This is a genomic window from Niabella sp., from assembly GCF_030150205.1.
Classification (GTDB): Bacteria; Bacteroidota; Bacteroidia; order Chitinophagales; family Chitinophagaceae; genus Niabella.
The window spans coordinates 230,686-288,356 of record NZ_JASLGT010000027.1 but is presented as its reverse complement, the minus strand read 5'-3'; the positions used below and the strand labels follow the sequence as shown (position 1 = coordinate 288,356).

General features: G+C 46.5%; 43 protein-coding genes (2 of these 43 only partly in view). 27 read left to right on the top strand and 16 right to left on the bottom strand.

Annotated features, from left to right (window positions below; translation table 11 throughout):
* The 5 genes from Q1V85_RS21300 to tsaB form a co-directional block, all read right to left on the bottom strand.
* On the bottom strand, positions 1–564 hold the 5' portion of the coding sequence (locus Q1V85_RS21300) for a BRO family protein (RefSeq protein WP_300602961.1). The gene continues 270 nt to the left of window position 1, outside the view; only the first 564 of its 834 coding nucleotides appear in the window; the start codon lies at positions 562–564; its stop codon lies off the left edge, out of view.
* A 153-nt stretch (positions 565–717) separates the two neighbouring features.
* Positions 718–1,866 carry an aminotransferase class III-fold pyridoxal phosphate-dependent enzyme gene (locus Q1V85_RS21295; RefSeq protein WP_300602958.1) on the bottom strand — a complete coding sequence of 383 codons (1,149 nt, stop codon included), beginning with the start codon at positions 1,864–1,866 and terminating at the stop codon, positions 718–720.
* 152 nt (positions 1,867–2,018) lie between these two features.
* Positions 2,019–2,666, bottom strand: coding sequence for a rhodanese-like domain-containing protein (locus tag Q1V85_RS21290; protein WP_300602956.1), 648 nt, complete (start codon positions 2,664–2,666; stop codon positions 2,019–2,021).
* A gap of 99 nt (positions 2,667–2,765) precedes the next feature.
* Positions 2,766–3,152, bottom strand: a complete 387-nt coding sequence (locus tag Q1V85_RS21285) for a metalloregulator ArsR/SmtB family transcription factor (protein ID WP_300602953.1) — start codon at positions 3,150–3,152, stop codon at positions 2,766–2,768.
* Positions 3,153–3,208: 56 nt separating this feature from the next.
* Positions 3,209–3,871, bottom strand: a complete 663-nt coding sequence (tsaB, locus tag Q1V85_RS21280; RefSeq protein ID WP_300602951.1) for a tRNA (adenosine(37)-N6)-threonylcarbamoyltransferase complex dimerization subunit type 1 TsaB — start codon at positions 3,869–3,871, stop codon at positions 3,209–3,211.
* Between the two features lie 73 nt (positions 3,872–3,944).
* Between tsaB and Q1V85_RS21275 the strand changes: the two genes are divergently transcribed.
* Both Q1V85_RS21275 and Q1V85_RS21270 read left to right on the top strand, forming a co-directional pair.
* Positions 3,945–4,325 carry a RidA family protein gene (locus Q1V85_RS21275; protein WP_300602948.1) on the top strand — a complete coding sequence of 127 codons (381 nt, stop codon included), beginning with the start codon at positions 3,945–3,947 and terminating at the stop codon, positions 4,323–4,325.
* A gap of 218 nt (positions 4,326–4,543) precedes the next feature.
* The gene (locus Q1V85_RS21270) at positions 4,544–6,388 is read left to right on the top strand and encodes a 2-oxoacid:acceptor oxidoreductase subunit alpha (protein WP_300602946.1); all 1,845 of its coding nucleotides are present in this window, start codon (positions 4,544–4,546) and stop codon (positions 6,386–6,388) included.
* Between the two features lie 72 nt (positions 6,389–6,460).
* On the opposite strand, the gene Q1V85_RS21265 is transcribed toward Q1V85_RS21270, so the two are convergent.
* Positions 6,461–7,072, bottom strand: coding sequence for a porin family protein (locus Q1V85_RS21265; RefSeq protein ID WP_300602943.1), 612 nt, complete (start codon positions 7,070–7,072; stop codon positions 6,461–6,463).
* A 226-nt stretch (positions 7,073–7,298) separates the two neighbouring features.
* On the opposite strand from Q1V85_RS21265, the gene Q1V85_RS21260 reads away from it, so the two are divergent.
* The 9 genes from Q1V85_RS21260 to gltX all read left to right on the top strand — a co-directional run bounded on the left by Q1V85_RS21260 (position 7,299) and on the right by gltX (position 24,547).
* Complete coding sequence (locus tag Q1V85_RS21260; RefSeq protein WP_300602940.1) at positions 7,299–8,762, top strand: patatin-like phospholipase family protein; 1,464 nt, start codon at positions 7,299–7,301, stop codon at positions 8,760–8,762.
* A gap of 160 nt (positions 8,763–8,922) precedes the next feature.
* Positions 8,923–9,549 carry an endonuclease III gene (nth, locus tag Q1V85_RS21255; RefSeq protein ID WP_300602938.1) on the top strand — a complete coding sequence of 209 codons (627 nt, stop codon included), beginning with the start codon at positions 8,923–8,925 and terminating at the stop codon, positions 9,547–9,549.
* Positions 9,550–9,801: 252 nt separating this feature from the next.
* The gene (locus Q1V85_RS21250; protein ID WP_300602935.1) at positions 9,802–10,368 is read left to right on the top strand and encodes an RNA polymerase sigma factor; all 567 of its coding nucleotides are present in this window, start codon (positions 9,802–9,804) and stop codon (positions 10,366–10,368) included.
* Between the two features lie 45 nt (positions 10,369–10,413).
* Positions 10,414–11,460 carry a FecR domain-containing protein gene (locus Q1V85_RS21245; protein WP_300602932.1) on the top strand — a complete coding sequence of 349 codons (1,047 nt, stop codon included), beginning with the start codon at positions 10,414–10,416 and terminating at the stop codon, positions 11,458–11,460.
* Positions 11,461–11,485: 25 nt separating this feature from the next.
* On the top strand, positions 11,486–14,854 hold the full coding sequence (locus Q1V85_RS21240; protein ID WP_300602929.1) for a TonB-dependent receptor: 3,369 nt from the start codon (positions 11,486–11,488) through the stop codon (positions 14,852–14,854).
* Positions 14,855–14,874: 20 nt separating this feature from the next.
* Positions 14,875–16,665, top strand: coding sequence for a RagB/SusD family nutrient uptake outer membrane protein (locus Q1V85_RS21235; RefSeq protein WP_300602926.1), 1,791 nt, complete (start codon positions 14,875–14,877; stop codon positions 16,663–16,665).
* A gap of 34 nt (positions 16,666–16,699) precedes the next feature.
* Positions 16,700–19,843 (top strand): glycosyl hydrolase, encoded by a 3,144-nt coding sequence (locus Q1V85_RS21230; RefSeq protein WP_300602923.1) that lies wholly within the window; start codon positions 16,700–16,702, stop codon positions 19,841–19,843.
* A gap of 166 nt (positions 19,844–20,009) precedes the next feature.
* Complete coding sequence (locus tag Q1V85_RS21225; RefSeq protein WP_300602920.1) at positions 20,010–22,883, top strand: prolyl oligopeptidase family serine peptidase; 2,874 nt, start codon at positions 20,010–20,012, stop codon at positions 22,881–22,883.
* A 137-nt stretch (positions 22,884–23,020) separates the two neighbouring features.
* Entirely contained in the window at positions 23,021–24,547 is a 1,527-nt protein-coding gene (gene gltX / locus Q1V85_RS21220; RefSeq protein WP_300602917.1) for a glutamate--tRNA ligase, read from the top strand.
* 67 nt (positions 24,548–24,614) lie between these two features.
* Here gltX and Q1V85_RS21215 read toward each other — a convergent pair whose 3' ends face one another.
* Positions 24,615–26,429 (bottom strand): ABC transporter ATP-binding protein, encoded by a 1,815-nt coding sequence (locus Q1V85_RS21215; protein ID WP_300602915.1) that lies wholly within the window; start codon positions 26,427–26,429, stop codon positions 24,615–24,617.
* A gap of 46 nt (positions 26,430–26,475) precedes the next feature.
* Here Q1V85_RS21215 and Q1V85_RS21210 point away from each other — a divergent pair, with 46 nt between their 5' ends.
* Positions 26,476–26,883, top strand: a complete 408-nt coding sequence (locus Q1V85_RS21210; RefSeq protein WP_300602912.1) for a ribosome-binding factor A — start codon at positions 26,476–26,478, stop codon at positions 26,881–26,883.
* Positions 26,884–26,990: 107 nt separating this feature from the next.
* Entirely contained in the window at positions 26,991–28,214 is a 1,224-nt protein-coding gene (locus Q1V85_RS21205) for an FtsX-like permease family protein (RefSeq protein WP_300602909.1), read from the top strand.
* Between the two features lie 114 nt (positions 28,215–28,328).
* Here the strand turns inward: Q1V85_RS21205 and Q1V85_RS21200 are convergent, their stop codons facing one another.
* Complete coding sequence (locus tag Q1V85_RS21200) at positions 28,329–29,162, bottom strand: transketolase (protein WP_300602906.1); 834 nt, start codon at positions 29,160–29,162, stop codon at positions 28,329–28,331.
* Between the two features lie 226 nt (positions 29,163–29,388).
* Here Q1V85_RS21200 and Q1V85_RS21195 point away from each other — a divergent pair, with 226 nt between their 5' ends.
* The 5 genes from Q1V85_RS21195 to Q1V85_RS21175 all read left to right on the top strand — a co-directional run bounded on the left by Q1V85_RS21195 (position 29,389) and on the right by Q1V85_RS21175 (position 32,954).
* The gene (locus tag Q1V85_RS21195) at positions 29,389–30,477 is read left to right on the top strand and encodes an MraY family glycosyltransferase (RefSeq protein WP_300602903.1); all 1,089 of its coding nucleotides are present in this window, start codon (positions 29,389–29,391) and stop codon (positions 30,475–30,477) included.
* A gap of 87 nt (positions 30,478–30,564) precedes the next feature.
* Complete coding sequence (gene frr / locus Q1V85_RS21190; protein WP_300602900.1) at positions 30,565–31,128, top strand: ribosome recycling factor; 564 nt, start codon at positions 30,565–30,567, stop codon at positions 31,126–31,128.
* A 69-nt stretch (positions 31,129–31,197) separates the two neighbouring features.
* Positions 31,198–31,623 carry a large conductance mechanosensitive channel protein MscL gene (gene mscL / locus Q1V85_RS21185; protein WP_300602897.1) on the top strand — a complete coding sequence of 142 codons (426 nt, stop codon included), beginning with the start codon at positions 31,198–31,200 and terminating at the stop codon, positions 31,621–31,623.
* A gap of 106 nt (positions 31,624–31,729) precedes the next feature.
* The gene (locus Q1V85_RS21180) at positions 31,730–32,518 is read left to right on the top strand and encodes a segregation/condensation protein A (protein WP_300602894.1); all 789 of its coding nucleotides are present in this window, start codon (positions 31,730–31,732) and stop codon (positions 32,516–32,518) included.
* Between the two features lie 19 nt (positions 32,519–32,537).
* Positions 32,538–32,954, top strand: coding sequence for an OsmC family protein (locus Q1V85_RS21175; RefSeq protein ID WP_300602891.1), 417 nt, complete (start codon positions 32,538–32,540; stop codon positions 32,952–32,954).
* A 120-nt stretch (positions 32,955–33,074) separates the two neighbouring features.
* On the opposite strand, the gene Q1V85_RS21170 is transcribed toward Q1V85_RS21175, so the two are convergent.
* From Q1V85_RS21170 to Q1V85_RS21160, 3 genes are all read right to left on the bottom strand, one after another.
* Positions 33,075–34,118, bottom strand: a complete 1,044-nt coding sequence (locus tag Q1V85_RS21170) for a patatin-like phospholipase family protein (protein ID WP_300602888.1) — start codon at positions 34,116–34,118, stop codon at positions 33,075–33,077.
* Positions 34,119–34,126: 8 nt separating this feature from the next.
* The gene (locus tag Q1V85_RS21165) at positions 34,127–34,645 is read right to left on the bottom strand and encodes a hypothetical protein (protein ID WP_300602885.1); all 519 of its coding nucleotides are present in this window, start codon (positions 34,643–34,645) and stop codon (positions 34,127–34,129) included.
* 232 nt (positions 34,646–34,877) lie between these two features.
* On the bottom strand, positions 34,878–37,073 hold the full coding sequence (locus Q1V85_RS21160) for a helix-turn-helix domain-containing protein (RefSeq protein ID WP_300602884.1): 2,196 nt from the start codon (positions 37,071–37,073) through the stop codon (positions 34,878–34,880).
* Between the two features lie 190 nt (positions 37,074–37,263).
* On the opposite strand from Q1V85_RS21160, the gene Q1V85_RS21155 reads away from it, so the two are divergent.
* From Q1V85_RS21155 to Q1V85_RS21145, 3 genes are all read left to right on the top strand, one after another.
* Complete coding sequence (locus Q1V85_RS21155; RefSeq protein WP_300602882.1) at positions 37,264–37,830, top strand: ORF6N domain-containing protein; 567 nt, start codon at positions 37,264–37,266, stop codon at positions 37,828–37,830.
* Between the two features lie 74 nt (positions 37,831–37,904).
* Entirely contained in the window at positions 37,905–38,978 is a 1,074-nt protein-coding gene (locus tag Q1V85_RS21150) for an AI-2E family transporter (protein ID WP_300602879.1), read from the top strand.
* 10 nt (positions 38,979–38,988) lie between these two features.
* Positions 38,989–40,419 (top strand): S41 family peptidase, encoded by a 1,431-nt coding sequence (locus Q1V85_RS21145; RefSeq protein ID WP_300602876.1) that lies wholly within the window; start codon positions 38,989–38,991, stop codon positions 40,417–40,419.
* Between the two features lie 140 nt (positions 40,420–40,559).
* Here the strand turns inward: Q1V85_RS21145 and ligA are convergent, their stop codons facing one another.
* The 3 genes from ligA to Q1V85_RS21130 all read right to left on the bottom strand — a co-directional run bounded on the left by ligA (position 40,560) and on the right by Q1V85_RS21130 (position 47,050).
* Entirely contained in the window at positions 40,560–42,656 is a 2,097-nt protein-coding gene (ligA, locus tag Q1V85_RS21140; RefSeq protein ID WP_300602873.1) for an NAD-dependent DNA ligase LigA, read from the bottom strand.
* Positions 42,657–42,923: 267 nt separating this feature from the next.
* On the bottom strand, positions 42,924–45,803 hold the full coding sequence (locus tag Q1V85_RS21135) for a hypothetical protein (RefSeq protein WP_300602871.1): 2,880 nt from the start codon (positions 45,801–45,803) through the stop codon (positions 42,924–42,926).
* Positions 45,800–47,050: a 6-bladed beta-propeller gene (locus Q1V85_RS21130; RefSeq protein WP_300602868.1), complete on the bottom strand. Its 1,251-nt coding sequence runs from the start codon at positions 47,048–47,050 to the stop codon at positions 45,800–45,802. The genes Q1V85_RS21135 and Q1V85_RS21130 overlap by 4 nt, the downstream gene beginning before the upstream one ends.
* 185 nt (positions 47,051–47,235) lie before the next feature.
* Here Q1V85_RS21130 and Q1V85_RS21125 point away from each other — a divergent pair, with 185 nt between their 5' ends.
* The 5 genes from Q1V85_RS21125 to Q1V85_RS21105 all read left to right on the top strand — a co-directional run bounded on the left by Q1V85_RS21125 (position 47,236) and on the right by Q1V85_RS21105 (position 55,499).
* Entirely contained in the window at positions 47,236–47,940 is a 705-nt protein-coding gene (locus tag Q1V85_RS21125) for an NUDIX domain-containing protein (RefSeq protein WP_300602865.1), read from the top strand.
* A 121-nt stretch (positions 47,941–48,061) separates the two neighbouring features.
* A complete protein-coding gene (locus Q1V85_RS21120; RefSeq protein ID WP_300602863.1) occupies positions 48,062–51,070 on the top strand; it encodes a TonB-dependent receptor in 3,009 nt (1,002 codons plus the stop codon).
* Between the two features lie 30 nt (positions 51,071–51,100).
* Positions 51,101–52,675, top strand: a complete 1,575-nt coding sequence (locus Q1V85_RS21115) for a RagB/SusD family nutrient uptake outer membrane protein (protein WP_300602860.1) — start codon at positions 51,101–51,103, stop codon at positions 52,673–52,675.
* A gap of 16 nt (positions 52,676–52,691) precedes the next feature.
* Positions 52,692–53,471 (top strand): SusE domain-containing protein, encoded by a 780-nt coding sequence (locus Q1V85_RS21110; protein WP_300602857.1) that lies wholly within the window; start codon positions 52,692–52,694, stop codon positions 53,469–53,471.
* A gap of 105 nt (positions 53,472–53,576) precedes the next feature.
* Positions 53,577–55,499 (top strand): beta-L-arabinofuranosidase domain-containing protein, encoded by a 1,923-nt coding sequence (locus Q1V85_RS21105; RefSeq protein ID WP_300602855.1) that lies wholly within the window; start codon positions 53,577–53,579, stop codon positions 55,497–55,499.
* A gap of 17 nt (positions 55,500–55,516) precedes the next feature.
* Here Q1V85_RS21105 and Q1V85_RS21100 read toward each other — a convergent pair whose 3' ends face one another.
* The gene (locus Q1V85_RS21100; protein WP_300602853.1) at positions 55,517–56,344 is read right to left on the bottom strand and encodes a hypothetical protein; all 828 of its coding nucleotides are present in this window, start codon (positions 56,342–56,344) and stop codon (positions 55,517–55,519) included.
* An 85-nt stretch (positions 56,345–56,429) separates the two neighbouring features.
* Positions 56,430–57,257 (bottom strand): phytanoyl-CoA dioxygenase family protein, encoded by an 828-nt coding sequence (locus Q1V85_RS21095; protein ID WP_300602851.1) that lies wholly within the window; start codon positions 57,255–57,257, stop codon positions 56,430–56,432.
* Between the two features lie 125 nt (positions 57,258–57,382).
* On the opposite strand from Q1V85_RS21095, the gene Q1V85_RS21090 reads away from it, so the two are divergent.
* A protein-coding gene (locus tag Q1V85_RS21090; protein ID WP_300602849.1) for an AraC family transcriptional regulator crosses the window boundary here: on the top strand, positions 57,383–57,671 show its start. The gene runs 566 nt beyond the window's last position; 289 of the gene's 855 nt are visible here — the first part of the coding sequence; its start codon is at positions 57,383–57,385; its stop codon lies beyond the right edge, outside the window.

Here is a 57,671-nt window from a genome sequence, read left to right as displayed (position 1 = left end):
TTCTCTTACGGAGTGACCTGCCCAGGCTTTGGTGATCTCATCTGTAAGGATCGCAAATTCCTGTCCTTTTTTTACGCCGCGCTGCTCCCACTCATCGGTTAGCTCTTTCCTTACTTCAATGCTTTTTAAACGTTGGTTGATCCATTCCTTACTATATCCTTTCCTGAGGTAGGTTTCCATTAGCCGGTCGATGCCAATTTCGGGATCTTCTATTTCATCGATACGTTCCCGGCCCGCTTTTGCCAGCCAAAGCTTGAGCGGCTCTGCTTTTTTGGAGGGGATCGATTGAATAAGACGAAACAATTGTTCGGTATCGGCAACGTCTGTATTGTAAAACTTTCCATCTGAAGATTCCAGTTTCAGTTGACTACAATTTGTAGCCAACTCACTTCCTTCTTTTTTTAACCGCAATTTCAAAACACTCCAGTATTTCCGGGGGTTTGGACTTTCTGTTAAAACTTCAACAACGTCCACGATGGAAAAATACCATTTTTCCTGTTCCTCGTTCCAAACGGAGCGCACCTGCTTTTGTTCAAAGACCTGGATGGTGGTTTCTTTTTTCATAAGTTAGCATTTTAAGGTAAAACAATACTTGCTTTTTTGCAGCAAATTCCCGGCTTTGCCGGTATCGTCAGTATATATTTGCATTACAGTTGTTGTGGGCAACGCAGCAATGATCTTTTGTTGTTTGTACCCGTCTTTTGCACAAAACCTTTATCACACCGTGGCATGCAGCGCCGCAATCTCCTCTTTGATGGCCTCAATGAATTCCTCGGCGTCTTTTTTCTTTAAAGCTAAAGAAGGCAGCAGCCGGATCACATTGGGTTTGGCCTCTCCGGTAAATATTTTATGATTGTTCAGCAGGTTCTTTTTCAGGGCACCGAGCTCACTGGGAACATCGAAGCCAATCATCAGACCACGTCCTCTTACATTATTGATTTCCGGCAGTGCCGCCAGCTCTTCGCGCAGGTATTTACCTACCATTACGGCATTGCCCATCAGTTTTTCTTCGCGGATCACTTCCAGTACGGCCAATGCTGCTGCACAGGCCAGGTGGTTGCCACCGAATGTGGTACCCAGTTGAAAATGCCTGGGCTGAATATGTGGGGCAATGATGATACCGGCTACAGGAAAACCGTTCCCCATACCCTTTGCCATCGTGTAGATGTCGGCATTGACCCCTCCAAAATCATGGCTGAAGAATTTCCCGGTACGTCCATAACCACATTGCACGCTATCTGCAATATATAAGGCACCGTATTTGGTACACAGGGCCCGGATCAGTTTTAAAAAGGATTCGCTGGCTACATTAATGCCGCCCACACCCTGGATCCCTTCGATGATCACAGAAGATACTTCTTTGCCATGTTTGTCGAAATATGCTTCCAATGCGTCTTCATCATTAAAAGGAAGAAATACGACGTTGTCGGTTTCGTTTACGGGGGCTACGATATTTTTATTATCGGTAGCAGCCACAGCCAGGGAGGTTCTTCCATGGAAGGCCTTATTAAAGGCGATGATCTTTTTGCGGCCATTGTAGAAAGACGCCAGCTTTAAAGCATTTTCATTTGCTTCAGCACCCGAGTTGCAGAGAAACAGCTGATAATCTTCCTTGCCGGAAACCTCACCCAGTTTTTTTGCCAGCTCCTGTTGCAACGGTATCCGGATGGAGTTGGAATAGAATGCGATCTTTTCCAGCTGCTCCTCAATTCGTTTTACCCAGTGCGGATGTGTGTGTCCGATACTGATAACGGCGTGTCCGCCATAAAGATCCAGGTACTGGTTGCCCTGGTCATCCCAAACATACGACCCTTTCGCTTTTACAATAGTAACATCGTTCAAGGGGTAAACATCAAATAAATTCATTATACCGTTGGTTTAAAAAAAATATGCCTGTAACCAGGCAATCGAGGCTATAAAATTAGGTAAAATTGTTCATAGTTCATGGTAAATGGTTCATCGTTCATAATCATTCCTTTTATCCATGAACCCCGATCCATCAACCATTTACTCTCTTTCTAATTCAGCATTCCCGGTTCCTTTACGATCTGGGCCCGGGGTTCTTCCTTGATCTTTTTCCAGCCCCCGGCCACATTCCGGAGGTTGTGCAGCCCCTGTCTTTTTAAAACAGATGCCGCAATCACACTGCGTGTGCCACCCCCGCAATGCAGGTAGAGATTGTCCTTGTCTTCGATGGCAGAAGTGCGCAGGGGATCATTGAGCTCGCCCAACGGCAGGTTCACGGCGTCTTTGAGATGCCCTTCCGCAAATTCGATGGGTTTGCGAACGTCCATAACGATCAGGTGCTCATCAAAGGGAATGTCCATCATCAGTTCATCGGACTCTACATCAATGATCATATCCAGGGGATTGCCGGCATTGGCATAGCTGGTAAATCCACCTTCGAGGTTTCCTGCAACGTTATAGCCCAGTCGCTGTAGTTGTTCTGCAGCCTGTGCGGCTGTGTCTTCTTCAGCTACGAGCAGTACCGGTGTGGCTTTGTCCAGCACTGCGGTAGCCCACTCTTCAAACTGTTTGGCGCCAAACGGCACATGAATGCTTCCCGGAATAAACCCAACCTTAAATAATTCGGTAGCCCTCGTATCCAGGATCACCGGGCCGTTTTCGGCCATTTGTAAAAAATCGTTCAACGCTAATGTGTTCATTTCTTCAATCTGTTTAAACAGCCGCAAAGTTATGGGTAAAAAAAAGTACCGCTCTTATAAAAAGAGGGTACTTGAAAAGATCTTTAAAGGCCTTACATCTTAACCAAGAAGATCGGACACAAAGCGGTTTAAATCCTTCATACGATCGGTATTTACCGTGTAATAGATGAATTTTCCATCGCGCTCTGTATTTACAAATTCGGCCTTGCGGAGAATCGCAAGGTGTTGTGAGGCTACCGACTGTTCGATACGTAATTTTACGTAAATCTCAGTAACGGTAATTTTGTCCTGGGTGTCGATCAGCTTCAGAATTTGCTGTCGCAATTTGTGGTTAAAGGCTCTCAGGATCAAGGCGGCTTTTTTTACATTGAGAGTATCAACAGTGATGTGGCTACTGTTTTCTTTTTTTAACGTAAAAGAAATCTGGTAATTGCTCATTGTTCTGTATAAATAGAGTTTATTTGAATGGCCAACAAAGTTATACATCCATTTAAATTATTTGATATTTGCTGGTACTAAAATCGTATATAAATTTCCGTAATTTAATTTTTGTTAAAATATACCGCCTTTAAATAGAACGGTTCAACGTATGAAAGATCGGCAAACTGATTTTCCCGGTAGTGCTTAATCGTTAAAAAAGGCATATCTGCTGCACGGTAACGGGTGTTGCTAAAGATTGCATTTGAATGTTTTATGGTGGTCTGTAATTTTTCTGCCGCATTACCGGTAAACAGCACCTGGTAGCTTGCCAGCAGGTCTTCAAAACTGTGTTCGTTCACAATCAGGGCCTCCGGGGGCCGAACGATTGTTAAATCTTTTTTGTACACGGCGGTATAAATTTCCATCCTGCGCGCGTCGATAGCCGGGCAAATCAGGTCTGCCGGCGTTTCTTTTACGGCGTTGGCCATTATTTCCAGGGTGCTCAGGCAAATAAGGGGTTTATGAAGCGCAAAACACAATCCTTTTGCAGTGGCCAAACCGATCCGGAGCCCGGTATAAGAACCCGGGCCATTGCTGACGGAGATGGCATCTAACTTATTCATTAATATATTGTTAGATGCAAAAAGATCCCGGATGGCATTGCCAATCCAGGAAGCATGGGCGGTAGTAGCGGCGTTTTCTGTATAAGCTATTATTTCCTCATCGTCCGATATGCAGATTGATGCATAATCCACCGCGGTATCTATATTTAAAAACAACGCCATTCCACAAAAATAACACAAACAGCTTTTTGTGCATGCAATCCATTCAAACTATATTCGTTTTCAAATCATTTATATGGAAAAGAAAATCATTACCACCGATAAAGCCCCGGCCCCCATTGGCCCCTATAACCAGGCCGTACTGGCAGGTGACACCTTATATATTTCGGGCCAGGTATGCATTGATCCTCAAACCGGCGGGCTGAATAACGGCAGTCTGGAAGAAGAAACACACCAATGTATGCGCAACCTGGAAGCCATCCTGGCAGCGGCCGGGCTGAATTTTTCCAACGTGATCAAATCGACCATTTTTATCACGGATATGCACCGTTTTGCAGAGATCAATAGTGTTTATGGTCAATATTTTACGATCGATTTTCCAGCCCGCGAAACGGTTCAGGTGGCGGCGCTCCCCAAGTTTGTGAATGTAGAGATCAGCATGATCGCAGTACGGTAGGAATACAGCTGTCAGCCTTTAGCCCTCAGCTATCAGATTCAGTTATCAGTTATCAGTCTTCAGCTCGTAGCCTTGGAAGCTTCATATTGATGGCTAATTAAGCTGACGGCTGAAAGCCGATCACTACCTGCTGAAAGCTCCCGGGCTCCGTCATTTTACAAATTCGTGGTAGAAGCTCCCGATAACTGTTGTACCTTTGCATCCCAATTATTTTTGATATGGTTCGAAATCAGGAGGTGCTACAGGATGTAGTCATCAAGTTTGCAGGAGACAGTGGCGATGGTATGCAATTAACCGGAACGCAGTTTACCAATAATACAGCTTTATTAGGGAATGATCTTTCTACATTTCCCGATTTTCCCGCAGAAATACGGGCTCCGTTAGGGACCCTTCCCGGCGTAAGCGGCTATCAGCTCCGGTTTTCATCGGATAGCATTTACACACCCGGTGACAACTATGATGTGCTGGTGGCGATGAATGCAGCAGCATTAAAGGCCAATCTCGCTACCCTGAAGAAAGGGGGAAAGATCATTGTAAATACCGATGGATTTGACGCTAAAAACCTGCGGCTGGCCAATTATCCGGACGGGGAGAACCCGATTGCGGATGACAGCCTGCAGAATTACGAGGTCATTAAGATGGATGTAACCAAAATGACCCGCGAGGCGCTGAAGGAATTTACCATGGGCACCAAGGAAAAAGACCGGGCCAAAAATATGTTTGTGCTGGGCTTTTTATACTGGATGTACGACCGGGATATGGAAAGTTCGATTAACTTTCTGAAGGAGAAGTTTGAAAAACGCCCTGAAATCCTGGATAGTAATATTAAAGTATTGCAGGCGGGGTATAATTACGGCGACACCACGGAAGCGTTTACCACCACATATAAAGTAGAAAAGGCGCGTATGGAGCCCGGAACGTATCGTTCCATTATGGGAAACCAGGCGCTGGCGCTGGGACTGGTTGCCGCATCGCAAAAAAGCGGTTTACCCATGTTCCTGGGTACCTATCCCATTACACCGGCCTCAGATATTTTACATGAACTGAGCCGGTATAAGAATTTTGGCATCCGCACCTACCAGGCGGAGGATGAAATTGCCGCTATCAGCGCTGCCATTGGTGCTTCTTATGGCGGATCATTGGGGGTAACCACTACATCCGGACCGGGTATGGCCTTAAAAACGGAGGCCATGGGACTGGCGGTAATGCTGGAGATCCCGCTGCTGATTATTGATGTACAACGTGGAGGACCTTCTACCGGGCTGCCCACAAAAACCGAACAATCGGATCTGTTACAGGCCTATTATGGCCGTAACGGCGAGTGCCCGATGCCCGTGATCGCGGCCGCTTCCCCGGCAGATTGTTTTGATGCGGTTTATGAAGCGGTAAAGATCAGCGTACAACATATGGTACCGGTGATCCTTTTAAGCGACGGGTACATTGCGAACGGAGCAGAACCCTGGAAATTTCCAACTGAAGCCTCCCTGCATCCCATTCATGTGAAGTTTAAAACGGAGCTGGGACATCATGAAGATAAATTTCAGCCGTATATCCGGGATGAGAACCTGGTGCGGCCCTGGGTAGTGCCCGGTACAAAAGGCCTGGAACATCGCATTGGCGGTATCGAAAAACAGAATATTACCGGTAATATCAGTTACGACCCGGCCAACCACCAGCAGATGGTAAAGGTCCGCCAGGAAAAAGTAGACAAGATCGCCGAATTCATTCCGGAGCAGAAAATCGATACGGGAAAATCGGAAGGGGATGTATTGGTATTGGGCTGGGGATCTACCTATGGGGTGATCAAATCCGCCGTCCTGGAATTACAGGCCCGCGGAAAATCGGTGAGCCATGCGCATCTCCGGCATTTAAGGCCCTTTCCCAAAAACCTGGGTGAGCTGCTGCGGCGCTTTAAAACCGTACTGATCCCGGAAATCAACAACGGCCAGCTGATAAAGATCATCCGCGACCAATTCCTCATTGATGCAAAAGGATACCATAAAATTATGGGCGTTCCTATTACCAAGCAGGAACTGATCGAAGAAATAGAAAACTATTTGTAAAAAAATACGCATTTAAATAAAAGGCGGCGGTGTATTTGTACCGCCGCCTTTTGCATTTCCGGGATGCTATTGTTATTTGAACCGGTATCCCAGCGTAATTCCAAATGCGCTGTAGTGCGCCTTTACATCCTTCACGGCTTTTGCAAGACCCAGGTCGCCATTCAGGTTTAAAGACAGTCCGCTTCTTAATTCGTACCCGATTACAAGTTTTGCACCGGCGTCGAATCGCTTAAACCCTTCACTATCCATATTGCCCCAATCTTCTGTTTCCGACATGTTTCCGGAACTGGCTTTTACTTTTCCGATTCCATAGGAAAAATAAGGGCCAGCAGCTAAAATGACCTTGTTGCCACCGCTCACCTCGGGATTGTACTTAAAAAGTATGGGCAGTTGTAAAAAAGGCAGGTTTAATTTTAATTCGCCTGAGGTATTGTCAAAGGTGCCATTTGTTTTAAGCCCGTTCTGAAGATAGTTTAATCCCGGTTGAATTGAAAATTCATCCGATATTTTAAGATCGTAATTTACGCCAACCTGAAAGCCTGTTTTTAACTGAGACCCGGATACATCCTTCCCGGTTACATTGGCAAAGTTGACACCCGCCTGGATTCCAAGCCCCGATTGTGCATTCATAATTGCGGCACTCATTACAGCAATAATGCCCAGTGTTAGTTTTTTAATGTACATAATGTTTCATTTTGATAGTTAAGAAATTTTCGCAATATACAGCTTTACCGTCTGTATTGAAATGTATTTAATGAATGGTGCGCTATTCGGAAGAAATTGAGTCGGGGAAAACAGGGCTCAACTTTTCGGGGAGCAGATCTGGTGAATAACCAAAAACAGCGATGGTGTTCCGGAATATTAGGGGATAAAGTATCTTTATAGGGCTCCTTTAATAAAACTAAAAGCGATGGGCGCCTCTAAAAGATTAACCCCCCTTGATTTTATCAACAGTCCAAAGGTGTTGCAAAACCTGCAGGAATTAAGCGCGCAATTTGGTGCCAATGGCGAACGCCTGGTAATTTCGGATACCCTGGATAAAGACGGGCACCAGTATGTGAACCTTGTTCAAAAAGGAGGCGGTGTGCTGGGTGTAGCCCTGGTGGGGTATACCTATATTCTTGAGCAGATGGGCATCCGTTTTATGCGCCTTGCCGGAACCAGTGCGGGGGCGATCAATACCGCCTTGCTGGCCATTACCGGGAATAAAGAAGAACAAAAGTCAGCAAAGATCCTGGAAGCAATTGCACAACTGGATTTCTTTGACCTGGTGGACGGCCACCCTGCGGCCCGGTGGCTGATTAAAAAGTTCATCACTAAAAGCAGTTTTTTAGAAAAAATAAAAAGGTGGGCGAATGGCCTGGGCATTTTCTATTCCATATTGCTGACCGTTACATTCATATGTTTATGGTTGCTGCCGCATAACACACCAATGCAGCAATTTACACAAACGCTGGTAGTCGTGTTGCTGGTCATAACCCTGTTATTGGGCGTATTCGCCTGGTATATCAGTCGCCTTTTAAAGCGATTGCGCGCCAGCGGCTATGGCATTAATCCCGGCAATTTCTTTTATGATTGGCTGAAGCAATTGATGAAAGAGAACGGGGTAGCGCACCTGGACGACTTTCGCCGCAAGGCTGGTCAGCAGATAGAAGGGCTTCATTTGAGGCAGGCGCATCCCGATGGACTGGATGGCCTGGCGCCGGATGTAACAATTATCGCATCGGAACTGATCACAGAGAATAAGATCGAATTTCCGAAAATGTGTAACCTCTTCCGGCCTGCTGACCGGATGCATGAATTGCACCCCGCCGGCCTGGTGCGGGCATCGATGGCCATTCCCCTGTTTTTTGAATCTTATTTTATTTATGGGATACCACATACCAACGGGGAGGTAAAAAAGGCATGGATGGATACGTTTGGTGCGCAGGAACCGCCTATGGAAGCCCGTTTTGTAGATGGAGGAATTCTATCCAATTTTCCTATTAATATCTTTTACAACCCCCATGTGGTGGTGCCACGGCTTCCCGTATTTGGAATTGACCTGGATGACAGCAATCCCGGCGATACCGGGAAGAATACGACGGTATGGACCCTGAGCGGCTATTTTTTCAGGATCTTTAATACGGTGCGGAATTATTACGACAAGGATTTTCAGCTGAAGAACAAGGTCTATTCCCGTGGCATCGGCCGCATTTCCCTGCCGGATTTTAACTGGCTGAACTTTTTTATTACCGATAAAGAAAAGCAGGTGTTGTTTGAACGCGGTGCGGAAGCGGCCACCCGGTTTTTGCTGAATTTTGACTGGGAGGCGTACAAACAGGACCGAAGTTTTATGCAGGTAGCGCTGGAAAAGAAAGAACAGCAGCCTTAGGGATCGCCATCTGCGGTCAGCTTCTGGCGTTCAGCCTTTAGCATTCAGCTAATAGCTGTCAGAGTCTGTATCCGTTCCTTTCTGTTCGAATGATTCAGTGTTTAGAAAACCAAATCCTGCATCACTCAAAAAGTCGTAATTTCAATACAAATTCTATTTTATGAGCGCCCCTGTTAACTGGCCCCAGGCCATCCAACCGCTTTTAAAAAAATACAAAGCCACCAAACATCCGCTGGATTATAAAAATACCTACCAGTTGTTGGTGATGGTAGTGCTTTCTGCACAGGATTCTGACCGGCACATCAACCAGATTGCCCCGGCTTTTTTTAAAAACTTTCCAACAATGACGGCGCTCTCAAAAGCTACAGAAGCGGCCATTGCAGCGCAGATCAGTGATGTGCGCAATTTTGGAAACAAGGCCCAATGGCTTTCTGAAATTGCACAATCGTTAAAAAGAGATGCCGCCATTCCGCTAAACCTGGAGGCCCTGACGGAATTAAAAGGAATCGGCAGAAAATCTGCAAATGTGATCCTCCGCGAAAGCGGCAAAGCTCCCGAGGGTGTGATCGTTGATCTGCATGTGGTAAGAGTAGCGCCCCGGCTGGGCATTGCCACCGGAACCGATCCCAAAAAAATAGAAAAGCAGATTATGGACATACTGCCGCAAAAGGACTGGGATGCCGGTATGGCCATGTCATTTTTAGGAAGAGAAATTTGCCGGCCTACCAACCCGAAATGCGAAATATGCCTGATGAATAAGGTATGTAAATTTTACAACGGGTATTAGATGTTACTGCCTGGGGCATCCTTCCTCTCATCCTACCATAGCGGTACATGACACCGCAGGATGGTTGCAACCGTATTATGATCTATTTTTGGCAGGATCGATGCGTATTGTAAAAAACTGCAGCATGTAAGGACAATTGTTTTTGGGGAATAAATGGCCGCTTTTGAAAGATTATTATGGATGGCCACTTAAGTTTTCAAAGAAATTTTCCATAATTTCCATCGCTCATTGTCAGAGTTAATATAAAAAGGGTTGGAAATTTCCTGGACAGGTATTGAAGTTGGAGACAAGGACGCTTATTCCAATGCGTACAGGAAGCTGTATGAGCGGTTTTATAATTACGGTATAAAATTGATAGCGGACAGCGGACTGGTTGAAGATGTGATCCAGGAAATCTTAATGATGTTATGGGTAAACCGTGAAGGGCTGCGTTCTATAAAAAATCCGGACGGATATTATTATGTGCTTTTTAGAAGAGCATTAAGCAAACGGGTTGCTTCCCTTGCAAAAACCAGGGCCATTGACAGTGCAGCGTTCGAGCCTGAGTTTGCTGCAGATGTTGTTTTTATTAAACAGGAAACAGATCAGGCACTTAAAGAAAAGCTAACTACAGCCATTAATACACTTTCACCCCGGCAGCGGGAAGCATTGTTCCTCCGCTTTTATGAGGGGTTCTCTTATGAAGAAACGGCATCTATCCTCGGTATTTCGGTAAAGGCAACGTACAAACTCATGGCAAGAAGCCTTCTTACCTTACGGGACAAGGTTTCGGTTCCCCTTGTTTACATTTTTTTCTTATTAAAGGAAAATTTTAATTAACAGATGGGGTAATTTTTTGTTTTTCTTACTCATTATACCGGAGGGATGAAAAAAGCAGACAAATACAGGCAATACGTGCTCAGGGATTTTTTATGTGATGCATATTTCCAGGATTGGGTACATAAGCCTGATGAAGAAAAGCATGCTTTTTGGGAAACATGGCTGCAGGCGAACCCCGGTAAGAGAGCGGAGGTCGAATCAGCACGCCAGATATTGCTGCATATTGATTTTAAGATCAGCAGTCCGGATCCAGCAAAAGTAGAAGCCTCTTTGAACCAGGCGCTGGCTGCTATTGAAGAAGGAGCACAAAAGCCATCAGGAGCACACGGCTTTTTGATAGCAATCCGGCGCTGGAGAGTGGCAGCGATCTTGATCCCATTGCTGTTGATCAGCTCATTGATTTTTTGGTGGGTAAAAACGCCCGGGCTATATGCGATCAAAACCGGGTATGGAAAATTTTCCCGCCTGGTTTTACCAGACAGCTCTGTGGTGGTATTAAATGCCAACTCCACGGTAAAGTATGGAAAAAAATGGGACAAAAACGCGCCAAGAGAATTATGGTTAAACGGGGAAGCTTTTTTTGATGTAAAGCACCTTGACAACGATCATAAAATAGAAAATTACGAGCGGTTTATTGTGCATACGAACAATACGACCGTGGAGGTATTGGGAACGTCATTCGATATCCGCGAAAGAAGAGGGCGAACGGAGATCGCTTTACAAAAAGGTGCGATCCGGGTAAGCTTTTCAAGAGCCGGAATGCAGCCGGTAATTATGAAGCCGGGCGATATATTGCTGGTAGATTCGTTGCAGGTAATCCATCGCAGTTCAAATATAGAGCATGCGCTGAATGCCTCGTCCTGGAAGGAAAAGAAACTGGTGCTTTCGGATCCGGCCCTGTCGGAAATTTTTAAGTACCTGGAAGATATTTACGGCAAGCGGTTTATCCTGGAAGACCCGGAACTGGCCGGGAAAAAACTGAATGGTCCCATATTAATAGATTCACTGGATGACGCGCTTTTTGTGATGTCAACTGCTTTAAATATATCATTCACTAACGAGGGTGATAGCATAAGAGTAAACTTCAAATAGTTTTTCACTTATAATAAATGTCCATATGTTAAAAAAACGCTTGTTGCTTATAGCATCCCTATGCCTGTTGGGGTGTATGTTCTACTGCCCGGCGCTGATGGCGCAGGCCGGCGGCAAAAAAGTTTCCATTGAAGAAGCTTTAAACCAGGTAAAGAAAATGTACGGTACACAGTTCGTGTATGATCCGGATCTGTTAAAAGGCAAAACAACCAATTACGCTCCGGATCCGTTAAAATCAAAACAGGTAGAAGACGTACTAAAGGGCATACTATACCCGAATAACCTGGTTTTTCTGTATGTAAAAAAGAATTATTATACCATTGTTCCAAAAGAGCGGATCGGTGAGCCTTCATCTGAAAAGCAGCCCGTCGCCGAACGGGAAAAAGAACGGGATGTGGCGCCCGCATTGGATTTAAGAACGGTTTCCGGGGTTGTGCGCTCAGAGGCGGGCAGTCCTGTTGCCGGAGCCAGTGTTACTGCCCGCAACACGGGAAGGGGAACGGCCACCGACTCAAAAGGTGCATTCTCCATTGGTGTAAGCGGCCGCAACGATGTATTGACCATCTCGAATGTTGGGTTCAAAACGCAGGAAATACCCGTTGGTGGCCAAACCACGATAAATGTGAGTTTATCTGCGGAAACCGCACAGCTGGATGAGGTGGTGGTGATTGGATATGGTACTGCAAAGCGCAAAGATTTTACGGGCGCCGTTGCCTCCGTAAAAGTAGAAGATGCCGCGGTAGGCATGCTGCCCAATTCCAGTCCCCTGGATGTGTTGAAAGGAAATGTTTCTGGTTTAAATATAGGCGTGGCAAACGCTGCGGGCAGCCAGCCGTCGATGCTTATAAGAGGACAAAACTCTATAAATGGAGATACCAACCCATTGATCGTGCTGGATGGGGTTATTTTCCTGGGCAGTCTCAATGATATCAACCCCAATGATATCGCCGCTGTAGATGTGTTGAAGGATGCTGTTTCGGCCTCCGTATATGGATCAAGATCAGCCAACGGGGTAATTGCCATTACTACAAAAAAGGGAAAAAAGGGTAAACCCTCTATTAACCTGAATGCTTCCTACGGTGTGCAGTATTGGCAAAACAGGCCGGTTATGATGAACGGTGCGCAATGGATTGAATCCGTAAACGCCCGAAACAACTATACGCCGGGGTCTACAAACTGGATGAAGACCGGCGAACTTGAAAATTATAATAACGGCAGGGAAACCAACTGGCTGGATGCGATTACCCGCACGGGTACGTTTGAAAACTACCAGGCGGCCGTTTCAGGTGCTTCTGAAAACGTAAATTATTACCTGTCGTCTTCCTACAACAATAATAAAGGTATTGTAATTGGCGACCGGTATGACCGCATCTCCGTTTTAAGTAAAGTAAATGCCCGGGTTACCAAATGGCTGGAACTGGGCCTTGACGGAGCGTATAATGTATTGGATTATTCAGGGGTATCTGCAAATGTGCTCTCTGCAGAACAGATGTCTCCCTATGGCGTTATGTACCGCGATGATCAGCACCACCTGGAAAAATATCCGTATACACAATCGGCGATAAACCCCTTATGGGGCGTACAGGATGGCACCATCGACAACCTGGACCGGAGGAATAATTTCAGGTTAAATACCTACGCGGTGGTTTCGGTACCCTGGGTAAAAGGGCTGAGCTACCGGTTGAATTATTCTGCAAACATGGACAAAAATGAATCCGGAGGTTTTTATTATGAAAATTATTATATAGCGGAAGGGGAAGGCATACAGCGATACAGCACCGCTGCCATTAACGGGCTCCTCTCCAAAGCCAATGGCAATCTGCAGCACACAACCAACTACAATTATGTTATTGACAATATCCTGAATTATAAAAACCGGTTTGGCCAGCATTCCATTGATTTAACTGCGGTTGCTACAAGGGACTTTACAAGAAATGACAGTGCCAATATCATTGGTTCCGATTTCGCAGCGAATGGCAACTCTTTGTTAGGCATCTGGGGCTTGTCTAAAGCAACAGTGCAGCAAAATGCCCTGGTTGTAACCCAACGGGCGAATATCGGTTACCTTGCCCGCCTGAACTATGAATTTGCCAATAAGTATATGCTGAATGCCTCTTTCAGGAGAGATGGCGCGTCGGTTTTTGGGTCTAATACAAAATGGGGCGATTTTGGTGCCGTAGGTCTTGCCTGGCGTATTTCAGGCGAGGAGTTCATGAAAAATATTGCACCGGTCAATGATCTTAAATTAAAAATTTCCTGGGGGCAAAACGGAAACCAGGGTATCAGTCCCTACGGAACATTGGCCAAGGTGGTTAACGGTCTTTCCGGTGGTTACCGGTACGAGTTTTCCAATACCGGAAGCAATATCCTGTATGGACTGGCGCAGTCAACCCTGGGTAATAATGACCTGGGGTGGGAAACAACAGCTGCCTGGAATCTTGGTATTGAAGCGGCCCTGTTGCAAAGAAGGATCCTTTTTGACCTGAACCTGTATACCTCTAAAACTACGGATCAGCTGTTCGTTCGGGAAATACCCATCATGACCGGCTTTAAATCCATTAATGCATCCATGGGCGAAGTGGCGAATAAAGGACTGGAATTATCCGTAACAAGCGTAAATATCCAGCAAAAAGATTTTAACTGGTCTACGACCTTAAACTACTGGATTAACCGGAATAAACTGGTGCATCTGTATGGTACGGACCGGAACGGAGACGGAAAAGAAGATGATGATATTGCCAACAGCCTGTTTATCGGCAAATCCCTGGGAGCGATTTATGGCTATGAACAGATCGGGATCGTTCAGGCGGCAGACAAAGATTATATCGCATTGAATGGTGCGGCCCCCGGTGATCCCAAATACAACGATATCGATGGCACTCCCGGGATATCGGTGAACGACCGGAAGATTCTGGGTTATGCTAAAGAAAATTTCAGAATGAGCATGAGCAATACGGTATCTTACAAAAACTTTGAGCTATACGCCCAGGTTTCCGGAATCTTCGGAGGAAATGGTTTTTATCTCAACAACAATACGGGGGCTTACCTGTCAAGGTCTAACCGGTTTAATGATAACTCTATATATGTTCCCTACTGGACACCGGAAAACGCCGGCAATGTTTATCCATCGGCTACTTACTCTGCCGATTCCAGATTTTTAGGGTTACAATCAAGGAGCTTCGTCCGTTTACAGGATGTGGTCCTTTCTTATACCTTCCGGCAGCCCTGGATGCAACACCTGCATGTATCTAATTTGCGGTTATTCTTTTCGGGAAAAAACCTGGCAACATTTACCCATTGGGATGGTGGTGATCCGGAACTGGGAAGCACCGTAAAAGATAATGTCATCCCGGTGCCGGCAACCTATTCCTTTGGATTCTCTGCAAGATTTTAAATTCATTTAAACTGATTACCATGAAACGGTTCTTACATATTTTAACAGGATTATTGATTTGTTTTTTAGGGCATTCCTGTAAGTCGGATAAGGATTTTCTACGAGAAAAACCGGAAACCTTCTATACGGTGGATAATGCGTTTTCAACTTCAGCACAGGTGGATCAGGTGCTTATTGGTATTTATGCAAATATACGGGAAGCCTGGACCAACCCCAATGAGCAGGGGTGGATGTTTATTTTCAAAGGCAACGGAACCGACGAATTTGATGTGCCCAGTATCCGGAGAGGCAGTACGTTTAACAACTACGCCAACATTAACCCGGATAACGCCAATTTTTATAATATCTATAGCTTTTGGTACGATCTGATCAGCAAAGCCAATCTGGCCATTTATGCGGCCAACCTGCCGCAGGTGAAGTGGAATACGGATGATGAAAAAAAATATGCCCTGGCACAGGCACGCTTTTTCAGGGCCTTTGCGTACCGGAACCTGGGTGAAACATTTGGCGGTGTACCGATTGTTACGGAGATCTCAACCGTCCCCAAATACGATTTCACCCGTTCTACCAGGCTTGAAACCTATGATTTTGCCATTACGGAAATGGAAGCCGTATTAAATGATTTACCTGCTACAACGGCGGCCGGGGGGCGCGTGGTAAAAGGTGCTGCCCAGCATAACCTCTGTGAACTTTACCTGGCAAAGGGTATTGAGCTGGATGCCACATCGAAGACCGCAGAGGCAAAAAATGCCTATGATAAATCCATTCAGTATGGCAATGATGTAATAGATGGTGGGGTTTATTCCTTAATGCAAAGCAGGTTTGGTAAACGGGCAACGGAAGCAACGGTCAGCATTCCGGTGTACAAGGGAGGTGTTTATAATACGGCGAACATTGTAGACACGATTCAGCAGGCAACCAATGTTTTTTGGGACTTATTCCAGGATGGAAATGTGAATTACCAGGATGGTAATAAAGAATGCATCTGGGCGGCGCAGGTTGATTATACCGCTTACCGGGGTGGCGACGGAAAATCGAAGCTGCCCTATTCCAGAACTTATGGACCTGTATTCAGGGATGGATCTTCTGGCAATATAACCGGAACCAATGAGGATGTTGGCGGTCGTGGCATTTCGCAGATGATGCCCACGTTTTATGCAAGAGAGGAAATATTCAGCTCTAAATGGGGTGGAGATATGCGTAACAGCGATGCAGCTTTCCGCCGCAGGTTTAAAGGCAATGTAGCCGCTTCCTCCTATTACCGGCAGGATGTACCCTGGACGGTTTTATACAATGGCAGTGCAGACAATACCACCAATATCAATAACAGGAGCCTTTGCTACCCCATTTCCTGTAAGATCGCTACCGATAAATATACGGGGATAGCGGACGGTGAAAACATGAGCAACCTGTTTCGTGATGAATACATCATCCGTTTACCGGAAACCATCCTGTTGCGCGCCGAAGCCAAACAGCGAAGCGGTGATAAAGCTGGTGCGGCCAGCGATATCAACCTGCTCCGTACCCGTGCACAATGCAGTTACAAAGTTACCGCCGGAGACATGGATGATAACTTCAATCTGATCCTGGATGAACGCGCCCGGGAATTGATATATGAAGAGTGCCGGTGGAACACCCTGCTGAGAATGGGCAAGACCATTGCAGTAGAACGGATAAAAAAATATGCATACTGGCCGGAAGCACAGGCTACGCTGACCTTTAATTTTAACCTCTGGCCCATTCCGCAAAAGGTAATTGAAACCAATAAAGATGCGGTCATTGCACAGAACCCTGACTGGATAAATAAATAAACATTAGTACCATTCTATAAAATATCTTTAGCAAATGATACGCCGCATCGTTTTTTTTAATATTTGTTTGATTGCTGGAGCGCAATTTTTGAACGCACAGCAAAGAGGGTATGATTTACACACCAGTAAAAATGTTTCTGTTGATCAGATCAGAAAAGGGTTTGGTACACCACCGCCTGAGTCAAAACTGCGTTGCTACTGGTGGTGGCTCAATAGCATGGCTACCAAAGCATCGATAACCCGGGACCTGGAGGAAATGAAAAAAAAGGGATATGGCGGTGCATCACTGGTAGATGCCGGCAGCTCCAGTTATAATGAAGCGCGGAAAACCGCCGCCGGTCCGGTATTTATGAGCCCGCAATGGATGGAATTGTATAAACATGCGGTAAAGGAAGCGGACCGGGTCGGTATTGAACTGAGCGTAAATATACAAAGCGGCTGGAACCCCGGCGGGCCCTTCGTTACACCGGAGTATGCGCTCAAAAAGCTGGTGACAGCAGACACGCTTATCCGCGGAGGCCGGAAGCTTTCCCTGGCGTTGCCACGGCCACCGGAAACATTGATGTACCGCGATGTATTGGTGCAGGCCATCCGCAAGCCTTCCGGCAATATGCTGTTAAAAGATGCGGCCATCTCCGACTGGTCCTTAAAAACATTTAACCGTTCCATGGGTGGCGCCGGCATCTACCCGCTGTATAAATTCCGGTCGGGCTTTGATACGGTTTCCGGAACAACACCTTTGCAGCAGCAGACCATCATCGATCTTACCAGCCGTTTTGATGGAAAGCAGCTAAACTGGGAAGCGCCTCCGGGGGAATGGATCATCATTCGCTATGGCTGGACGAATACCGGTGTGGTAACCTCCACTACCAGCGATGGCTGGAACGGTCTGTCCCTGGATCATATGAGTCCGGCGGCCTTTAACTTGTTCAACCGTTCGGTGATCACCCCGTTGATCCAAACCGCAAAGTCTGCCGGGAACAGCGTGCACTACCTGCAAACCGATAGTTGGGAAATGGGCGTGATCAACTGGACACAGGATTTCCCTACAGAATTCCGGAACCGCAGGGGATACGATATCCGACGGTTTATGCCAGTGCTGGCCGGGTACCTGGTAGAAAGCCAGGAGCTCACCAACCGTTTCCTATACGATTTCCGGAAAACCGTGGGTGATTGTATCCTCGATAATCATTATCGTTTATTTTACAACACCGCGCACCAGAACGGTATGGGTATTCATCCGGAGTCCGGGGGGCCGCATTCCGCACCGATCGATGCCTTGCAGGTAATGGGGATCAACGATTTTCCACAGGGTGAATTTTGGGCCATGTCTAACACGCACCGGGTTTCCGATGCTGCAAGGCTCATCGTAAAGCAAAGTGCCTCCGTGGCGCATACCAATGGAAAGCGCTTTGTGGGAGCCGAAGGGCCTACCAGCATCGGACCGCAATGGGAGCGTTCTCCAAAGGATCTTAAAAGCAATATCGACCGTATCTTCTGTTCCGGTGTTAACCGTATTGTATGGCACACCTTCACTTCCTCACCACAGGAATATGGTTTGCCGGGGAATGAATATTTTGCAGGAACGCATATGAATCCTAATGTGACCTGGTGGCAGGAGGCCGGCGCTTTTGTTTCGTATTTAAACCGGGCCAGCTACCTGTTACAGCAGGGCGTATTTGTAGCGGATGTATTATATTATTACGGGGATGATGTGCCCAATTTTGTCTTTTTGAAAGAAGAATTTCCGCAGCTACGGTTTGGATACGATTGGGATAAATGCTCCCGTGATGTGGTGCTGAAGCGGCTTTCCGCAAAGAACGGCTACATACAATTGCCGGATGGTATGCAATACCGGCTGCTGGTATTGCCTCCGGAGCAGGCCATCAGCCTGGACGTATTGAAAAAAGTAGAACAGCTCGTAAAAGAAGGCATTACGGTATATGCGCCCCGTCCGAAGGCTGCTACCGGTTTAACCCAATATCCGCAGAGCGATCAGGAACTGGTGCGGATCGCCGGCCGCTTATGGGGAAATATAGATGGTACATCGGTAACAGAGAACCGGTATGGTAAGGGACGCGTTATTTGGGGACGGGATATTAACGAAGTGCTGGCATCGATGAAGATTGCTCCGGACTTTAGTTTCACAGCAGCGGATCCGCAAGCTTCATTCGATTATATTCATCGCAGTTCAGACGATGCCGATATCTATTTTTTATCGAACCGGTTTGAACACCGGCAGTTCAATGATTTTGAATACCGGTATCTGCCGGTAGTGCCGGACCGTTATGAACAGATCGAAGCCAGTTTTCGTGTTACCGGGAAAGTACCGCAGTTATGGGATCCCCGCACAGGTGAAGTAACGGACATTGCGGTATACCGGCAGGAAAAAGATCGCACCGTTATTCCGCTTCATTTTGAACCCGGCGGATCAAAGTTTATTGTATTTAAAAAGGCGGGTACTCCGGATGTGCATATTACATCGATCACGCAGAATGGACAGGCGATCTTCCCTGGTAATACAAGGAAGGCAACAGAACAGGTACCGGTGCAGATCCGCCGGAATCAGCAGCAGGTGGTTGCCGCTGTTTATGAAGAAGGCATGTATACATTTACCTGGTCTAACGGGAAAACGACCACCCTGCATCCGCAAAAAAACAAGAAGGAATATACCATCAGCAATCCCTGGAAACTGCAGTTTGACGCGGCCTGGGGGCCTGCAAGCCCGCTGACGCTGGATACATTGAAATCCTGGACGGAGTTGGAGGATCCCAACGCAAAATTCTACTCAGGAAAAGGCCAGTATACCACCACAATGGTGTTACCAGCAGATGCGCTTAAAAACAACCGTGTGTTTATTGACCTGGGCAATGTTCAGGACCTGGCAACCATTACCATCAATGGAAAAACGCTGGAAACCAGCTGGTGTTTTCCATACCGTGCCGACATTACCGGGTTGGTTAAAGAAGGCCGCAATGAGATCAGCATATCCGTAATAAATCTTTGGGCAAACCGGCTGATCGGCGACAGCAAATTGCCCGAAGCAGAGCGGAAGACCCGTACCAACGTGGTGAAATTTGAAAAAGAGGGATCGGAAAAACTGCTGCGGGTTTCCGGTTTGCTGGGCCCGGTAAAAATCATTACTGTGCCGGAACAGCCGTTATCACTGCCGCAATAGCCGGGAAAAATACAGCTTATCATAAAGCGGCATCAGACGTTTACAGTTCTGATGCCGCTTTGTTTCTGGTCGGTGTTTGGCATTAGCACGGCGCATTTCCAGCACGGGCTAAATACCTGTTTTCCTTTTTTAACAAATAGTAATAATTTAGCCAAAAATTGGCTGAATGAAGAAATTGATCTTGACCACCCTTACAGGGTTGGTATGCCTTGTGGCAATCGCTCAAAAAAAGCCGTTGGATCATACGGTTTATGACCGCTGGCAATCTATTGGTAAAACGGTGCTGAGCAATAACGGTAAATGGGCAGTGTACAATATAAATGTGCAGGAGGGCGATGACGAACTGGTGATACAGGCGGCTGATCAATCCTATAAAAAAATGATAGCAAGAGGTTATGATGCCCGCATCACCGGGGACAACCGCACCGTGGTTTTTAAAATCAAACCGCTGTACAGTGAAATACGGCAGGCAAAGATCAAAAAGAAAAAGCCTGCCGATATGCCCCGGGATTCGTTTGCTGTCGTTACATTGGGTGAAGACCGGGTATTGAAATTCCCTGGTCTGATCTCATACAAAGGTCCCCGCGATCAGAACGAATGGGTCGCCGGCCTTCTGAAAAATGAACCGAAAGAAAAAAATCTGTATCAGTCGGATAAAAGCAAGGATAGCCTGCGGCAGGTGATCGACTCCCTTCAGTATGTAATCAATAACCTGAAACCGGTAAAAGGAGACGCTGATAAAGACAGTGTAACGGATTTTGGCAAAAACAACCGGCTGTTATTGATCAATACGGCTACCGGCGAACAACGCTATTTTACCAATGTAAGCGACTATGTGTTTAATAAAATAGGCAGCCAGCTACTGATTTGTCAAACCCTCGATCTGAAAGATACGGCCCGTTCGGCGCGGGTGATCCTGTATCATTTGGCCACAAAAAGAACCGATACCCTGCTTCGCGGAGGCAATGATTTTAAAAACCTCGCACTTTCCGACGATGGAACCCGCGCGGCCTTTGTAGCAGAAAGAAATGCCCGTCCCAAAGCGCTGCAAAAATTTTATAAGTTGTGGTATTACCGCCAGGGTATGGATAGTGCCATGGTGCTGGTGGATACACTTACCCAAAACCTTCCCCAGGGCAGTACGGTAAGTGAATACGGCAAGGTGAGTTTTAGTAAGTCCGGCAACCGGCTGTTATTTGGCACAGCGCCCATCCGGCCGCCGAAAGATACAAGCCTGGTGGATATTGATAAGGTAAATGTAGATATATGGAATTACAGGGATGATTATTTGCAGCCCTATCAGCTGGAGAACCAGAAAAAAGACCAGGAGCGAAGCTACCTGGCTGTTTATGATTTTGATCAAAGCCGCATGACGCAGGTGAGCGGGAAGGCCCTCCCGTATATTTATGAAGCATTGGAAGGCGATGGTAATTATTTTGTGGCTGTTACCGATACCGGCCGGCGTGTAGCCTCCCAATGGACGGGGCGCACGCCCAAGGATGTATACCGGATCAGTATCAATGACGGCCGGTTTGTACCGGTGGTAAAGGACCTGGACGGGCAAATAGCGGGCTCCTGGATCGCCCCTTCAGGAAAATATGTGCTGTGGTATGATAACCGGAAGCAACATTATTTTGTTTTTGATGGTACGGCCACCCGTAATATTACCGCTGCCATCAAAACGCCCTTATACGATGAAGAGAATGATGTGCCGGATGATCCATCGCCCTATGGTGTGATGGGTTGGACAGAGGGAGACCGTTCGGTGCTGATTTATGACCGGTATGATATCTGGATGGTGGATCCGATGGGTAAACAGGCTCCGGTAAATCTTACAAAGAACGGCCGGCAACAAAAACAGACCTATCGTTATATTTCAACCGATCCGGAAGAACGGTATATCCGGCCGGCAAATAAAAACCTGCTGAGTACGCTTAACAACGGGAATAAAAAGGCCGGGTTTGCCATACTGGAAAACAACCGGTTGACCACATCCCTGTTTCCTCTGCAACTTTTCGGGGAGCAGGCCTGCTATTACGACTCGGTGGTAAAGGCGAAGGATGCTCCTGTATATACCTACACCAGGGAAAGCTATACGCAATCGCCCGATCTGTATGTTTTCGGCAACGGAAAAGAAGCGAAGCTTTCTGCCATCAATCCGCAACAGGGGCAGTATAACTGGGGAACAGCCGCTTTATACCATTGGACCACGTTTTCCGGTAAACCCGCTACGGGTATCCTGTACCGGCCGGAAGATTTTGACAGCACAAAAAAATACCCGGTATTACTTTATTTTTATGAAAAGCTTTCCGATAATTTATACCGGTACATTCCGCCGGCACCTACTCCCAGCCGGTTAAATATTTCTTTTTTTGTAAGCCGGGGCTATGTAGTGCTGGCACCTGATATTTCTTATACGATCGGTCATCCGGCAAAAAGCGCTTATGACTATATTGTCAGCGGGGCCAAAGATTTAACCCGTCATGCCTGGGTAGATGCCGCTCACATGGGCATCCAGGGGCAAAGCTGGGGTGGTATACAGGTGGCACAGCTTATTACCATGACGCCGATGTTTGCGGCGGCCTGGGCCGGGGCTCCCGTAGCCAATATGACCAGTGCTTATGGTGGTATTCGCTGGAAAGGCGGGGTGAACCGGCAGTTCCAGTACGAAAAAACACAGAGTCGCATTGGGGCTACCTTGTGGAAAAAACCGGAGTTGTATATTGAAAACTCGCCGCTTTTTCATCTTCCGAAGGTAACCACACCACTGGTGATTATGGCCAACGACAATGATGGCGCCGTTCCCTGGTACCAGGGCATCGAATTATTTACGGGCATGCGCCGCCTGGGCAAACCGGTATGGATGCTCAATTACAACGGAGAGGAACACAACCTCGTGCAACGTAAAAACAGGAAGGATATTTCGATACGCGAACAACAGTTTTTCGACTGGTTGCTGAAGGGTGCCAAACCGCCCCGGTGGATTACCGAAGGCGTACCAGCCGTAAACAAGGGCATTGACTGGGGATTAGAGCAATAAAAGTTAAGTGGGGTTTTGTTGCTCCCGGTCACTGCTTCTAAAACAAATCGCCGATCGCCAGTGGTCTGATCGCTGAAAGCTGATCGCTGACCACTGAAACTTGGAACCTGGAGCATGAAACTTTAAATTTGCAGCCTATGAGTACAGATAAAAAAGTAAGAGTGCGTTTTGCGCCTTCACCAACCGGTGGATTACACCTGGGTGGTGTACGGACCGTTTTATACAATTACCTGTTTGCACGTCAGCACGGCGGCGATTTTATTTTAAGAATTGAGGACACCGATCAAACCCGTTTTGTAGCGGGTGCAGAGGACTATATTTTTCAATGTTTGGCCTGGGCCGGTCTGGAGCCGGATGAAAGCGTAAAAAGAGAAGGCGATTATGGCCCTTACCGTCAGAGCGAGCGCAAGGAACTGTACCGGGCCTATGCGGAGCAGTTGGTGGAAAACGGACAGGCCTATTATGCCTTTGACACTCCGGAAGAACTGGAGCAAATGCGGCAGGATTTTAAAACCGAACAAAATCCTTCTCCCCAATACGATCACCAGGTGCGCGATAAGATGCGGAACTCGCTGACTCTTTCAAAGGAAGAAACAGACCGGTTGTTAAAAGAAAATACAAGGCACGTGATCCGTATTAAAATGCCGGAGCATGAAAGCGTAGGTTTTACCGATATGATCCGCGGCGAAGTAAGCTTTAATACCGCTTTGGTGGATGATAAAGTGTTACTGAAGGCCGATGGCATGCCTACCTATCACCTGGCGGTGGTAGTGGATGATTATTTAATGAAGATATCGCATGCGTTTCGCGGGGAAGAATGGCTGCCCAGCGCGCCGGTACATATCCTGTTGTGGAAATACCTGTTTGGCCTGGAAAATATGCCCCAATGGGCCCATTTCCCGCTGATCCTGGGTCCGAATGGAAAATTGAGCAAGCGGGATGGCGCCAAATACGGGTTCCCGGTGTTTGCGATGAACTGGACCGACCCCAAGACCGGTGAGCTGACCGAAGGATTTAAAGAGAAAGGATTTTTGCCGGAAGCATTTATCAACCTGCTGGCGGTATTGGGCTGGAATGATGGTACCGAGCAGGAACTGTTTTCACTCGATGAACTGATTACCAGGTTTTCGATTGACCGCGTGCACAGCTCTGGCGCCAAATTTGATTATGAAAAGGCAAAGTGGTACAATCATGAGTGGATCAAGAAGCTGGCTCCGGAAGACCTGGCCGGACGTGTGAAAGAAGTATTGACTGCAAAAGATATTGCTGTTTCCGATGACCGGCTATTACAGAAGATCGTGGAAATGGTGAAGGACCGTACTACGCTGCTGACCGATTTTTATGAACAAACGGCGTACTTCTTTAAAACACCTGAAAATATCGATATCACGGCCATTCAGCCCAAATGGAATGAAGCCAAGCAATTGTTTTTTACCGAAGTGATCCGCAATTATGAATTGTCCGGCGACTGGAAAGCGGAGACGTTGGAAAATAACTTTAAGGAAATTGCGGCGGCCAACCAGTTAAAACCCGGAGAGGTCATGTTGCCGCTGCGTATTATGCTGGTGGGGGGAAAGTTTGGCCCGCATGTATTTGATATTGCGGAGATCTTGGGGAAAGAAGAAACCATCAAACGGATCCAGCATACGTTGGGATTGATTTGAGATTTGAGATTTGAGATTTGAGATTGCAATCTATTAAGGTACGAAAAAAAACATCAAATCTCAAATCTCATTTTACTTCCTGCATTTCCACCAGTTTCTTATAAAAGCCGTTCTGTTCAATCAGGCTGTTATGGGTACCCCGCTCCACGATCTGTCCTTTTTGAAGCACAATGATCTCATCGGCATTCCGGATGGTGCTGAGGCGATGGGCGATTACAATACTGGTACGGTTTTGCATCATCTTATTGATGGCGTCTTGCACCAGTCGTTCGCTTTCGGTGTCCAGGGAAGACGTGGCTTCATCCAGGATCAGGATGGGCGGGTTTTTTAAAAGCGCACGGGCGATGGTAAGGCGCTGGCGTTCGCCACCACTGAGCTTGGCGCCCCGGTCGCCGATATTCGTATCATATTGCAGCTCCTTTTGAACGATAAAATCGTGGGCATTGGCAATTTTTGCAGCCTGCACAATCGCCTCCTTTGAAGCAGAGGTATGTCCCAGCGCAATATTATGCGCAATGGTATCATTAAATAAAATGGGTTCCTGGGTTACAATGCTCATCAGGTTCCGTACGGAATGCAGGGCGTATTCTCGGATATTGATGCCATCGATGAATACCCCGCCTGCTGTTACATCATGAAAACGGGGAACCAGGTCGGCCAGTGTCGATTTTCCGGCCCCTGAAGATCCTACCAGGGCAACGGTTTGTCCCTTTTTGATCTTAAGGTTGATATCCTTCAGGATCACCTGGTCGTTGTAGGCAAAGGAAGCATTCCGGAACTCAATTTCTTGTTCAAAATGCTCCAGTATTTTACCCCTGGGATTATCGTCTACTGTAACGGGCGTATTCAGAACTTCTTCAATCCGCCTGATGGCTGCGGATCCCTTGTTTAAATTGCTGAATGAAGTAGAGAGCGTTTTTACTGGGTTGATGAGGTTATAGAACATGGCCAGGTACGCAAAGAAGGCCGGTGCCCGCAGTTCAATACTGTCCGACAATATCAGCCGGCCGCCAAACCATAAAATGCCTACAAAGACCATTACTCCCAGGAACTCCGACATCGGAGAGGCCATATCCCGGCGGCGGCTGATGCGGTTTTTGGCATCCATCAGCTGATCATTTACCGTATCGAACCGGCCTTTTAAAAGCCCTTCCACGTTAAAAGCCTTAATGACACGAAGCCCATTCAGGGTTTCATCAAGGATGGAGAGCGATTCGCCCAGTTTGATCGCTGCTTCGTTAGATGGGCGTTTCAGGGCCTTTGAAATACGGCCTAAGATCAGGCCGATCACGGGAATGCACAATAAAATGGATCCCGTAAGGAGCGGACTGATCAGGAACAGCGCAATCAGGGTAAAAATGATATTGAGCGGGTCCTTGATCCAGCCTTCCAGCACACCAATTACGGAGCTTTCCACTTCGGTTACATCATTGGTTACCCTGCTGATCAGATCGCCCTTCCGTTGTTCGGTAAAATAACCCACCGGGAGCCGGAGGATCTTATCATAAATATCTGCCCGGAAATGGTTCACGATCTGGTTCTTGATCGGGTTCAGTACATAGGAAGAAAGATAGAGAAAGAGATTTTTGAGAAAGATGGCAACTACCAGTACCACACATATGGCGCCCAGCAATTGCGCAGCGCTCAACTGAGCTCCGGCAACCAGGTGCATAAAATAACCTTTCATATCGGTTAAAAGGCCCGGATCTGTTCCCGCCGGAGTGGAAGGCTTGTTCCCATAAAAGATAATATCAAAGAAAGGCTGTAGCAGCGCAAAGCTAAAAAGCGCAAAAACAATCGATAAGATGGTGAACAAAAAATAGAGCAGAATGCCGCCTTTATAGGGGCGCAGGTAGTATAAAATCCTTGAATATTTTTTCATTCCGGAAGGTTGTGTGCACTAAAACCTCTAAAGTAACTAATTTTACATGGAACAGAAAGAGAAGATTATGCAGGAAAGTAAACGGCAAAAACAAGTGGCAGCGCTGCTGAACGAAGAAATGAATGGCATTTTTCAGCGGCTTGGGCTGAATATGATGGGGGGCGGAATGGTGTCCATATCAGGCGTAAAAGTAACACCGGATCTTTTGGAAGCGCGTTTTTACCTGAGCTTTTTCCAGGTAACCGACGCGGCAGCGGCGCTGAAAAAAGTAGAGGAACGGCACCATGAAATAAAGAAAGAACTGGCGGCATCCGTTCGCCACCAGCTGCGCAATATGCCGGTGCTGAAATTTTTTGCAGACGATACACTGGACCATGTATTTAAAATGGAAGAGCTGTTTAAGAAGATAGAGGACGAGCGGAAACAGCAGGGGAAGCCGGATAGTGGGCAGTGAACTGTTTTAAGTTATCAGCTATCAGCTATCAGTTATCAGCAATCAGCCTTCAGCTGTTATACCTCGGCTAAAAGCTGATTACTGACTCATCATCAAAATCATCTCCATTGCAATTCCTATTCGCCTGGCGCTATTTCAGGGCAAAAAAATCGACCAACGTTATCAACATCATCGCGTGGATCTGCATCGTAGCGATTATGATCGGCACGGCGGCATTGATCCTGGTGCTGAGTGTGTTTAATGGCTTTGAGGGGCTGGTAAAATCGCTGTATTCCTCGTTCTATCCGGATATCCGGGTTTCGCCGGCATCCGGAAAATACCTGGCGCTCGATGAAAAACAATTGCAGCAATTAAGGGGTGTTGGTGGCGTGCGTAGTTTTTCGCTTGTGGTGGAGGAAAAAGCCATCCTCCGGAACGGGGATAACCAGGCGCTGGTTTCGTTAAAAGGGGTTGACGACCGCTTTAAAAGCATTAACGGTATTACCGATCATATCGTAAACGGCCGGTTCGATATCGGTACCGCAGAGCATCCGCGGCTGATAGTGGGGGGCGGTATTGAAGGCTCGCTGGGCATCCGGTCTGTTCCCAAGGCTGCACCCATGAGCATTTACATTCCAAGAAAGAGCGATTCGGAAGAATTTGATGCCGCCAGCAATATTACGCCGGATACCATACGGAGTGCAGGCACCTTTGTGATTCAGCAGGATTTTGATAATAAATACGCCATTACGCAGATTGATTTTCTAAAACAGGCAATGGGCCTGGATGCACGTGAATTCAGCGCCATTGAAATTGCAGTAACCGATCCTTCGGCAACTGCAAAGATCCAACAGGCCATTCAGCGGTTGTTTGGCAACGGCTATAAGGTGCAGGACCGCTACCAGCAAAACCAGAGCCTTTACGCTATCATGAACCTGGAGCGCTGGGTTTTCTATGCCATCCTGAGCCTGATCCTGGTGGTAGCTGCCTTTAATATGGTGGGCGCCCTGACCATGCTGGTGCTGGAAAAACAAAAAGATATCAGTGTGCTGAATGCACTTGGTGCCGACCAGGGTTTTATCCTGAAGGTGTTCCTGAGTGAAGGGTTTTTATTGGCCACCATCGGCGGTGGCATGGGCATGCTGCTGGCATTGTTGATGGTGATCCTCCAACAACAGTTTCACCTGGTTCCCTTGCAGGGCGGCTCCTTTTTGATCGATTATTTCCCCGTGGCATTAAAAATAAGAGACTTTCTGCTGGTGGCCATAACCGTTCTGGTGATCGCATTTGTAGCATCCTGGACACCGGCTCGCAAGGCCTCCAGAAAAGAATTCTCGTTGAAGGCAGAATAAAAGGCATAAAAAAATGGTTACCGCTTTTAAGCTGTAACCATTTATATATTTTTTTGGTGAGGACTTCTTAAATCTCCGGATCCCAACCTGAAACCTCAAACGTGAAACCGGACCTTAATAATCGCCCAGTGTTTCCGGTAATTGCTCCAGCGCCTTGGCCAGTTGCTCGTCATTGGGGGCAATGCCATGCCAGCCATGGTCGTTTTCCATAAAGTCGATGCCTTTACCCATGATGGTATGCATCATAATAGCGATCGGCTTTCCTTTACCGGTAGCAGCGCGCGCCTTATCCAGTGTGGCTACCACTTCGTCCATATCATTACCGTTCATCTCCATTACTTCCCAGTCAAATGCTTTGAACTTTTCGCTCAGGTTACCCATATTCAGCACCTTGTCGGTAGGACCATCAATCTGCTGACCATTCCAGTCCACTGTTGCAATCAGGTTATCTACCTTATGGGCAGCAGCAAACATAATCGCTTCCCAGTTCTGTCCTTCATTCAGCTCGCCATCACCATGCAATGAAAATACCAGGTGTGAATCCTGGTTCATTTTTTTGCTCAGCGCAGCACCAATAGCCACGCTCATTCCCTGTCCCAGTGAACCGCTTGCGATGCGGATGCCCGGCAGGTGCTCATGCGTAGCCGGGTGGCCCTGCAGACGGCTGTTTATTTTGCGGAAGGTAGCCAGCTCTTTTACATCAAAATAACCGGAACGGGCTAAAACCGAATAAAATACGGGTGAAATATGGCCGTTCGACAGGAAGAACAGATCCTCATTGATACCGTCCATATGAAAAGCAGGATCATGCTGCATCTCCTTAAAGTACAGGGCTGTTAAAAAATCAGCGCATCCAAGAGATCCTCCGGGGTGGCCGCTGTTTGCGCCGTGAACCATTCTTACAATATCACGTCTAACCTGTGATGCGATTTCCTGTAAACTTGCCATAGTTTGTTTTTTGAAGAGCAAAAGTGCATTTTTTTTTTGATAATTCCTGTTCATTAGCAATGAATTCTGGGCTCCCGGGGATTTATTTTGGGATTAAAATCTGCCCAAAAATTGCTATCTAGGTTATAAAGCTTATTTTTGCCCCTGTAAACCTTATTTAATGCTAGAAATTCTGGTAACAGCTATAATAGCTTTTATAGTCGCGTTTCTCGCAATTCCGGTTGTAATGCTCATTGCTGACAAGAAGAAACTGTATGATATACCGGATGAACGTAAACTCCACACACATGCAATAGCTTCTTTAGGCGGAGTGGGTGTTTTTGTCGGTTTTCTTTTTGCGGGTCTGCTGTGCATTAATTTTTCCAATGCTCCGGAAATGCGCTATTTCCTCGCTGCGGCTACGCTGACCTTCTTTATCGGTCTTAAAGATGATATCATCGCGTTGTCTGCTACAAAGAAATTTGTGGCCCAGATCATCGCAGCAGCCATTATCATCCATCTGGGCGGTGTACGCCTGGAAAGTATGCATGGCGTGTTAGGAATGGAAACCCTGGATCCGATGTATGGTGTACCACTGACCTATTTTACCATCATCCTCATCATTAATGCCTATAATTTAATTGATGGTATTGATGGTTTATCCGGCAGTTTGGGTCTGATGGCTACCCTGCTTTTTGGCACTTATTTTCTGCTGGCCAAAATGTATCCCTATGCGGCTTTTTCCTTTAGCCTTTCGGCGGCGTTGATGGCCTTCCTTATCTTTAACTATCACCCCGCCAAGATCTTCCTGGGCGATTCCGGATCCTTACTGGTAGGCATGGTGGTATCGATACTTGTGTTGAAATTCATTCATGTGGCCAGTGAGCCGGGTGCAGCGCTGCCCATCACTTCTGCGGTTGCAGTAGGTGTTTCAGTACTGATTGTACCCCTGGTAGATACGATCCGTGTTTTTGGAAACCGGATCCTTCGGGGAAGGTCGCCCTTTTCACCAGACAGGAATCATGTGCACCACCTGTTGCTGGACCGCGGCCTTGGGCATTCCACTGTAACCCTGATCTGCGTTACGGCCAATATCTCCTTAATTCTTATAACTTATTTAAGTCGCAATTTTGGAAATACTGCGTTGATCCTGGCCTTGTTTGGAACAGCCTTTGTTGCACTGGCAATCCTTTACTATACCCTGCCCAAAAGAAAACTTGTTATTCACCGGAGATATGTGGTAAACCAGGCAAACAAAGAGCGGCTCAGTGCCCCTTCACAGTCTAAAGTGATCAACCTGCAGACCAAGGAAAAAATTCAGGACCGGATTCGCTAAGCGGTAGTAATTTCCGCATTTCAGCCCTATACGCCATAGTTTCAGTTCCAATTCATTAGATTTGCAATCTTAAAATTTTTTGATTTTATGCAGGAACAAGTAAGTAAGCTAATTGAATCATCGGAGGAGGGTATGAAGAAAGCCATCGCACACCTGGAATCGGAACTAGCCAAAATAAGGGCCGGGAAGGCGAACCCGCAGATACTGGACGGGATTTATGTAGACTATTACGGATCTGCAATGCCTATTAACCAGGTTGGGAATATCACTGTGCTGGATGCCCGCACCCTTAACATTCAACCCTGGGAAAAGAATATGCTGCAGCCTATTGAACGGGCCATCATCGCAGCAAACATCGGCATCAACCCGCAAAATGATGGTGTTAATATCCGTTTGTTTCTGCCACCACTTACAGAAGAGCGCAGAAAGGAGTTGGTAAAGCGGAGCTATGCAGAGGGAGAGAATTCTAAAGTGGGTGTGCGGAGTGCGCGCCGTGAAGTGATTGAGGGCGTTAAAAAACTGCAGAAAGAAGGCCTGAGCGAGGACGGTGTAAAGGATGCTGAAGCCGCGGCCCAGCAGCTGACCGATAAATACATTGCACTTGTTGAAAAATACCTTGCCGTAAAAGAAAAAGAAATTATGGCTGTTTAAGCCATAAGATGATACCAGCGCATCTCAGAAATTCGAATCACTATTTATAAAACTTAAAAATTCAGTTACATGGGAATGCTCAAAGAATTTAAAGAGTTTGCCATAAAAGGCAATGCTGTCGATCTGGCGGTGGGTGTGATCATCGGCGGTGCCTTTGGCAAAATTGTTACCAGCGTTATCGATGACCTCATTATGCCGGTTGTGGGTGCCATCATCGGCAAACCGGATTTCAGCAGTCTATACCTGGTGCTAAAAGGCAATGTTCCCCCGGGAACCAAGCTGGAGGAAGCCCGTAAGATTGCAGACACATCGATTTTTGCTTATGGTAATTTTATTACGATCGCCATTAATTTCCTGTTACTGGCGCTGGTGATCTTCTGGATGGTAAAGGCTATGAATAAAATGAAGAAGGAAACACCGCCACCGCCGGCTGAAGGACCCTCTTCAACAGATCAGTTGCTGATCGAAATCCGCGATGAGCTGAAAAAACGATAAAATCTGCCCAATTTATGCACAAAACGCCCTGTAAAAGCAGGGCGTTTTTTAGTGTCAGGGCCTTATTTGTTACATTTGTCTTCTTTTACAGATTCAATATTTTTAAGTGAGTGCAACGTATCAGATAAAACTTTCTCAATTTGAAGGACCGTTTGATCTTCTGCTGTTTTTTATTGAACGGGATGAGCTGGATATTTACAATATTCCCATTACACAGATCACGAACGACTTCCTCGCTTACATAAAAGATCAGGAGGCGCTGAACATTGAGTTGTCCAGCGAATTCATCCTGTTCGTATCCACGCTGATGCGCATCAAGGCAAAAATGCTGATACCGCGCAAGGAGCTGGATGCGCAGGGCAATGAGATCGATCCGCGCGAAGAACTGGTAAATAAGATCCTGGAATATAAACGCTTTAAAGAAGCATCGGCTCAAATGGCCGAACTGGAAGCCATGCGGATGCTGATGGTAAAGCGGGGCAATATTCAAAAGGAATTATCAGTGATTGGAGAAGAAGCCGGGGAAGGTACAGAGATCCACGCCATCACCATGTTTAAACTGATGAAGGCTTTTGAACGGGCTATGCAGCGATATTCGGATAAGGTTAATACCCCCGTGCATACGGTGGTGCGGTATAATTATTCCATGGAAAACAGCCGTACCCAGGTAATGGATGAGGCACAACGTTCCAAAACACTTTCTTTTGAAAAACTGTTTGATTATGCAGAAACCCGTGTGCATGCGATTTTCCTTTTTCTTTCAGTACTGGAATTGGTGCAGCAAAGTTTTCTGAAGATCATGATCGGGGAAGGTAAGAATAATTTTATCCTGGAATATATACCACCGGAAGACCGCGAGGAAGCCATGACCGCTATAGAACCCACATTCTCTTAACCATAAAAATAAAAAACTCATGAAACGTTTTGCATCAGCCAACTGGCAGGGAACGGGAAAAGAAGGAACCGGAAAAACTTCTACACAATCGGGTGTATTAAGCGATACGCCTTATTCTTTTAAAACAAGGTTTGAAGAAGGCAACCCCGGCACCAACCCGGAAGAGCTGGTAGCTGCCGCACACGCAGGGTGTTTTACCATGAAACTGAGTTTTGTGCTGAATGAAGCCGGTTTTACAGCCACCAATATTGACACAAAGTGTACGGTTACATTCGAAAACGGCGCAGTAACCGAAAGCCACCTGGATGTGGAAGCTGCCGTACCCGGCATCGACCAGGCGGCATTTGATGCGGCTATTAAAGACGCCGAAGCCAATTGCCCCATCAGCAAATTATTGAATACAAAGATCACTTCCGCCGCTACCTTGGTGGGTTAATGTGGTGATCGTTTACACGGAATTTGCAATCAAGCCGATTGTAATCAAATATTCTGATTACAATCGGCTTGATTGTTTTGCTGTAAGCAACATCCGGTCTGGTATGTCCGAACCCACCAGCTAAGCCCAATCGGTTTCCCCGGGTTTTAAGTGGGCTACATAGTTTTGCAGGGCTATTTGGCCCAGCCGCACCATCCGTTGCATTTTATCGGGTTGAAAGACCAATCCGCCGGGGCCGCCCTCCAGGGCCGTATCCGGTTGGATGATGTGTAGTTTTATGGGTGCCCGGTGCAGCAGGTTCTGATAATCCGGGTTGGTACTGCCAAAATAACGATCCAGCGTCGCGTCAGCAATGCCGTCTGCTTTCATGGCGGCTTTTACCTGGTTGATATAATTGATAAAATGGATGTACTGCCGTGGCGCAAACAGGTCGTTATCCGCAACATCGGTTATAAAAACGGAAACCGTTTGCAGCAGGATCGACAGGAGGTCTTTGTAGGTTGTGGGATCGGGCGCATGATTCCGCGCAGAAAGCAATATGGTGAACAGCTCCTGGGCGCCGGCTTCCAACGCAATGCCCACACCGGCATATTCCCGGGTACCTCCGTCTACATACTGAAACCCCGGGTTTATGGCACCGGGAAGACCGATGTTGATCCGCACCGGAGGCATAAATACGGGCTGACTGGCAGAGGCCATTACGGCTCTGCGGAACTGCTCGGCACTATTTAGGGTTTCAATACGGTAATAACTTCCGGCGGCAGGCGCGGGATGGGTTGTATAAACCACCAGTTCCTGGCTTTGCAGACAGGTAGTGGTGAGGTATACCCTGGCGGCAGATGCAAGCAGCTGGTTGTAAAAATCATCGGTGTAGATTTGCCGTATTTTGGAACCAAGGCCATTGGCTGTATTCAGCGCATTGCTGTTCCAGATGCTGACGCCCAGGTCCTGCGCCTCCAGCAGATCCTCCGTTGTAACACTGGTATATAACGCCTCCAGCACATCCAGCCGCTTCAGGGCTGCAAGCGGAGCAATCAACGCCCCAGTACTGGTACCTACTACCGTATCAAAGCTGAGCCGGTAGGTTGTTTCCAGGTCTTTTACAACACCAACTGCAAACGCGCCTTTGGAGCCGCCGCCGCTTATAATGAGTGCTCTGTTCATGGCTGTTTTTATTCAAACTGCGGTTTGATCTTTTTTGTTTTATTAAACTGGTAGGCAATAAAGGATTGAAACCACCATTGGTTCAGATGATAATCCCGCTGTGCGGTGAGGCCCAGCTGGATCTTTTGCAATAACTCCAGGCCTATGCCGCCGCCGGCCATCCGCTGCTTATGGGTTCCCCAGTTTGCCTCCGCAAGGAGTTGCAGGTTCCCAAATGCCAGTGCCATGGGTTTGCTGGTTCGAAGATCTGCTAATTTTAAAGCCGCTGTGGGGCCAAATAATCCGGAGAACTGTTTGTTGTGATACACAAGTCCGGCATTAGCACCCAATCGCAATGTGTTGGCAATTACGGTAACCTGTGGGCTTAATGCAAATCCCCCGGTATACAGGTCCGGGGTAAGGGCGCCAAATCCGGTGGTAAGCCCATTGTTGAGTTTCACCAGTAAAATACCCCCTTTTGTAAATTCTGTGACCTGTTTTTTTTGGGCGCCGGCGGCAAGAAAAAACAGCAGCAGGAGAGGGATCATCGCCCCTGTTTTTATAGGCATCGGAAAAAGTTTTCTTAAAGTTACGATTTTAGAGCGCGGAAAAACACCGCCAATTCCGGGGAGGAGCTCAGGCTTCAATAACGCCAGTGAAACACAGGAAATTCAGATTGTTTATATAAGGGGTAACGCCACAAAAAATTTTAATGTTGCCTGAAGAACTTTGCACCTGGGGCAAGCCAGGAAGATCGTATTCAGTACCTCAGTGGCTGGTTTAGCTGTTTTGTCCGGATGGTTCCTTTGCGGCTTGTTTTTCTTTGCCGGCCCAATAGGTGAAATGATTGATGAGCACTCTTAATTCATGGAATTCAAAAGCCGGAAGTGCCGCCTTGGCTGCTGTAACAGAGGACCATTTATCTGGTTCAAATGCCTTATGAAATAGCTGTAGCTGCGCTTCTGAAAAAAGGCGGTGAATATCCAGTATGCCCACCTGGGCTACCCGCGCAAAATGTCCGTAAATGGTGCTAACGGCAAGGTTGCGTGCACTTGCAATTTCTTCGGCTGTTTGCCCTTCTTCCAGCAGGTGGTAGCTGACCAGGTGCGAGGGCTGGGCTTTTTTTTCTTTTACGGCTACTTCAATATCTTTTTCTGCAGCCAGCAATTTCTTTTCCAGAAAACTGGCATTTTTTAAACCCTGCAGGTAGGCCTCCAGCTCAGTCATCAATAGTTCCACTGAACGGATATAGCTTTTTACACCTTTTTGATTCCGGGTCTTATTATAGTAGGCTGTTAGCGGAGTCAGGATCTGTTCCTGTACCTGGTCGAAAAAATAGTTAACGGCTCCCGCGCCTTTTTCTGAAATGGTATCCCAGATATCGGGGGCCGGATCGCGCATCTTCCGTTGCACAAAGCCCTCAAATTTGATGAAGGTGCTTTCGAGCGACCGGCCGTGTTCCTGTATCGATGCTGCTATCCGGGTGAAGGTTTCCTCATCGTTAAGTGGTTTCTCGCGGCCGGCCTGCATCCAGTTTTCCATAACGGTTAAAAATGGGGCGCAATTCAGCGTGCGGAGCAGTTTGCTGGCGGCAAAAGCATGTTTTTCGGTTTCGTAGATCCGTTCAATTTTCCCGGAAGCGTCGGTTGCTTCATGAAAGCCAGCGATCCGTTCATCCCGGAAGATATTGGAAGACCTGATGGCTGATTTTAAAACAATGCCTTCCAGTGTACGGCAGCGGCTCAGGGCTACATATACCTGGCCGCTGGTAAAGGAGGCGCCGGCATCAATGATCACTTTATCAAACGTAAGTCCCTGGCTTTTATGAATGGTAACGGCCCAGGCCAGCCGGAAAGGAAACTGCTCATAGCTGCCGATCACTTCTTCCTGGATCTCTTTTTTATCATCCAGGTAATATTTTTTGTTTTCCCATATTTCCCGCTCCACCGCCAGCTCCGTTTCCGATCCCTCCGGCATTACAATGATCTTGTCTTCTTCTGCCCGCAATACCCGGGCCAATCGCCCGTTGTAATATTTTTTTGATTCGGATGCATCATTACGGATAAACATCACCTGCGCATCGGGCTTTAGCAACAGGTTGGGATCATTGGGGTACAGGTGTTCCTTAAAGTCGCCGCTGATGATGGCAGGACAGGCAATGCCCGTTCCGGCCAGTTCCTTGAGTTGCCGGCTATTGATATTATCCGCCATATAATTGTGCGAAACCAGGTATACATAACGATCCTGCGGCTCAAAGCCGGGTTGGTACCGGGTGTTCAATAATTTAAAATCGATGCGGCTGGTCTCCCCTTCGCGGATGGAGTTGAGCAGGGATATAAAAACCGGATCGCTCTGGCGGAAAACGGTTGTCAGTTCAATGGTAACAAAAGGCGTGGCTTTAAGCGCCTTCGATTCAAAAAAATACGGCGCTGTGTAAAAGGCCGACATCAGTTTTTCTGAATTGGGTTTTACTACTGGCGGCAGCTGGTACAGGTCGCCGATTAGTAAGAGCTGCACGCCGCCAAAAGCGAGTGCGGAACGCCGGGCGGTTTTTAGTGCCAGGTCAATCATATCCAGCACATCTGCCCGGAGCATCGACACTTCATCAATGATCAGGATTTCAAGCGCTCTTAAAAGGTCCAGCTTTTCTTTCCGGTATTTAAAATGCGGCAATAGCTGGGGAATATTGATCGCCTCGTTCCGGTCTACAGGATCCGCTGTGGGAAGGAAAGTGGTCAGCGGTAGCCCAAACATGGAATGGATGGTTACACCGCCTGCATTGATGGCTGCAATACCAGTAGGAGCCACCACCACGCTGTTCTTGATCGTTGTACGTATAAAGTTGTTCAGAAAGGTTGTTTTTCCTGTACCGGCTTTCCCGGTCAGGAAAACATTCCGCTGCGTGAACTCTATGATATTGTATATTTTTTCAGACAATGAGATGCCGCTTTTGGTGTGTTCAAATAGGTAGTACAAATATAGCTGTTAATTTTTAATATAGGTGGGATAGGGGCCGGTAACAGGTATTGCTATTATTTTGTATCTTTATAAAGCACCTTTTAAAACATTAACCATGCAGACACTAATACGCAAAATGCCAAAGTCAGGCATAAAAATTTCAATCATAACTATCAGATTCAGAAACAAATGCTAAATATTAAACACCATGGCAACTAAAAAACTGCTGAGCCCTGTTGCGGAACAGGAAATCATAAACAGGATATACGTGGTTCGGGGAAACAGAGTGATGCTGGATAGTGATTTATCAGAAATATACGGAGTAGAGACAAGAGCATTGAACCAGGCGGTAAGCCGGAATGAAAACCGTTTCCCGGAAAGTTTTATGTTCCGGTTAACAGCAGAGGAGTGGACGAACTTGAAATCACAAAATGTGATATCAAGTTGGGGTGGCAGGAGGAAATTACCCAGTGTTTTTACAGAACATGGAGTGCTGATGCTGGCCAATGTGCTTAAAAGCAGCAGGGCGGTAGAAGTAAGTATAAAGATCATCGAAATTTTTGTACGGTTGCGGGAAGCGCTGCTCACAAACCAGGAGCTGTTGTTAAAGCTGGAACAATTGGATAAAAGGCTGATCATGATGGGACATGATGTTGCGATGCATGATGGAGAGATCGAAACAATTTTTGAATGGATCAAAGAAATCATGGAAGCAAAAATGCGGGCCAGGCCACGTGCGCCCATCGGTTTTAAAACAAAAATTTCCGATGAATAAATTTCCGCGCCTATTCTCCACTTTTGTGGGCCGGTGACCAAAATAAGCTATTTTTATAGGCATAAAATCATAGAATGAGCTACAGAAAAATTGATAACAATATACTTCGGCAAATCGTATTGATATTATTGATCGGACTGCTTGGGTTTATGATCTTTTTTCACCTCCGGTATTTTACCCCGGGCGCCCTGGGAGCAATCACTTTGTATATTTTGTTTCGTAAAACCTTTTTCCGTTTAACGGAACAACAAAAATGGCGAAAGTCGCTGGCCAGCTTTATTTTGATGTTCACTACATTGCTGGTGATTGCGTTGCCCCTATGGCTGATCATTGAAGTAATGATTCCGCAGATCGGAAATCTGTTATCCAACAAACAGGTGATCATCGAAAAGTTCAATGCCGTAAAGGCGTTTATTGCCAGTAAACCGTTGTTGAACCGGATCAACCTTTCCGATGAATCGATGATGCGTACCCTTGGAAAAGTAACCACCTATTTTCCCAGCATCCTTAATTCGGTGGCGGAGATCTTTGTGAACATTTTTACGGCATTGTTTATTCTCTATTTCATGCAGGTAAATGCACGGGGTATGGAAAAGCGGGTGCGTCTTTTTATTCCGTTCAGTGACGAAAATACCCAAACTCTTTGGGAAGAAACAAAGATGATGGTACGCTCTAATGCATTGGGAATTCCCATCCTGGCCCTTTGCCAGGGGCTGGTAGCGGTATTGGGATACTGGATCTTTGGTGTAGACAATTTTGTAATGTGGGGCCTGATAACCGGCGCGGCATCGATGGTTCCGGCCGTTGGTACCATGATCGTTTGGGTGCCGATCTGCGTGGTTGTATTTGCCACAGGTACTGTAGGCAATGGTATTGGCCTTACCCTGTATTGCCTGATCGTAGTAGGGGGTATTGATAATGTATTGCGGTTCACCATCCTGAAAAAAATCGGCGATATTCATCCATTGATCACCGTATTTGGTGTGATCCTGGGGCTGAAACTTTTTGGAGTGATGGGGCTGATCTTTGGTCCGTTGTTCATGTCTTATTTTTTACTGCTGATCCAGATCTATCGTGTTGAGTTTGGCAAAAAAGGCGATCATCTTCCACAGGGGCCGGAAGCGATTGGTATTACCGAAAAAAAATAAGTAGTTCAAAATGAAATTGCTGAAACTGACGGTCTTATGTGTGATGATCTATGGTGCCTGTCATGCCCAGTATCTTCAGGGAAGGGTAGTGCAGAAATATGCGCGTGCTGCTATTCAAAGTGATATTGCACAGTTGTATAAAGATCTTAAGAAATATCACCTGAATCTTGAGCAGTATATTTCGCCCGATGAGTTGAAAAAAAATTTTGACCGTCTGCGGGAGGAGATTCCGGATTCACTCACTCCCCAGCAGCTTTATTACCGGCTGCTTCCGGTTATGAGCCGGATCGGCGACGGTCATATGGCCTGCCATTATTTTGATCCGGAAAAAATCACCGGCGACGATGCTTCGAAATTCATACTGCCTTACGATTCTCCGTTGAACCAGCTGCAATTGAAATTTATTGATAAAAAGATCTTTGTACTTAACCATGCCGCAGCGGAGAAAACGATTCCTCCGGGAGCAGAGGTGATCCGGATTAATGGTTTGCCATCCGGAACGGTCATTGATTCTGTATTCCGGTTTATGAACGCAGACGGCTATAATACCACATTTAAATATTTTTTCCTGAACTACCGGCCGCTGAACGGACTATGGGAATACGTATTTCATAACTGCGAAACCTTGAATGTGGTGTATAAAAATAACCAGTCTGTTGACAGCATTACGGTACATGGTAAACCGGCCGCCTCAATGGATCGGAAGCCGGATCCGGAAAGTCAGAAGCTCCCCTTTCTCAACTTCAGGCGGATGGATTCAGGTACGGCCTATCTTAAGGTAAATACCTTTGAACCGGCATGGGATACGGCAGATCAGCGGATGTTTGCAATGGTGTTTTTAAAAGAGCTTTCGCAAACAAGTCATTTGATCCTGGATCTGCGGGGCAATACCGGCGGGCAACAGGGATTGATGCTGATGTTGCTGAAAGGACTGATTACAACGGCGGTTCAGCCCATAAAATTTCCTTCGGAGCTGATAAAAGGTGTGGTGCTACCGCCCGCGGACACCGTTAAGCGGAATCAGCTGAAATATGTAAAAGAGTATAACCTGCAGGGATGGGGTAATGTAGTGCCGTTTAGCGGATCGTATAAAAACCGGCTATATGTACTGGTAAACGGGGGCACTTTTTCTGCAGCAGCCATTATGGCCAATGCATTGGGTATGGATAAACGGGCGGTGCTGATCGGCGAAGAAACCGGTGGCGGCCGCAATACCACCACCGCGGGTATCATGTATCATAACCAGATGAGGTATACCGGTATCGCTTATTCCTTTGGGTTGATCCCTTTCAATGCTACCAACCCTATAGCAGAAACAGGGCATGGAGTACAGCCAGATATAAAAATAACCTACATCCTTGAAGACTATCTGAACAATCGCGACCTGGAAATGGAACGGGCGCTGCAACTTATTGAGGCAGACAAAAGCGGGAACAAATAGCCCGGAGGAAACTTAAAATGCCTAATGTAACATATTAAGTGTAGCGGCAAGGTGCCGTTGCCACTCTGCGATCCCGATCCTTGAGTGGTCATTACTGTTACATTTTAAATTGGATATTCGCTTTTTTACATTCCCATGTCTTACTGTATCATCTTCAAAAACTCCGCTTCGGAAATGATCTTTACCGTGTTGATCTTCTTGGCTTTTTCCAGCTTGCTGCCGGCATCTTCGCCCACTACCAGGTAATTCAATTTGGCGCTTACCCCACTAACGATCTTTCCACCCTGCGCCTCCGCCATGGCCTCGGCTTCGCTGCGCTTTAGGGTAGGAAGGGTTCCGGTAAATAAAAAGGTTTGGCCACCCAGCGCTCCCGCAGTATCCAGTTGCTTGTGTGTATTGGTAAGCTGTATGCCCAGTGCCTCCAGCTCCCGGATCATTTCAATGTTGGAGGCATTGCTGAAGAAGTGTACAATGCTGCCGGCTACCTTTGGGCCGATGTCTTCCAGGCCTTGCAGGGCCTCCTGTGAAAAGTCCTGCAATTCCAGCAGGTGGCCTATATTGCTGGCCAGTACCTTGGCGGTTGTTTCGCCTACAAACCGGATGCCCAGTCCGAATATAACGCGGTGCAGGGGCTGCGTTTTGCTTCGTTCGATGGCTTGCTGCAGGTTGTCGATGGATTTTTTTCCAAATCCTTCAAGGGTGCCCAGCTTTTCAAAATCGAGCTTATAAATGCCTGGAATATCTTTCAGCCAGCCCAGGTCATAAAATTTGCGAACATTGGCTTCTCCAAAACCGCGGATATCCAGGGCATCCTTACTCACAAAGTGGATCATCCGTTCTACCACCTGTGCCGGACATTCGATATTGATGCAGCGCCAAACAGCTTCTTCTGCTTCCTTGAACAGCTCACTGTTGCATACTGGGCAGGTTTTAGGAAAATGAATATCGGTTTCATTGCCATCCCTCAGGTCTTCCATCGATTTTACGATGTAGGGGATCACATCGCCGGCACGTTCTACCAGAACGGTGTCGCCGATTTTCAGGTTTTTTTCGCGGATCACTTCTTCATTAAACAATGAAATAGAACTTACCGTAACCCCGCCGATAAACACCGGTTCAATTTTAGCAACCGGTGTTACAGAGCCGGTACGGCCTACCTGGAATTTTACCTCCAGTAATTTGCTGGTGGCCTGCCGGGCTTTAAATTTAAAGGCGATGGCCCACCTGGGGTGATGGGAGGTCATTCCCAGTTGCTCCTGCACATCGATGGCATTTACCTTTATTACCATACCATCGATTTCATAGGGGAGCTCGTCCCTTCCTGCTTCAAAATCGGCGCAATACTGGATTACGTCTTCGATTTGTTCGAAGGTCCGGAGTTCTTTTACCGGGCTCCGGAAGCCCAGTTCCCACAATAATTTCAGGGAGCTTTCATGGGTTTGCAGCGGCTCCGGAATTGCGTGCCCGGGCAATAAGGTATAATCGCTGATATGATATACGAAGGCTTCCAGGTTGCGGCGGCGAACTTCTGCCGGGTCCTTGATCCGGAGCGTACCGGAGGCCGCGTTGCGTGGATTGGCCAACGGCGCCTGTCCTTTCTCTGCCAGCTCTTCGTTGTATTTTTTGAAGTTGTTTTTGTTGATCAGTACTTCCCCTCTGATTTCGATCTGCTGGATTCCATAACGGCTGAAGGCTGCCGAAAGCGGCACGGTCCGGATCTGGCGGATATTGGTGGTGATCTCATCGCCTTCCACACCATTGCCCCGGGTAGCACCTCTTACCAATAAATCATTTTCGTAAATAAGGGAAATGCTTCCTCCGTCAAACTTGGGTTCCACACAATAAGTAACCGTAGCTTTTTTTGACAATTGCAACACCTTCCGGTCAAAATCTTTGAGATCGTCGCTGTTATACGAGTTGTCCAGCGAAAGCATGGGCACGAGGTGTTGTACCGTTTTGAAATTACCGTTCAAACTTTTACCTACGCGTTGGGTAGGAGAGTCGGGTGTAATCCAATCCGACTGATCTTTTTCCACGGCTTCCAGCATTTTAAACAAATGGTCGTATTCTGTATCCGCCAGCAGGGGATCGTTTTGTACATAATACCGGTGTTCATGAAAGCGCAGCACATTCCGCAGGGTTTCCAGTTCCTCAGGAGTTGCCGGTAAATGAATTCCTTCTTTTAAAAAGGCCCGGGTTTGTTCCTGTAGCGCCCGTATTTCTTCTTTTGTATACATAGATGCAATTTGCGGATCTAAAAGTACTTGAAAACGGGGAAACAGGGACTCTTTAACGTCTAAAGAATGATTTTTTACAGATCATTTTGACCGGCCCGGACCAGGATACATAATAGTGGTCGGGGTCGTGATTAATTGCACCTATGCTACATCGCGTCTTTATGTAGCACCAGCTACCAAAGACAGCGAGAGGCAGAAAATATATCAATGCAACGCCATGAGTAAAGATAATTTCCCTGGGTGAACCGGTTCTAAGTTCGGACAGTATTACCGTCTTATCATCATGACACCCTGGGGCGGAGCAGGGCGCCGGTTGCCGCCACCGCCGAATTTCCGGGGATAATAGGAAAAGGTGACCATAAAATACTGTTGAAGCCCATTGGTAACGGTGGTGGAGGCAAAATTGTACCCGAGGGAGTTAGTGATGTTCCTGTTTTGTTTCAACAGGTCAAAAGCAGATACTTTTACTTCGGCTTTTTGTTGCATAAAACGGTAAAGAATATTGGCGTTCCAGATCGTAAAGGCCTCAGCGTTCCTGTTAGCCGCTGTATTGGTCTGGTAGTTAACAGAAGTATTAAGGGAAAGGGATTTGGTGATAAAGTAATTGATGTTGCTGGTGGTTGTATAACTGCGGATTGCGGAAGCTTGCTGCTTGCTGTTCGATTGGTGGTTGCGGTTGGTAGAAATGATTTCACCAATACTGATATTGAATTTGTCGATCAGGTTATAAAGCAGGTTGAAGTTGTTGGAAAGTGTAAAGTTCCGGGAGGTAGATTGCAGGCTGTCAACATACCCCGGCCGGATATAGGTGCTTAACGACGGGATGTAGGTAAACCCGATCGTACTCTTTTTATTGATATTGTGTGAAAAATTGAGATTGAGGTTTGCCGAAAGGTTTCGCTGATAACCCACATTAATTAAGTGACGGATGCTTCTTCCGGATGAGTCGCGGAGGTATATCAGGCTGTCACCTATTGCGTTGTGCGTATTGTTGAAGTTGAAACCCAGTCTTACCCCGTAATTGCTTTTGCTATTGGGCCTGGCACGGCTGATATCAAAATTGTAATTCATATATTGAACTTTTGATGCCTTCAGGAAGGGATTCCCCGCAATTATATTATAACGTTCGGTTGTATCGATGATGGGATATAGCTGATCAATTGAAGGCAGCTGCGTACTCGTATTGGCCCACAAATAGGAATAGATCCGGAATGCGTTTTCCTTTTGATAATTGAAATTCGCGTTTAACGAGGGTAAAAAGGTGTTCATTGACCGGTCTATATTCCGGTTAAGGATACTCGACTCGTTTTTCTGGGTTTGGAACTGGTAGCGCAGGTCCAGTCCAAAGCTCAGCCAGTAATAATATTTTCCCCAAACAGATTTATTAAAGGACTTATTAAAATTGAGCGCGGGGTTATAGGAAAAATTGGTAAGCGTATTGGTATTAGTCAGCTGCCGGTTTATCACGTATTGATTGTTCGGCTTGTCAAGGTCAAAAGCGGCTGCGTCCTGCTCATTCCGGGAGAAGCTGATGTTATTGATCAGCGACATATTGATGTTGAAAAAATTATAAATGCCGAACAGGAATTGCCGGAACCCGTCGTAGTTTAGACCGATATTGGCGTTATAGCTTTTGTTCTTGTTGTTGTATTTGCGGTCGATCGTATTGGTATAGATACTGTCAACGAGTGATTCATAGGTATTTACCGTACCCCTGTTGCTTACGTTTTCGTTATACCCGCCTCCGAAATTGATGGAAAAATTCTTCCGAGGATCGTCGCGCAGCTCAAAATCGTTAGAGCGTAGCCATCCAAACATATAAAAATTGTTGCTGTTGCTGCTGGAGTAGCTGTTGCTGTTGGTGCGACTTACAGCTGTACTATCATTCCGGAACATGTCCGTTGAAGCAGCGGAGGTGCCGGAGCTGTACTGGTTTACATAATTGGCGCTGATGTTTACGAAGTTTCCGAATTTTTTCCGGTTCTCATACAGGAATTTTGCCGTGTTGCTGGTGTTTTCATTGATGCTTCTGTTTTTATTGAGGGTGGTTAGTCTGTAATCGTTGATCGGTTGCACATTGGTGCTGTTTGAGGTAATATTGCTGTTGGTATTAAGAAATCCATAGTCGGTAGTAAAGCGGTTATAAAACTGGGAGTTGTCCGATTCTGTGAAACTATGTTGCCATTTCAGGTTGCCATAGGTTCTCCGGGTAATGCCGTCATTGGCATTGCCCCTGCCTCCATAAAAGAAGCGGAAATTAGATTTAAACGTATTTTCCATAAAGGCATTTTCACCGGTACCTTCTTCTTTATTAATATTGTTGATGCCGGCGGCTATTCCCAGTTGGTTCTTTTTGTCGTAGGCCTGGGCAACACCATCCCCCGTATAACGGTCATCTGTACCATATCCCGCACCTATTTTCCCAAACAGTCCTTTTTTCTTGTCACCTTTTAACTTGATGTTCATCGAATAAAGAGAGTCGGTTTTTTGTTCGGTATTGGTTAGTTTGGAAACGTCCTTTTCCTGGTACAGCTGTATTTTTTCGATGGCATTTTTTGGAAGGTTCTGGGTGGCTGTTTGTGCCGCGCCACCAAAAAAGGGCTTGCCGTCTACATATACCTTTTCCAGCTTCCGGCCGTTCATGGTAATGGTACCATCGCCCCAAACCGTAAGGCCGGGTACGCGGAGCAGCATGTCTTCCACCACGGCGTTGGAATCCAGCTTGAACGCGTCGGGGTTGATCTCGAGGGTATCGCCATTCATACGCAATGGCTGTACGGCTTTTACGATCACCTCGTCGAGCTCATCCTTGCCCTGATGGGTAAGGAATAGTTTGCCAAAATTAGTGAGCATATTCAACGTATCCAGCTGAAAATTCCGGACCAGCGGCCGGTACCCGGCGTAAGAAACAATAAAGTACAGGGCTGTTTTTGCAGGGATATTCTTAATGTCAAATTCTCCCTGCGTATTGGTGAGCTGAAACTCCACGATGCTGGAATCGGCCTGTTTATAAACGGTCACAGAGGCCGACTGTAATGCATAGTCGTTTATCGAATCATACAGGATCCCCTTTATGGCGCCTGTTTTTTTCTGAGCAAAGAGTGCGGCTGGAAGCAGGATCAGGATCAGTAGTACAAGGCGTCTCATTTTATAGCAGGATTAATTTTTAATTGGATGATAACAGGGTTGCTGAATTTGCCGATCTGATCCAGCAGTTCTTTTAAAAATGGTGGCGGCGCATTGTTATACCTCGAAAGTATACTGGCTTTTTCCTTTAGCAAGTCACCGGGGGAAACATACGTGTACACATACTCGCGGTCACTATTGCTAATTTTTGAAAAAATACCAGCGGGCATGAAACAGGTGGTGCTGTCTGAAGTGGTTTTTGAAAGATCGTAGAGCAGGGAGGCATTTTTATTAAATACATAGCGTTTGTAGCCCCAGGCATTATCGTTCATGCCAAAGAACAATACCTTCTCCAGGTCGATGATATTGAAAAAAGACCGGATGGCTTTTCCGTATTTTGTTTTATAGCTGGTGTAATCGATATTGTTCCGGAATGCCGTGGTATAAAAAGAAGCCGGCATGGTGTTGGCAGCGGGAAATACAAACCGGTATTCGGATATCAGCGAATCGTTCACCAGTTTATAAAGCGTGTTGTCGTAGTTTTTTTGAATGTAAACAGTGGAGTCGTTTAAGGTCCGGTCAATGTTGATAGAGATATCATCAAAATCGGTGGGGAGTTTGGCAACATTCAGAAACGGAAAGTAAGAACGCTCCTTGGTATTGCCATTCATAATATCCAGGTGATACAATACGGTATCTTTTGCATACTTATTGTAACGGCTGTTACGCACCAGGTAGCACCCGTTCATATAGTACAGGTTGTTGATCGCATAGTAAGGCACCGGCAGTTTTTCGACCCGGTACTGTTCTTTGTCACCCAGGTACAACAATTCAATATTCTTATATTTGGAAAAATCCCTGTTGCCCGGCTTTTGCGTCATTTGCAGGACTTTGGAAAACGGGATGGTGTAATTTTTATTGGAACTTGTAAAAAAGATGGCGTTTTTAGCATAACTGTACTGGAGCTGTCCCAGTTTGTATTTTTTCTTTTTATACTTATGTAAAAATTTCCCATTCTTATCGAATATGAGTATCGAATTGGATTCATTGTCCATAAACACCAGCCGGTCCGGGGTTACCACAAAGTCGGCCATGTTGTTAAAGTAGCTGTTTGAGGTGGTTTCAAGGGGAATCAGCCGGATCTCCGAAAAGAGGTTGGCCGCTTTTATACCCAATGCATTATCCGGAACGATATATAGCGCCTGGTCCTGTGCGGAAGCAGTTAGCCTTAACAGGAGCAGGCAGGCAACGGTCAAAAAATGTCTCATAAAAAGTTTTGCGAAAGATACCCCGGATTTTTTTTCTACGATATTTTCGTAGTGTGTTTAACGTTTTATTGTGACTGTATGAACGATCGGTTGTTAGTATTTTTTTCAAAGTACTTCTGGAAAATGCTGCTAAACAACGGGTAGTTTATAACTCAAATTGTACTTTTGTAACCATCACAAAAACAATGGCTAAAAGTTCAAATCTGAAAACGGCAGCGCTGGAGAAAAGCAGCCACCTGGAGTATTTTAAAATTGCGGTGTCGGTCGATTGCGTCATTTTCGGATATGAAGAAAAGGAACTAAAGGTACTGCTGATCAAATCCGACCTTAAAGAATTTGCTGGTCTGTATTCCCTGCTGGGCGATCTCGTACGGCCGGACGAGGATCTGGACACGGCTTCTTACCGGGTGTTAAAAGAGCGCACAGACCTGGATGATGTATTCCTGCAACAGGTGCATACCTTCGGTTCTATAAACCGGCACCCATCAGGAAGGGTTGTTTCAACAGCGTATTATGCGCTGGTAAACATCAATAACCACAAGCTCAAGATCAACAATAACGACCTGCGCTGGCATTCGGTTAAAAACGTTCATAAGCTGGCATTTGATCATAAGGAGATCCTGGCCACCAGCCTGCTGCATCTGCGTGGGCAGATCGAAGAACACCCGGTGGTACATAACCTGCTGGATGAAAAATTTTCGCTCCGGGAATTGCAGGAAGTCTATGAAGCCGTTCTTAATACACCGCTGGATCGCCGTAATTTCCGTAAAAAAATTACCCTCAAAAATTGGCTGGTAGACCTCAATGAAATGGAAGATAACGTGTCTCACCGCCCCGGAAAACTCTATAAGTTTAAGCCCAAGCTGATCAAAAACAATAAGTTAGTATAAGCTATAAATTTTTTTACACCCTTTGTGTACTTTGTACACATAATGATGTACTTTTGACATTGTATTTTTCAATTAACGTGTATCAGGTACACGATTGATATAAAATAATAATTGTTTGTCTATGTACATGAGAAAATTGTTTGCAGCATTACCTGCACTGCTTCTGCTGTTGTTATTTCCGGTAATTGCCAGTGCCCAAACCCATACCATTAGCGGTACTGTTTCCGACTCCAAAACAGGAGAGCCGCTTGCAGGAGTTACCGTTTCAATTGCGGGCCGTTCACTGGCTACTTTAACGGACTCCAGTGGTACCTATCGCATTATTGCAGGGAACACGCCGGGTGCCCTGCAGTTTTCATTTATCGGCTATGCGCCCCAAACGGTGAAAATAACGGGGAATGTATTGGATGTATCCCTTGTGCCGGAAATTGCCAACCTGGAGAATGTAGTGGTGATCGGGTATGGTACTGTAAAGAAAAAGGATCTTACAGGAGCCGTAACCACCATTGGTTCAAAAGACTTTAACCAGGTGCCGGCTGCTACGCCCGAGCAATTGATTGCCGGAAAAGTAGCCGGTGTGCAAATTACTTCCAACAGCGGTGCACCCGGCTCCGGAAGTACCATCCGTGTTCGTGGCGGTGCTTCTTTATTTGCCAGTAATGATCCGCTGATCGTGCTGGATGGTGTGCCGCTTAACAATGATGTGTTGTCGGGTTCGCCCAATCCTTTGTCATTAATTAATCCAAGTGATATTGAGTCGTTTACGATTCTGAAAGATGCATCAGCCACGGCTATTTATGGTTCAAGGGCCTCCAATGGTGTCATTATTATTACTACCAAAAAAGGGAAATCGGGGAAACCGGTTATTAATTTCAATACACAATTCACCGTATCAAAACTGGCGAAATATGCATCGGTGCTCTCTGCTGATGCATTTAGGAACTATGTGCAATCGCACGGCGATGCATCACAGGTTGCTATGCTGGGTAATGCCAACACGAACTGGCAAAAGGAAATTTATCAAACGGGTATCGGGTCTGATAATAATTTAAGTATTTCCGGAACGGCAGCGAAAGGAAAGTTGCCCTATCGTTTTTCTGCAGGATATCTAAAACAAAAAGGGGTACTCAAAACCAGCGACCTGGAACGGAAATCATTTGGGTTCAACCTCAACCCATCCCTGCTTGATAATCATTTAAAGATTGATGTAAATGTAAAACTGGCGAAAACTGATTCAAGGTTTGCCAATACAGATGCCATCGCTGCTGCGGTGAACTTCGATCCGACCAAACCGGTTTATTCTGGTAGCAACCGTTATAACGGTTATTATGAGTGGCTGGATCCCGATGCTTCATCTGCCACCGGTTTCAAAACATTGGCGCCCCGCAATCCGCTGGGGTTATTGTTAGATTACAACAACGAGGGAAGTAATATCCGCAGTATCGGAAATATCCAGTTTGATTATAAATTTCATTTTTTACCGGAACTGAGGGCCAACCTGAACCTGGGCTATGATGTTGCGCACGGCTATGGCACGGTAACGGTTAACGATAGTGCTGCCCAGCAATACCGGCGTTACAATGATCTCAAGAGCGTACAGCATGGAGGTCAGCGAAACAAGTATTCCGGCTGGCGCGATAATGGTCTGGTAGAATTTTACCTGAACTATCTGAAAAATATCGGGATACACAGGATCGAGGCAACAGCCGGTTACGGGTACTATGATTTTGTCACCCGTAATATCAACTATCCGGATGTAACATACGATGGTACCGTTATACCCGCGAGCGTTCCAATATATATACTGGATAAACCGCGGTACACACTCATATCCTATTACGGGCGGATTAACTATAGTTTTCGGGATCGGTACCTGTTAACAGCCACTTTAAGAACGGATGGATCTTCAAAGGTAAACCCGGATAATCGTTGGGGAGTATTTCCGTCAGCAGCATTTGCCTGGAAAATAAAAGATGAAGCATTTCTGCGGTCTTCTCCGGCGATAAGTGATTTAAAATTAAGGTTGGGATACGGGGTTACCGGGCAGCAGGATGGAATTGGTAATTTTGATTATATCTCCTACTATAAGCTCAGTGAGAATACGGCACAATACCAGCTGGGTAACCAGTTTTATAGTATGTACCGGCCGGAAGGGTATTACTATAACCGGAAATGGGAACAGACCGCAACCTATAACGCCGGGATCGATTATGGTTTTGCTGATAACCGGATTTACGGAAGTTTGGATGTATACTATAAAAAGACAAAAGATCTGTTGAACGAGATTGCCCAGCCTGCAGGAACCAATTTTACCAACCGGATCGTGGCAAATATTGGTAATATGGAAAACCGTGGGTTGGAGTTTGTATTGAATGTGGTTCCGGTGCGTACACAGGATGTTACCTGGAATATTGGTTTTAATGCAACGTATAATAAAAATAAAATCACCAGGCTGACCATTGCGGATGATCCGTCGTTTGCAGGTAATGCTGCCGGCTATATTAAAGGTGGTACCGGCAATGCCGTTCAGATCCAGTCTGTAGGTTTTCCCCGTTCCTCATTTTATTTGTACCAACAGGTATATGACAATGAAGGGAAGCCGGTTGAAGGTGTATATGTAGACAGAAACGGGGATGGTATTATCAATGAAAACGATTTGCACCACTATAAGAGCCCCGATCCACAGTGGTTCCTGGGATTGAGTTCCGGGGTTACCTATAAAAAATTAAGTGCCGGTTTTAGTGCAAGGGCGAGTATTGGAAACTATGTGTATAATAACGTAATATCCGCTACCGGATTCGGTAAAAATATGATCAATCCCATTGGCGTATTGAATAATGCAACAACCGATGTATTGTATACGGACTTTGGTGGCGGTAGCGATAAGTTCCTGCTTTCTGACTACTTTATAGAAAATGCATCTTTCCTCAGAATGGATAATATTTACGTGGGCTATAGTTTTGGGAAGATCTTCAAAAAAACAGGTGATCTGAAACTAAACCTGAACGTGCAGAATGTTTTCACAATCACCAAATACAAAGGTCTTGATCCGGAAGTACCGGGCGGATTGGATTATAATTTCTATCCAAGACCGAGGACCTACGGAATGGGATTAAACCTCAATTTTTAAAACCGCTGTAATAACGATAAACGTAAACGGATGAAAAAGATATTCTTTATACTATTAATTGCAACGTTGGCGCTTTCCTGCAGTAAAAAGTTGGATCGCCTGCCAAAAAATGATGTAACTGCAGGCCAGGTGTACAATACACCGCAGGGCTATATAGAAGCTGCGGCAAAAGTATACGGCGCTTTTGCGTTAACCGGTAACAAAGGCCCGGCGGGGAATGCCGATATCAAAGGTATTGATGAGGGCACATCTGATTTTTTACGGTTGTTCTGGTGTGCGCAGGAGTTAAGTACGGATGAGGCAGTGATTACCTGGGGAGATGCGGGTCTGCAGGATTTTCACAATATGAACTGGTCTTCCAGCAATCCCTTTTTAACCGGTTTGTATTACAGGAGCATGTACCAGATTACGCTGGCCAATGATTTTATAAAGCACGCAGGTGATGCCGATCTTGCTGCGAAAGGGATCGATGGTGCAGATGCTGTCAATATTGTTCATTTTAGAAATGAAGCCCGGTTTTTAAGAGCCTATCAGTACTGGGTATTACTGGATGTTTTTGGAAACCCGCCGTTTGTTACGGAAGATTTTGTGATCGGCTCTACCACACTGCCACAGCAGATCGGCAAAGTGAAATTGTATCAGTATATAGAATCAGAACTTAAAGACCTGGAAAATCTGCTGCCCGATCCGGCTGCCGAAAATTACGGCCGGGCCAATAAAGCGGCTGTACAGGCGTTGCTTGCGCGGCTTTATCTGAATGCCGAGGCTTATACCGGCACTGCTAACTATAATGATGCAGTAGCATACTCCAAAAAGGTAATTAACGGAGGCCTTAGTCTTATAGGCGATTACCGGAACCTGATGCGGGCAGACAATGACAAGAATAAAAGTGAATTTATTTTAACCATTAACTATGACGGAAACAATACGCAGAACTATGGAGGTACTACCTTTTTAACGCATGCACCGGTTGGTGGTTCTATGAAAGCATCGGACTTCGGGATCGGAGGTGGCTGGGCCGGGCTCAGAACCACCAAAGGGTTGGTAAACCTCTTCCCTGATATCAGTGGCAACACGGATAAACGCGCCCAGTTCTGGACCGATGGTCAGTCGCTGGAGATCAGCGACCAGTCTAAGTTTGATCAGGGATATGGCATTACCAAGTTTAAAAACATAAAAATAGGAACGATGAATAGCCCCGGCAACAGTTTTGATTTTGCGGATGTCGATTTTCCCATTTTCCGGTTGGCAGAGCAATATTTAATTTATGCGGAGGCGGTTGTAAGAGGTGGCGCCGGAGGTGATGCTACTACGGCATTGGGGTATATCAATCTGCTGCGGGGCAGGGCAGGGGCAACAGCCATTTCAGCAGGCCAGCTGACCACTAATTTTATTTTAGATGAAAGGGGCAGGGAACTTTACTGGGAAGGGTTCCGGCGTACCGACCTTATCCGGTATAAACGGTTTACTACAGCTGATTATGTCTGGCCCTGGAAAGGAGGTGTTTCTGCGGGAAAGGCCGTGGAGGACTGGAGAAATATCTACCCGATTCCTTCTGCAGACAAAAACGCCAATCCGAACCTGCAGCAAAACCCCAACTATTAATCTTTAAACTGGCAATATGAAGTATTTATCAATATGCTTTTTAACCGCCCTTATGGCTCTTCTTTTTCATTCCTGCAAAAAAGATGAAACGAAGGTGGTAATGAACAATAACAAGCCTGTGCTCAGCAGCAGCAGTACGGGGCCATTAGTACTTTCAAAAGAGAATGAAGGTCTGCAGGCCGTAACATTGAGTTGGAATAATGTTGACTACGGATTTAGCGATGCGTTGAAGTATACATTGCAGGTGTCTGCAACGGACGATTTTAAGCAGGTGGCGGAGTTGAGTGTTGCTAAGGCAGATTTAAAAACCGTGCTTTCTGTGAAGATGCTCAATGCGGCGCTGCTAAAAATTACGAAGCCGGGACAAACGCAGAGCTTTTCGTTCCGGTTGAAAAGCGATGTTGGAAACGTGGTTTCAAATGTGGTTAAGATGGTAATAACTTCCTATTTGGATGTGATATATCCGTTGCCCGCCAGGCTTTTTATGGTTGGATCGGCAACTCCAGGTGGGTGGAGCAATCCTGTTCCCGACAATCAGGAACTTACTCTGGACAAGGATGCCCCAGGCGTATACAAAATAACCGTTACATTAACAGGAGGTGGTTCTTATCTCTTTCTTCCTGTTAACGGAAGCTGGGATCCGAAGTATGGGTTCGACGGAGACAATAACAAAAACAACTCATTGGGAGATAACTTTAAGCCCGGAGGCGGCGATATCATGGCGCCCGCTGCAACAGGAGCATATGAGATCAGGGTAGATTTTGTAACAGGAAAATTTAGTTTAACGAAGCAGTAAAATTATGTGATCATACGTGAAATACCCGGTATCGTAACCTCCGGGTATTTTTTATTTATACAATTGAAGCGGTTACTTGTTGTTTAATTATAAGTAATTTTAGAGATGAAGGTTTTAATAAAAGGACTATTGCTCTTGCTGCCATTTGTAGCCTCCGGACAACAAGCCCCTTTTCAGCTTCGTGCGGAAAAATTTGAAAGATTATCCTTTGGTTCAGTAAAACCCACAGGCTGGATTAAAACCCAGATGGAAAAAGATATGCAGGGCTTTGCGGGCCATCTGGATGCAATTGTGCCGGACCTGGTCAACGATCCCATTTATTCAGCGCGGCTGCATAAACACAGTAAGGCAAAGAATCTTGGCAATTTAAAAGAGGGCGATATTGGTGGAGACGACCAGTACAAATGGTGGAATTCGGAAACGCAATCGAACTGGCGCGACGGCTTTATCCGGCATGCGCTGTTGTTGGATAATGCTGCCGATAAGAAAAAGGCAAAGCAATATGTAGATCGTATACTGGCCACGCAGGACAGTGACGGGTACCTGGGTATCTATGACCCGGAATTACGGTATCAGTTTGTATCTGAGAACGGAGAACTTTGGGCAAAGACCACTTTGCTGCGCGGATTGTTGGCTTATTATGAAGCCACACAGGATAAAAGGGTTTGGAATGCTATCGTACATGCCGTGGATGATGTATTGAAACATTATCCCATCCATCATTCCAATCCTTTTTTTGCCGGGAAGGAATTTTCCGGAGGTGTGGCTCATGGACTTACATTTACGGATATCTGCGATGAAATGTATCGTCTTACGCGCGATGAAAAATACCGGGCATATGCATTGTTCCTGTATCAGAATTTTTCTGCTAATTTTTCATTTGAAAAAGATGTACAATGGGCCAGCATTTTTAATCCGCACTATAAATTATCCGGGCACGGAGTGCATACCTATGAACACCTGCGCCCGTTAACAGTGGCCGCTTTCAGTACGCAGGATCCAAAATATACGGAAGCGCTTGAAATTTATTTAAAGCGGATACAGGATGCTACAACAGTTGCGGGCGGGCCCATTGGCGATGAGTGGATTGGGGGGCGAAAGGCAAACGCCACGCAAACCGGTTACGAGTACTGCTCCTTGCAGGAGCTACTCGATAGTTATGCCGGCCTGCTGCAAAAAACAGGCACCGGCCGTTTTGGAGACCAGATCGAGAATACCTTTTTTAACGCTGCGCAGGGTGCGCGGGATCCGGAACACTCCTGTATTGCCTACCTGAAAACGGATAATTCATATGCTATGACCGGACCGTTGAACGGAGGTGCAAACGGAGACCTGAAGCAGACGCGGTATAAATATTCGCCGGCGCATAAAGATGCAGCGGTCTGCTGTGTGCCCAATGCGGCAAGGATCACACCGTATTACGTTCAAAACATGTGGATGAAGCAGGGCGATTCTGTATTAGTGGCGACCTTGCTGGGCCCCTCCCTTGTGCGAACAGCCATCAAAGGTGCAAATGTGGAAGTGCGTACAGTAACAGACTATCCGTATGGTCTGACCTTTACGTTTTCGATCCGGCAACAGCGTCCTTCGGCATTTACATTAAAAATACGAAGGCCGGATTGGGCCAGCGCTGTGGAATTGGATCAGCCTTATGAAGAAGAAGATGGGTTTATCGTGATCCGGAAAGTGTTTAAGAAAAATGACCAGATCTGCCTGAAGTGGCATACACAGGTCACGGATCGTAAAGATGCAGCAGCTGCACACTATTTTGCCTATGGTCCGCTGGTATATGCCTATCCGATTCCGGCAGTAGCCACCAAAGGAAAAGTATATACGGCTCAGTTTAAAGATTACCTGTATTCGCCGCATGAAAAAAAGGAATACGGATACATCCATAACAATGAAGCGGTATATCAACAGGGCGGTATACGAATAAAAGCCCGCGAGCAAAATTCAAATAGAATTACAACTCTTAAACTCCTTCCTATTGGTAAAACCATTTTGCGACAAGCCGCTTTTAAAGAGTGACCTTAGGAACGAGTGGGTTAGCTGGTCAATGAAGATTTGAGGTGCTCCAGTATTTTGACATTGATCGTCCACTGATCGGCCAGCGGCTGCTGGTTAACCGGGTTTACCGGCATATAGGGCACGGGGCCGGCTTCGGTGCAAATGGTAAACACGGTTCTTTGCTGCCGGTGATGGTCAAGTATCCGTTGCCACAAGGAAGTGAACCGGTTGAGGTATTGCTGATAAGCAGGCACGAAGGGATCCGGAAGCTGAGGGCCGTGCTCGTACCCCACTCTTGCATGAATGTGTTTGATATGTGGCGTAAGCCGCCCCAACGTATGCTCCTGGAAGGAAAGCATGCTTTCAGAAACGGCGCACCAATGCGAATAATCGGCAACCAATTCCAGTTCCGGAAACCGTTCTAAATATTCCGGCATCCGGTGCAGCGCATAGGAAAAACGTCCGCGGTGGGTTTCATGATAAACAGGGATTTGGTATCGTTTGGAAAAATCGGCAGCGGATTGGATCAGGGCACAGTTATCCCGGAAACTAAAATAATCCCGGCCCGTATGGGAATTAATAAAAAGCGGATCAAAGCCGGTCAGTAGTTCCAGCCGGTGAGTCATCGCCTCCTGGAATTGATTAAATGTTCCATAGTGTTCCTCCAGCACCATCTGGGCCACCACGATAAAATCCTTATGTTGCCTGCGGAGCTCCCTTAAGAGCGTGATCCAATGATGAGGATCTTGCAGTCCTCCGGGGTTGATCTCGATCCCGTGATAACCGGCGCCGATTACCTTTTGTAAAAAAGCTTCGGGTGTTAATTGTTCCTGTCCCCAATGCGGGCAGAGATATAGAACCTGCATGCCAATTTAAATTTTTTAATGGTTCATATGAAAACAACAGCCCTCAATTATTCGGCGGCTGCGTTGCAATAAAGCATCATACCGGTTAAGCCGGTTCGTATAATACCGGGTTAATAGGCGTATCAATGATTTCTCCGATTTTAGCACCGGGACACCAGGTATCCCAATCGTTCTGCTGGTTTTTGTTTTCGGGGGCTTTCAAACGCATATCACGGTCCATGTAAATAATCGTCATTACCCGGCGCATCTCATCCGTGGTATTGGCACCTGCACGATGAAACACCCATCCGGAATGAAAGCTGATCTCCCCCAGGTCAAAGGCTTCAATGACATGTTGGAAATCGGTTACCCGCAGGCGCTGCTGGATCAGGGTTTCGCTTTCATCGCCAATGGCCAGTTCCCTTCCTTCAACAATCTGGTGACTGCCGGCGCTAAATTCCAGCGGCCCCATTTCCAGGGGTGTTTCCTGTAAAGGAATCCAGGCCGTAATCGTTTTATCGGTTTGCAGCGGCCAGTAATACTGGTCTGCATGCCACGGGGTAATACCGCCGCCGCCTTCTTTAAAAAGTGCCTGATCATGGTACATCCGTACGCCTTCCACCTGCATCAGGTCGGCTGCAATTTTGCCCAACCGTTTGCTAAAGATCAGGGCCCGCACATCCTCGTTTTCACGCCACAGGTTAAACAGCTGTAAGAAGGCCTTGCCGTAGGTGTCCCGTTCTTGGAGCGTGGTTTTTATGGTATTCATTTTTGCCACCTGTTCTGAAATTACATCGCGGAAGCAGGCGATAGCTGCAGGAGAAAGTACCTGCTTTAATTTAATAAAGCGATGCGTATCATAAAAGCGGAGCTGCTCGTCAGTGAGCGCATACGGCTGTGCAAGTTCCTTGAGAATGCGTTGGGGTATTGCCATCGTTGTAAGATTTTGATATAAAATTAATGGCTTTTTGCAAGGCGCTTCATCACTATATTGACAAAATATACACTATACTTTCCTTTTCTGTAAATTTATCCAGTTAATAGTACAATATTGTATCAATGAAGCCGAGTTTTGAACATATCAACCGGATACAGGCCGGGGAGAGTTTTGTTGTATATCAGTATGAAACTTCCCACTTCCCATTTAAGTGGCATTATCATCCGGAGTATGAACTCACCCTTATTACTTCGGGATCCGGTAAGCGGCTGGTGGGCGATCATTATGCAACGTTTTCGCCGGGTGATCTTGTATTGCTGGGTGGGAACCTGCCGCATACCTGGACGAGCGAACCGGCGCGGAAACGGGCTTCGGCGGTTGTGATCCAGTTCTCGGAGGCCTTTATCACGC

Coding starts and splice junctions, on each gene's coding strand:
- Q1V85_RS21240 (WP_300602929.1), top strand. CDS start 11,486: ATGTTAAAAAAACGCTTGTTGCTTATAGCATCCCTATGCCTGTTGGGG.
- Q1V85_RS21165 (WP_300602885.1), bottom strand. CDS start 34,645: ATGATCCCTCTCCTGCTGCTGTTTTTTCTTGCCGCCGGCGCCCAAAAA.
- Q1V85_RS21130 (WP_300602868.1), bottom strand. CDS start 47,050: ATGAGACATTTTTTGACCGTTGCCTGCCTGCTCCTGTTAAGGCTAACT.
- Q1V85_RS21115 (WP_300602860.1), top strand. CDS start 51,101: ATGAAAAAGATATTCTTTATACTATTAATTGCAACGTTGGCGCTTTCC.
- nth (WP_300602938.1), top strand. CDS start 8,923: ATGAGCGCCCCTGTTAACTGGCCCCAGGCCATCCAACCGCTTTTAAAA.
- Q1V85_RS21225 (WP_300602920.1), top strand. CDS start 20,010: ATGAAGAAATTGATCTTGACCACCCTTACAGGGTTGGTATGCCTTGTG.
- Q1V85_RS21285 (WP_300602953.1), bottom strand. CDS start 3,152: ATGTATAACTTTGTTGGCCATTCAAATAAACTCTATTTATACAGAACA.
- Q1V85_RS21200 (WP_300602906.1), bottom strand. CDS start 29,162: ATGGCAAGTTTACAGGAAATCGCATCACAGGTTAGACGTGATATTGTA.
- Q1V85_RS21105 (WP_300602855.1), top strand. CDS start 53,577: ATGAAGGTTTTAATAAAAGGACTATTGCTCTTGCTGCCATTTGTAGCC.
- Q1V85_RS21210 (WP_300602912.1), top strand. CDS start 26,476: ATGGAACAGAAAGAGAAGATTATGCAGGAAAGTAAACGGCAAAAACAA.
- ligA (WP_300602873.1), bottom strand. CDS start 42,656: ATGTATACAAAAGAAGAAATACGGGCGCTACAGGAACAAACCCGGGCC.
- Q1V85_RS21295 (WP_300602958.1), bottom strand. CDS start 1,866: ATGAATTTATTTGATGTTTACCCCTTGAACGATGTTACTATTGTAAAA.
- Q1V85_RS21230 (WP_300602923.1), top strand. CDS start 16,700: ATGATACGCCGCATCGTTTTTTTTAATATTTGTTTGATTGCTGGAGCG.
- Q1V85_RS21245 (WP_300602932.1), top strand. CDS start 10,414: ATGAAAAAAGCAGACAAATACAGGCAATACGTGCTCAGGGATTTTTTA.
- gltX (WP_300602917.1), top strand. CDS start 23,021: ATGAGTACAGATAAAAAAGTAAGAGTGCGTTTTGCGCCTTCACCAACC.
- Q1V85_RS21195 (WP_300602903.1), top strand. CDS start 29,389: ATGCTCATTGCTGACAAGAAGAAACTGTATGATATACCGGATGAACGT.
- Q1V85_RS21145 (WP_300602876.1), top strand. CDS start 38,989: ATGAAATTGCTGAAACTGACGGTCTTATGTGTGATGATCTATGGTGCC.
- Q1V85_RS21170 (WP_300602888.1), bottom strand. CDS start 34,118: ATGAACAGAGCACTCATTATAAGCGGCGGCGGCTCCAAAGGCGCGTTT.
- mscL (WP_300602897.1), top strand. CDS start 31,198: ATGGGAATGCTCAAAGAATTTAAAGAGTTTGCCATAAAAGGCAATGCT.
- Q1V85_RS21100 (WP_300602853.1), bottom strand. CDS start 56,344: ATGCAGGTTCTATATCTCTGCCCGCATTGGGGACAGGAACAATTAACA.
- Q1V85_RS21150 (WP_300602879.1), top strand. CDS start 37,905: ATGAGCTACAGAAAAATTGATAACAATATACTTCGGCAAATCGTATTG.
- Q1V85_RS21290 (WP_300602956.1), bottom strand. CDS start 2,666: ATGAACACATTAGCGTTGAACGATTTTTTACAAATGGCCGAAAACGGC.
- Q1V85_RS21215 (WP_300602915.1), bottom strand. CDS start 26,429: ATGAAAAAATATTCAAGGATTTTATACTACCTGCGCCCCTATAAAGGC.
- Q1V85_RS21155 (WP_300602882.1), top strand. CDS start 37,264: ATGGCAACTAAAAAACTGCTGAGCCCTGTTGCGGAACAGGAAATCATA.
- Q1V85_RS21110 (WP_300602857.1), top strand. CDS start 52,692: ATGAAGTATTTATCAATATGCTTTTTAACCGCCCTTATGGCTCTTCTT.
- Q1V85_RS21235 (WP_300602926.1), top strand. CDS start 14,875: ATGAAACGGTTCTTACATATTTTAACAGGATTATTGATTTGTTTTTTA.
- Q1V85_RS21270 (WP_300602946.1), top strand. CDS start 4,544: ATGGTTCGAAATCAGGAGGTGCTACAGGATGTAGTCATCAAGTTTGCA.
- Q1V85_RS21120 (WP_300602863.1), top strand. CDS start 48,062: ATGTACATGAGAAAATTGTTTGCAGCATTACCTGCACTGCTTCTGCTG.
- frr (WP_300602900.1), top strand. CDS start 30,565: ATGCAGGAACAAGTAAGTAAGCTAATTGAATCATCGGAGGAGGGTATG.
- Q1V85_RS21260 (WP_300602940.1), top strand. CDS start 7,299: ATGGGCGCCTCTAAAAGATTAACCCCCCTTGATTTTATCAACAGTCCA.
- Q1V85_RS21265 (WP_300602943.1), bottom strand. CDS start 7,072: ATGTACATTAAAAAACTAACACTGGGCATTATTGCTGTAATGAGTGCC.
- tsaB (WP_300602951.1), bottom strand. CDS start 3,871: ATGGCGTTGTTTTTAAATATAGATACCGCGGTGGATTATGCATCAATC.
- Q1V85_RS21175 (WP_300602891.1), top strand. CDS start 32,538: ATGAAACGTTTTGCATCAGCCAACTGGCAGGGAACGGGAAAAGAAGGA.
- Q1V85_RS21275 (WP_300602948.1), top strand. CDS start 3,945: ATGGAAAAGAAAATCATTACCACCGATAAAGCCCCGGCCCCCATTGGC.
- Q1V85_RS21095 (WP_300602851.1), bottom strand. CDS start 57,257: ATGGCAATACCCCAACGCATTCTCAAGGAACTTGCACAGCCGTATGCG.
- Q1V85_RS21125 (WP_300602865.1), top strand. CDS start 47,236: ATGGCTAAAAGTTCAAATCTGAAAACGGCAGCGCTGGAGAAAAGCAGC.
- Q1V85_RS21135 (WP_300602871.1), bottom strand. CDS start 45,803: ATGAGACGCCTTGTACTACTGATCCTGATCCTGCTTCCAGCCGCACTC.